Origin of the sequence: Methanococcoides sp. NM1, from assembly GCF_900774285.1 — an archaeon.
GTDB classification, from domain to species: domain Archaea; phylum Halobacteriota; class Methanosarcinia; order Methanosarcinales; family Methanosarcinaceae; genus Methanococcoides; species Methanococcoides vulcani.
Window position 1 is genome coordinate 1 of the sequence record NZ_CAAGTW010000006.1, and the last position, 57,671, is coordinate 57,671.

43 protein-coding genes and 1 pseudogene are annotated in these 57,671 nt (G+C 42.7%); 29 read left to right on the forward strand and 15 right to left on the reverse strand.

Going from position 1 to position 57,671, the window contains the following annotated elements:
* From E7X56_RS06985 to E7X56_RS06995, 3 genes are all read right to left on the reverse strand, one after another.
* Positions 1–778: DUF4430 domain-containing protein (locus tag E7X56_RS06985; RefSeq protein ID WP_167879475.1), on the reverse strand; the 778-nt coding region annotated here is incomplete at its 3' end.
* Positions 779–1,087: 309 nt separating this feature from the next.
* Entirely contained in the window at positions 1,088–1,279 is a 192-nt protein-coding gene (locus E7X56_RS06990) for a hypothetical protein (protein WP_135606100.1), read from the reverse strand.
* Positions 1,280–1,299: 20 nt separating this feature from the next.
* Entirely contained in the window at positions 1,300–1,491 is a 192-nt protein-coding gene (locus tag E7X56_RS06995; protein ID WP_135606101.1) for a hypothetical protein, read from the reverse strand.
* Between the two features lie 639 nt (positions 1,492–2,130).
* Between E7X56_RS06995 and E7X56_RS12340 the strand changes: the two genes are divergently transcribed.
* From E7X56_RS12340 to E7X56_RS07010, 4 genes are all read left to right on the forward strand, one after another.
* Positions 2,131–2,250, forward strand: a complete 120-nt coding sequence (locus tag E7X56_RS12340) for a symporter small accessory protein (protein ID WP_330217372.1) — start codon at positions 2,131–2,133, stop codon at positions 2,248–2,250.
* Position 2,251: 1 nt separating this feature from the next.
* The gene (locus E7X56_RS07000; protein WP_135606102.1) at positions 2,252–3,844 is read left to right on the forward strand and encodes a sodium:solute symporter; all 1,593 of its coding nucleotides are present in this window, start codon (positions 2,252–2,254) and stop codon (positions 3,842–3,844) included.
* A 195-nt stretch (positions 3,845–4,039) separates the two neighbouring features.
* Positions 4,040–4,837 carry a DUF1638 domain-containing protein gene (locus tag E7X56_RS07005; RefSeq protein ID WP_135606103.1) on the forward strand — a complete coding sequence of 266 codons (798 nt, stop codon included), beginning with the start codon at positions 4,040–4,042 and terminating at the stop codon, positions 4,835–4,837.
* Between the two features lie 120 nt (positions 4,838–4,957).
* Positions 4,958–5,389, forward strand: coding sequence for an adenylyltransferase/cytidyltransferase family protein (locus tag E7X56_RS07010; protein ID WP_135606104.1), 432 nt, complete (start codon positions 4,958–4,960; stop codon positions 5,387–5,389).
* 117 nt (positions 5,390–5,506) lie between these two features.
* Here the strand turns inward: E7X56_RS07010 and E7X56_RS07015 are convergent, their stop codons facing one another.
* On the reverse strand, positions 5,507–6,649 hold the full coding sequence (locus E7X56_RS07015) for a pyridoxal phosphate-dependent aminotransferase (RefSeq protein ID WP_135606105.1): 1,143 nt from the start codon (positions 6,647–6,649) through the stop codon (positions 5,507–5,509).
* Between the two features lie 52 nt (positions 6,650–6,701).
* Positions 6,702–7,121 carry a 6,7-dimethyl-8-ribityllumazine synthase gene (ribH, locus tag E7X56_RS07020; protein ID WP_177165253.1) on the reverse strand — a complete coding sequence of 140 codons (420 nt, stop codon included), beginning with the start codon at positions 7,119–7,121 and terminating at the stop codon, positions 6,702–6,704.
* A 180-nt stretch (positions 7,122–7,301) separates the two neighbouring features.
* On the opposite strand from ribH, the gene E7X56_RS07025 reads away from it, so the two are divergent.
* The 4 genes from E7X56_RS07025 (at position 7,302) to E7X56_RS07040 (ending at position 11,614) form a co-directional block, all read left to right on the forward strand.
* Positions 7,302–8,348, forward strand: coding sequence for a calcium/sodium antiporter (locus E7X56_RS07025; protein ID WP_210409256.1), 1,047 nt, complete (start codon positions 7,302–7,304; stop codon positions 8,346–8,348).
* 259 nt (positions 8,349–8,607) lie between these two features.
* Complete coding sequence (locus tag E7X56_RS07030; RefSeq protein ID WP_135606107.1) at positions 8,608–9,819, forward strand: glycine betaine/L-proline ABC transporter ATP-binding protein; 1,212 nt, start codon at positions 8,608–8,610, stop codon at positions 9,817–9,819.
* Positions 9,820–9,822: 3 nt separating this feature from the next.
* A complete protein-coding gene (locus E7X56_RS07035) occupies positions 9,823–10,653 on the forward strand; it encodes a proline/glycine betaine ABC transporter permease (protein WP_135606108.1) in 831 nt (276 codons plus the stop codon).
* A 109-nt stretch (positions 10,654–10,762) separates the two neighbouring features.
* Positions 10,763–11,614, forward strand: a complete 852-nt coding sequence (locus E7X56_RS07040; protein ID WP_135606109.1) for a glycine betaine ABC transporter substrate-binding protein — start codon at positions 10,763–10,765, stop codon at positions 11,612–11,614.
* A 157-nt stretch (positions 11,615–11,771) separates the two neighbouring features.
* Here the strand turns inward: E7X56_RS07040 and E7X56_RS07045 are convergent, their stop codons facing one another.
* Positions 11,772–14,486, reverse strand: a complete 2,715-nt coding sequence (locus E7X56_RS07045; protein ID WP_210409259.1) for a cation-transporting P-type ATPase — start codon at positions 14,484–14,486, stop codon at positions 11,772–11,774.
* A 206-nt stretch (positions 14,487–14,692) separates the two neighbouring features.
* Here E7X56_RS07045 and E7X56_RS07050 point away from each other — a divergent pair, with 206 nt between their 5' ends.
* The 7 genes from E7X56_RS07050 (at position 14,693) to E7X56_RS07080 (ending at position 25,238) form a co-directional block, all read left to right on the forward strand.
* A complete protein-coding gene (locus E7X56_RS07050) occupies positions 14,693–16,516 on the forward strand; it encodes a glycogen synthase (protein WP_135606111.1) in 1,824 nt (607 codons plus the stop codon).
* 109 nt (positions 16,517–16,625) lie between these two features.
* Complete coding sequence (locus tag E7X56_RS07055; RefSeq protein WP_135606112.1) at positions 16,626–17,600, forward strand: DUF4931 domain-containing protein; 975 nt, start codon at positions 16,626–16,628, stop codon at positions 17,598–17,600.
* A 76-nt stretch (positions 17,601–17,676) separates the two neighbouring features.
* Positions 17,677–18,846 carry a glycosyltransferase family 4 protein gene (locus tag E7X56_RS07060; protein WP_135606113.1) on the forward strand — a complete coding sequence of 390 codons (1,170 nt, stop codon included), beginning with the start codon at positions 17,677–17,679 and terminating at the stop codon, positions 18,844–18,846.
* A gap of 102 nt (positions 18,847–18,948) precedes the next feature.
* Positions 18,949–20,037, forward strand: coding sequence for a glycoside hydrolase family 57 protein (locus tag E7X56_RS07065; RefSeq protein ID WP_371413359.1), 1,089 nt, complete (start codon positions 18,949–18,951; stop codon positions 20,035–20,037).
* Positions 20,034–21,233 (forward strand): glycoside hydrolase family 57 protein, encoded by a 1,200-nt coding sequence (locus tag E7X56_RS07070; RefSeq protein WP_135606115.1) that lies wholly within the window; start codon positions 20,034–20,036, stop codon positions 21,231–21,233. Before E7X56_RS07065 ends, E7X56_RS07070 begins: the two co-directional genes overlap by 4 nt.
* 40 nt (positions 21,234–21,273) lie before the next feature.
* Complete coding sequence (locus tag E7X56_RS07075) at positions 21,274–23,217, forward strand: glycoside hydrolase family 15 protein (RefSeq protein WP_135606116.1); 1,944 nt, start codon at positions 21,274–21,276, stop codon at positions 23,215–23,217.
* A gap of 44 nt (positions 23,218–23,261) precedes the next feature.
* On the forward strand, positions 23,262–25,238 hold the full coding sequence (locus tag E7X56_RS07080; protein WP_135606117.1) for an amylo-alpha-1,6-glucosidase: 1,977 nt from the start codon (positions 23,262–23,264) through the stop codon (positions 25,236–25,238).
* A 108-nt stretch (positions 25,239–25,346) separates the two neighbouring features.
* On the opposite strand, the gene ribC is transcribed toward E7X56_RS07080, so the two are convergent.
* The gene (ribC, locus tag E7X56_RS07085; RefSeq protein WP_135606118.1) at positions 25,347–25,811 is read right to left on the reverse strand and encodes a riboflavin synthase; all 465 of its coding nucleotides are present in this window, start codon (positions 25,809–25,811) and stop codon (positions 25,347–25,349) included.
* Positions 25,812–25,816: 5 nt separating this feature from the next.
* Positions 25,817–26,959, reverse strand: a complete 1,143-nt coding sequence (locus E7X56_RS07090) for an alanine--glyoxylate aminotransferase family protein (RefSeq protein ID WP_135606119.1) — start codon at positions 26,957–26,959, stop codon at positions 25,817–25,819.
* A gap of 677 nt (positions 26,960–27,636) precedes the next feature.
* On the opposite strand from E7X56_RS07090, the gene E7X56_RS07095 reads away from it, so the two are divergent.
* Positions 27,637–28,197, forward strand: coding sequence for a hypothetical protein (locus E7X56_RS07095; protein ID WP_135606120.1), 561 nt, complete (start codon positions 27,637–27,639; stop codon positions 28,195–28,197).
* Here E7X56_RS07095 and E7X56_RS07100 read toward each other — a convergent pair.
* The 3 genes and pseudogenes from E7X56_RS07100 to E7X56_RS07105 form a co-directional block, all read right to left on the reverse strand.
* Positions 28,195–28,452, reverse strand: a pseudogene (locus E7X56_RS07100) (transposase); the annotation flags it as partial. The gene E7X56_RS07095 and the pseudogene E7X56_RS07100 overlap by 3 nt on opposite strands.
* Positions 28,442–28,570, reverse strand: coding sequence for a hypothetical protein (locus E7X56_RS12345; protein WP_371413360.1), 129 nt, complete (start codon positions 28,568–28,570; stop codon positions 28,442–28,444). The gene E7X56_RS12345 and the pseudogene E7X56_RS07100, both read right to left, overlap by 11 nt.
* 60 nt (positions 28,571–28,630) lie before the next feature.
* Positions 28,631–29,188: a CBS domain-containing protein gene (locus tag E7X56_RS07105; RefSeq protein WP_135606121.1), complete on the reverse strand. Its 558-nt coding sequence runs from the start codon at positions 29,186–29,188 to the stop codon at positions 28,631–28,633.
* Positions 29,189–29,445: 257 nt separating this feature from the next.
* Here E7X56_RS07105 and E7X56_RS07110 point away from each other — a divergent pair, with 257 nt between their 5' ends.
* The 9 genes from E7X56_RS07110 (at position 29,446) to E7X56_RS07150 (ending at position 43,773) form a co-directional block, all read left to right on the forward strand.
* Positions 29,446–31,401, forward strand: a complete 1,956-nt coding sequence (locus E7X56_RS07110; protein WP_244603441.1) for an ATP-binding protein — start codon at positions 29,446–29,448, stop codon at positions 31,399–31,401.
* 188 nt (positions 31,402–31,589) lie between these two features.
* Complete coding sequence (gene modA, locus E7X56_RS07115) at positions 31,590–32,405, forward strand: molybdate ABC transporter substrate-binding protein (RefSeq protein WP_244603442.1); 816 nt, start codon at positions 31,590–31,592, stop codon at positions 32,403–32,405.
* Positions 32,405–33,073: a molybdate ABC transporter permease subunit gene (modB, locus tag E7X56_RS07120; RefSeq protein WP_135606122.1), complete on the forward strand. Its 669-nt coding sequence runs from the start codon at positions 32,405–32,407 to the stop codon at positions 33,071–33,073. Before modA ends, modB begins: the two co-directional genes overlap by 1 nt.
* Positions 33,074–33,082: 9 nt before the next feature.
* Positions 33,083–34,183, forward strand: a complete 1,101-nt coding sequence (locus tag E7X56_RS07125) for an ABC transporter ATP-binding protein (RefSeq protein ID WP_135606123.1) — start codon at positions 33,083–33,085, stop codon at positions 34,181–34,183.
* A gap of 124 nt (positions 34,184–34,307) precedes the next feature.
* A complete protein-coding gene (locus E7X56_RS07130) occupies positions 34,308–37,064 on the forward strand; it encodes a type I restriction-modification enzyme R subunit C-terminal domain-containing protein (RefSeq protein WP_135606124.1) in 2,757 nt (918 codons plus the stop codon).
* 173 nt (positions 37,065–37,237) lie between these two features.
* Complete coding sequence (locus E7X56_RS07135; protein ID WP_167879476.1) at positions 37,238–38,725, forward strand: EVE domain-containing protein; 1,488 nt, start codon at positions 37,238–37,240, stop codon at positions 38,723–38,725.
* Entirely contained in the window at positions 38,703–40,814 is a 2,112-nt protein-coding gene (locus tag E7X56_RS07140; RefSeq protein ID WP_135606126.1) for a restriction endonuclease subunit S, read from the forward strand. The genes E7X56_RS07135 and E7X56_RS07140 overlap by 23 nt, the downstream gene beginning before the upstream one ends.
* Positions 40,811–42,286, forward strand: coding sequence for an RNA-binding domain-containing protein (locus E7X56_RS07145; RefSeq protein WP_244603443.1), 1,476 nt, complete (start codon positions 40,811–40,813; stop codon positions 42,284–42,286). The genes E7X56_RS07140 and E7X56_RS07145 overlap by 4 nt, the downstream gene beginning before the upstream one ends.
* Positions 42,283–43,773: a class I SAM-dependent DNA methyltransferase gene (locus E7X56_RS07150; RefSeq protein ID WP_135606127.1), complete on the forward strand. Its 1,491-nt coding sequence runs from the start codon at positions 42,283–42,285 to the stop codon at positions 43,771–43,773. Before E7X56_RS07145 ends, E7X56_RS07150 begins: the two co-directional genes overlap by 4 nt.
* A 604-nt stretch (positions 43,774–44,377) precedes the next feature.
* Here the strand turns inward: E7X56_RS07150 and E7X56_RS07155 are convergent.
* On the reverse strand, positions 44,378–45,493 hold the full coding sequence (locus tag E7X56_RS07155) for a hypothetical protein (RefSeq protein ID WP_135606128.1): 1,116 nt from the start codon (positions 45,491–45,493) through the stop codon (positions 44,378–44,380).
* A gap of 651 nt (positions 45,494–46,144) precedes the next feature.
* Here E7X56_RS07155 and pscS point away from each other — a divergent pair.
* The 3 genes from pscS to E7X56_RS07170 are packed head-to-tail and all read left to right on the forward strand — an operon-like array spanning position 46,145 to position 50,295.
* Positions 46,145–47,524, forward strand: a complete 1,380-nt coding sequence (pscS, locus tag E7X56_RS07160) for an O-phospho-L-seryl-tRNA:Cys-tRNA synthase (protein WP_135606129.1) — start codon at positions 46,145–46,147, stop codon at positions 47,522–47,524.
* Positions 47,525–47,533: 9 nt separating this feature from the next.
* Entirely contained in the window at positions 47,534–48,832 is a 1,299-nt protein-coding gene (locus E7X56_RS07165; protein WP_135606130.1) for an O-acetylhomoserine aminocarboxypropyltransferase/cysteine synthase family protein, read from the forward strand.
* The gene (locus tag E7X56_RS07170; protein WP_135606131.1) at positions 48,829–50,295 is read left to right on the forward strand and encodes a homoserine O-acetyltransferase; all 1,467 of its coding nucleotides are present in this window, start codon (positions 48,829–48,831) and stop codon (positions 50,293–50,295) included. The genes E7X56_RS07165 and E7X56_RS07170 overlap by 4 nt, the downstream gene beginning before the upstream one ends.
* Positions 50,296–50,429: 134 nt before the next feature.
* Here the strand turns inward: E7X56_RS07170 and E7X56_RS07175 are convergent, their stop codons facing one another.
* The 3 genes from E7X56_RS07175 to E7X56_RS07185 form a co-directional block, all read right to left on the reverse strand.
* Positions 50,430–52,580: a tetratricopeptide repeat protein gene (locus E7X56_RS07175; protein ID WP_135606132.1), complete on the reverse strand. Its 2,151-nt coding sequence runs from the start codon at positions 52,578–52,580 to the stop codon at positions 50,430–50,432.
* 279 nt (positions 52,581–52,859) lie between these two features.
* Positions 52,860–55,265 (reverse strand): phosphoenolpyruvate synthase, encoded by a 2,406-nt coding sequence (ppsA, locus tag E7X56_RS07180; protein WP_135606133.1) that lies wholly within the window; start codon positions 55,263–55,265, stop codon positions 52,860–52,862.
* Between the two features lie 191 nt (positions 55,266–55,456).
* Positions 55,457–56,218: a hypothetical protein gene (locus tag E7X56_RS07185; protein WP_135606134.1), complete on the reverse strand. Its 762-nt coding sequence runs from the start codon at positions 56,216–56,218 to the stop codon at positions 55,457–55,459.
* A 589-nt stretch (positions 56,219–56,807) separates the two neighbouring features.
* Here E7X56_RS07185 and E7X56_RS07190 point away from each other — a divergent pair.
* The gene (locus E7X56_RS07190; protein ID WP_135606135.1) at positions 56,808–57,671 is read left to right on the forward strand and encodes an ATP-dependent Clp protease proteolytic subunit; all 864 of its coding nucleotides are present in this window, start codon (positions 56,808–56,810) and stop codon (positions 57,669–57,671) included.

A 57,671-nucleotide genomic window follows, 5' to 3' on the forward strand; every position in this document is an offset into this window, starting at 1 on the left:
AGAAACTGACAACATCCCCGTTCTTCAGCGTATTTTTACTAAGTCCTTCAGAAGCTGGCACATCATTGATCAAGATCGACCATGATTTAGAGGTAGGACTCCATGGTTCATTGTTAGTTCCATTAATGCCATTGATCCAGAACGAACCGAATGATGCATACCATTCATCTGATATGTTGATACTAAAACCAGCACTTTGATTCGCAGCCACAAGAGCTCCAAGATCGGTGAAATTATTGATCTCATAGCTTGCAGACTGGTTATTTGTTGGAACAAATTCAAATGTACCGGACGGTAACTCAACCTCGCCATCCCAGATGACAGTTGTAGGTTTAAGAGTAATGTTCAGGACATACGTTGCTTCATCGATGATGGGTTCAAATGTTGTACTGTTTGTTGGACAGAACCAGAAACTGACAACATCCCCGTTCTTCAGCGTATTTTTACTAAGTCCTTCAGAAGCTGGCACATCATTGATCAAGATCGACCATGATTTAGAGGAAGGACCCCATGGTTCATTGTTAGTTCCATTAATGCCATTGATCCAGAACGAACCGAATGATGCATACCATTCATCTGATATGTTGATACTAAAACCAGCACTTTGATTCGCAGCCACAAGAGCTCCAAGATCGGTGAAATTATTGATCTCATAGCTTGCAGACTGGTTGTTGGTAGGCACAAAATCAAATGCGCCGGATGGTAGCTCAACCTCGCCATCCCAGATGACAGATGGTGCGGCTCCCACCATTGATGGCATTACCAGTATCGTACCCAAAACAATAATACATATAACCCATATATTTTTCCCCATGGTGATACCTCTTACTCTTTCGCTTTAAATTAGAAACCCTTAATAAACATGGAATTTAATGGTATATATAGCTCTGCATTTGGATTACAGGTGTTATCATTATAGTATACAAAATTATATGTTGAAAGTGCGCTGATCAAAATATAAACTATACAACAGATTGAAAAATACAAAAGTATTCAATGAGTAAAAGTATTTTCATTACTTTAATGTAGGAATCATTGATATTGAAAAAAAGGTAGTGGGTGCAAACTATTGCAATCCACTATTTTATTATGCTTTAAGAGCTACCAGTGAAAGCCCCAGTTTCTTTTCCAGATCCTTTACTTCTTTAGCAGCGTCCTCTTTTAAGTCTGCATACTCGATTCCAACATCTGAAAAAGCAATTAAGGTTATACCTAATTTGCTTTCTAAATCAGCGATAGCTTTCAGATTTTCGCTTTCTATTTTTGAAAAACCCCACATTTTAAAACCCCACTATTTTATTATGCTTTAAGAGCTACCAGTGAAAGATCCAGTTTCTTTTCCAGATCCTTTACTTCTTTAGCAGCGTCTTCTTTTAAGTCTACATACTCGATTCCATCATCTGAAAAAGCAATTAAGGTTATACCTAATTTGCTTTCTAAATCAGTGATAGCTTTCAGATTTTCGCTTTCTATTTTTGAAAAACTCCACATTTTAAAACCCCGACAGTATATACATTCGATTAATTTATATATGTTTCCCCCGAAAACATATCTACTCTGAAAAGCTCATAAATGTAATTAATATTGATACATGCGTTGGCAAACATTAACACTCAAAAAATAGTAGATATTGCCTCTGCTGATTGTAAGAAACATGCTTTTCTCTAACAGTACTTTGCATAATATGAAGCAAAATGCCAAAAGTGCATGATGATTTTATGAGTTTCTGTTACCATGATCTTATGATCGTATTTCTATTGAAGTATGAGAGAGTGTGCTGTGGTTCTTGAAGATATGTCCATATTTATAGTTTCCACACCTCCATTTTCTTTTCTGAGATGGTTGCAATACAGGTATGTCAATTCTAAAACATCTCTGTACTTTTAGTCCCATTGATGTCTGTTTACATTCAATAGATTGTAGAGGATTCCGATAAACCTATATTATCAGGCAATCGTTTATATAGAGTTTATAAGTAACTGTTCAAATTCAGGAGTTAATCGGAATCCTCTGTATTATTTTACTCGAATAACTTCGAAACATTAAAGTATGGTCCTTGTTAACAGTTACCATTATCCGATCTTGCTACATGTTAGCAAGCATCAATCAAAAAAATGGCAAGTGGTAGTTATGTTAGGTATCGATGATCCTCAAATATGGTTAGCATATGTCCTGTGCATTGTAAGTGCACTGGGATGTATGGTCTATGGGCTTTTAAAATGGAACGAAGAAGAGGACGAGGAGTGCTAAGATGGCGGTCAGTACTTCAACTCTGGGAATATTTGTCCTGGTCTATATGCTCGCTGTGTTCTATTGTGGCTGGCTTGCATACAGGAGAACCAAAGAGGTCGACGACTATATGCTCGCCGGAAGGAATGTCAATCCTTACATTCTTGCACTTTCCTATGGTGCAGCTTTTATCAGTACGGCTGCGATCATTGGTTTTGGTGGTGTGACAGGAACACTTGGCCTGGGAACCCTCTGGCTTGTGTTCATGAACATCTTTGTAGGTATATTCATTGCATTCGTTGTTTTCGGTGCAAGGACAAGAAGGATCGGTGTGAACCTTAATGCTGTTACATTCCCCGAACTTCTGGGAAGACGATTCCAGTCACGTTTCATTCAGGGCTATTCCGGTGCTCTTATCGCTTTGTTCATGCCTCTTTATGCAGGAATTGTCCTTATCGGCGGTGCAAGGTTCATGGAAACCGCACTTTCCGTTGACTATGATATTGCTATCCTTATCCTGACAGTTATTGTTGCTGCTTATGTTATCACAGGTGGATTACTTGCTGTTATGTACACCGATGCACTTCAGGGAACCCTTATGCTAGGTGGTATGGCAGTCCTTCTGGCACTTACCTATGCAAAGCTTGGTGGTATCGTTGAAGCTCATCAGGCACTTACGGATCTTGCACCTCTTGTACCTGAATCACTGGCTGCCGGTGGTCATCAGGGATGGACAGCAATGCCGGTATTTGGTTCGCCTATCTGGTGGACAATGGTATCAACTATCATCCTTGGTGTGGGTATCGGTGTGCTTGCACAGCCACAGCTTGCGGTCAGGTTCATGACCGTTGACAGTAAGAAATCCCTCAACAGGGCAGTCTTTGCTGGTGGTCCTTTCATCCTCATGATGGCAGGAGTTGCATACATCGTAGGTGGACTTTCCAACGTTTACTTCTTTAATACTACCGGAATGCTTGCTATTGAAGTTGCAAAAGGAAATATGGACGTTATTATGCCCGAATACATCAACAGTGCAATGCCTGAGATGTTCGTCATAGTCTTCATGATAACCCTTCTTGCAGCTGCAATGTCAACCCTGAGCTCACAGTTCCATACAATGGGAACAGCCATCGGACACGACTTATATCGCGAGTTCCTGATGAAGGGTAATGCAGGGAAGACCGTTGACGTTACAAAGATCGGTATCTCTGTGGCCATCCTGGTAAGTGTTATCCTTGCATACATTTTGCCTATCAGCATCATTGCAAGGGCTACTGCTATATTCTTCGGACTTTGTGCAGCAGCTTTCCTCCCGACGTATATGGGTGCACTGTTCTGGAAGAGAATGACCCGCGAGGGTGCAATTGCAAGTCTTATTGTTGGTACTTTCAGCAGCCTCTTCTGGCTTACTTTCATCCATGCAAAAGAAGCAGCACCCCTTGGTATCTGCCAGACTCTTTTTGGAACTGAGACGTTGCTTACAGGCACATGGACAGTTATTGATCCGATCCTTGTGGCAACCCCACTCGCAATGATGGTTGCAGTTGGTGTAAGTCTTGTTACGACGCCACCGCCAGTGGATCACCTTGAAAAGTGCTATGGAAATAATCGTTGAGAAGACATTTGAGAATATATTTAAGAACTTATCAGTTGCAGGCAATTTCGAGACCTGCATCTGATTTTTCATTCATTTTTTTATTATCTTTTTATTGTATTCGCCCCCATAATTCTGCTATGGTATAACGATCGTAGGCATCCTTATATAGTTCCGACCTGCAACATTATCTACCTGTTGAAAGAGGAGTAGACTATGCCTGTAATAAGCCTGATAGGATGCAGGATGTTCGAAGATGAGATCGTTCATCTTGTTGAACATGATCCTTTGATAGATAACCTGATCGTGGTCGAGAACAAGGACTGCGGTGGCCTTGTACAGAAGCTGGATGATATCGGTATTTCTTACAAACTTGTGCCTGAAGCCAGCCTTGCATCCCGGTGCTCAGATCAATGTGCTGATCCTTATTGCTTTGTCATAAATATACTTGAATTTGCATTACATGCTGTACCATCCAACCTCAAGTCCGAGGTTTATTCAAAGGTCGAGGAAATGGCATCTTACTCAGAAGGAATTCTCTTATTTTACGGACTTTGCGGTAATGTCCTGGGTGACGTTGAAAGCGATCTCGGGAATCTTGAGTGCAAGATCTGTATTCTCAAGGAAGAGAACGGTGAGATCATCGATGATTGCATCGGGGCAGTGCTTGGTGGCAGAGAGGCATATCTGCATCACCTCAAGAGCTTCAAAGGAATAGGTACCTTTTTCCTGACACCCATGTGGGCTGCAAACTGGGGAGATATGCTTGTTGCCGGTGGCTTCGGCAAGGACCCAAATGATGTTGAGACCTCTAAATTCGTTTTTGATGCAGTTGGCTATAAGAAGGTGGCAAAATTGGATACCGGACTGCGTTATGAAAAGAAGTTCGATGATATCGTAAAGGAATTCGCCGAGATATTTGACTTTGATATCCTGAACATCGAGGGAGAGCTTGGTCTTATTGAAGGCTGCTACAGGAAGTTCCGCAATGAAGTCCTGAAAAGGGAACACTGATCCGTTGAATTATCTGTTGCTTATCCCCTGCATAATATTATTAAGGTTGTGTTCATTACCTGAACTGTAAAATCCGTCGACCTATAAATCCATTTATCCATATCTTTAGGGTGATCTTTCTTGAAACGAGTACTTGCCACAGGAACTTTTGATCTTTTGCATCCCGGACATGTTTTCTTCTTAAGTACTGCCCGTGCTCTTGGTGATGAGCTTTATGTTCTGGTTGCAAGGGATTCCATGATAAGGCACAAAGCAAAGCCCATTGTTCCTGAAGACCAAAGACTTGATGTGATAAGTGCTTTGAGGGTAGTGGATAAGGCATTACTTGGAAGTGAAAAGGATATTTTCGAGCCTTTGTATGAGATCGAACCTGACATCATCGTTCTTGGTCACGACCAGACCTTTGATATTGAGGAACTTCAGAAAAACCTTAAGGAGAGAGGCTTCAAGGCAAAGGTCACAAGGATAGATGAATCCCTGAAATGTCCACTATACAGCAGTGGGAGAATAGTCAATAAAATACTCGAGCGCTACTGCGAAAGTAGAGAATGATATTTGAACAGGATGTTGAGACCGGATATTAGAGTCGGATGTTGAGATATAATATTTAGATCTGATATTGAGATACGGATCTAAAGAACCCTTATAAAAAGATATAAAATAAAAGGTTTAGAGGAGTGTTTCCTCTATTCTGGTTAGTGCTTCCCTGATTCTTTCCTGTGATGTAGCATAGGAGATCCTTATGAAATCCTTGCTGCTTGCTCCGAATCCTGATCCCGGAGTTACTGCTACGTGTGCTTCCTGTAACAATTTGTCCGCTACTTCATCACCATTGCCGAACTCGCTCACATCGGCAAATGCGTAGAATGCACCGTCGGGTCTCTTGCACTTAAAGCCAATTTTATTCAGACCATCGATAAGGATGTCGCGTCTTGCTTTAAATTCCGTGATCATGTCATTGACAGGTCCCTGTGGTCCTTCCAGTGCTGCTACGCCACCAAACTGTGCGAAGGTCGTAGCACTGCTTACGGAGTGGGAATGGATCTTCTTAAAACCACTCATGAGTTCCGGAACAGCTGCCACGTAACCAAGTCTCCATCCGGTCATAGCATATGCTTTTGAGAAACCGTTAACTGTTATGGTACGATCGTGCATGTTGTCCAGTGAACCCATGCTGATGTGCTTTTTGTCATAGATGATCTTCTCGTATATCTCATCAGAGATCACAAGCAGATCGTGATCGATAGCAAGGTCTGCAACTGTCTTGAGCATCTCTTTATCGTACACCCCACCTGTGGGGTTACACGGGGAATTAACGATGATGAGCTTTGTCTTGTCAGTTACAAGTTCCTCAATTCCATAAGGCATGAATCCGTTGTCCGGATCAGTAGGTGCCCAGACAGGGTTTGCACCTGCAAATTTAATGCAGGGGCTGTAGGATACCCAGGAAGGATCAGGAAGGATGGCCTCATCATTGTCGTCGAGTACTGACATAATGATCTCAAAGATCGCCTGCTTTGCACCAGGAGTGACAAGTACGTCATTTGGTGTAAAATCAAGCTTGTTCTCATTTACCAGCTTGTTTGCAATTGCTTCCCTGAGTTCCGGAATACCGTCGGATGGTGCATAATGTGTTTCACCACGGTACATTGCGTCGGCAGCTGCCTTGCAAATATGTTCAGGAGTGTCAAAATCCGGTTCGCCGAGGCTGAAACTGATGATATCGATACCTTCACTTTTCAGCTTGTTGGCAGCGTTTGCGATTTTGATCGTTGCCGATTCTTCTACACGCTCAAGTCTTGATGATGGCATAGGAATTACCCTTTGTTATATCGTTTTAAAGTTCAAGTTGGAATTGTCCGGATTATTTAAGACGTCTGACAAGTTTTACGGCAGCTTCAACAGCGCGTTTTGCGTAATCCACACGCTGGTGTGCTTCCATGCGTGTCATACCAGGTCCTGCAATACCAAGTGTTACTGGTTTGTCATATTCAAGTGAAAGATCAGTGATCTTCCTTGCAGCATGCTGGACAACGATCTCGTCGTGCTTTGTGGCACCTTCGATCACAATACCAATTGTTATCACAGCGTCGATGTCGTCTTTCTGACAAAGTTTCTTGATAGCAAGAGGCATATCATATACGCCAGGTACCAGAATGGTATCTGTGACCTCAGCGCCAAGGAACTTTGCATGCTCTGTTCCCAAAAGCTCCATCTGGTATGTCAGGTCCCTGTTAAACTCAGCTACAACAAATCCCAATCTAATAGGTTCACTATCACTCAAAGCATCAAACTCCTTTATAATGTCTAACTTATATTCTTCATTAAACATCAATCTTGCATATAAATATACGTATAGGCTATTGTTTCATCCAATTTCGTATCCCTATTATGCACGATATCATACACAAAAATGAGGACATGATATACAAAGATAAATAGAAATGCTTTCAAATACAAGCTGATGTTATCAAACGTTGCTATCCTGCTTATCGGCCTGACACTGTTGGTCAAGGGTTCGGATCTTTTTGTCAGTTCAGCATCTGCTATTGCAAAAAAACTCGGAGTTTCAGAGTTCATCATTGGACTAACTCTTGTTGCTATTGGAACTTCAATACCTGAACTTGCTTCTTCTGTAGCGGCATCACTTTCACAATCAAGCGGGATAGTGGTTGGAAATGTCGTGGGTTCGAATATTGCGAACATAGCTCTTATAGTCGGCTGTGCTGCGATCATCTCGGTGGTGAAGACAGACTCAGAAATGCTGAAAAGGGATGGATACATCATGCTCTTTGCTTCCACGCTTTTCCTTCTTTTTGCATTTGATCTGCAACTTTCAAGAGCTGAAGCAGTTGTCCTTGTCCTTTTCTATGTCGCTTATATTTTCTTTTTGTTCGAGGATAAGTCAAAATATGAAGGTAAGTCTTATTTCGTGGAGTTTATCAATTATTTTGTCAAATTCAAATATGTAGAGTCTATGAACCACCGTATCAGAGAGGGAATCAATGACTTTAACTCCGATGACAAAAAAGAGAATAAAAAGGAACGCGGTGACACTTCCAAAGATCTTTTCATTCTCGCTGTTAGCGGAATCGCGGTGATATTTGGTGCCAAATACTTTGTTGAAGAGGCAATATTCTTTGCACAACTCTTTCAGGTTCCTGACACCTTTGTTGGTGTTACACTGGTTGCAGTAGGCACTTCACTTCCTGAACTAATGGTGACAATATCTGCTGCACGTAAAGGTTATGGGAACATTGCAATCGGGAATGTGATTGGTTCCAACATAACGAATATCTTTTTGGTCCTGGGAATCTCTGCATTTGTGTTCCCTCTTGAAATAGCAGGGCTCAGCATTATGTTCACACTTCCATTCATGATCATGATCAGTGTGATTCTATTATGGTTCATCAATACTCACTGGGAGATAAGGAGAATTGAAGGAATAGCATTGATCCTGCTTTATGTGGCCTTCCTGATCTTGCTGTTCAGGTCCGATGTGTTTTTGTGATCACTGAACCATTATTATTTTTTCAATTGATCCATCAGTTATTAATTGACTGATCATCTAAATTGACTTATCAGTTATTGTTTTTGTCCATGAGTATTCATCCTGCAAAAACGTACTGGAAACTTCTTATTATTAGATTTGTAGTGATCTGATCGATGAATTTTGCAACCCACAAAATATATAACACATCGTTTCACTGATTAGAGCCAACGAAATTAAGACCTCAATAAGTTTTTATTCAACATTGAAAATGAATTCAATGTTAACTGGAGATTTTAGTATCCAAAGTCCAAAAAAGAAAATTGAAGTACGAAACCTAACTAAAATTTTTGGGAGAAAACCCCGAAAAGCTCTTTCTCTCATCGAAAAGGGATTCTCAAAGCGTGAAATTTTTGAAAAAACCGGACAGAACGTTGGACTCTACAACGTCAATTTTGATATATACGAAGGCGAGATCTTTGTAATAATGGGCCTTTCAGGCTCTGGAAAATCTACTCTTTTGCGATGCATTAACCGCTTGATAAATCCAACTGACGGACATATCCTCCTCGATGGTAACGATGTTGCCACAGCAAGTTCTGAAGAACTGCGAGAGATGCGCAGGAAAAAGATGGGAATGGTCTTCCAGAATTTCGCACTTATTCCTCACAGAACAGTTCTGGATAATGTTGCATACGGTCTCGAGATACAGGGTGTATCAAAGGAAGAGAGGTATGCTAAAGCGAATGAAGCTATCGAGACAGTCGGCCTCAAAGGTTATGAAGACAGCAGAACATCCCAACTTAGCGGAGGGATGCAGCAAAGGGTCGGCCTTGCACGAGCACTTGCAACGGATCCCGATATCCTGCTGATGGACGAGGCCTTCAGCGCTCTTGATCCTCTTATAAGAAGCGAGATGCAGGATGAGTTGCTTGCACTGGAGGACAAGATGCAGAAAACGATCGTTTTCGTATCTCATGATCTTGATGAAGCACTGAAACTGGGTGACCGTATCATGATCATGAATGATGGAAAGATCGCCCAGATCGGTACTGCTGAAGATATCCTTACAGAACCTGCAGATGATTATGTCTCTAAGTTCGTGGCAGGTGTTGACCGGACTAAGATATTCACTGCAGAAGCGGTAATGAAACGCGCTGAACCTGTTGTATCAATTAAGTCTGGTCCGAAAGTGGCTTTGCAATTGATGAGGGAACATGGTATATCTTCTATCTTTGTCGTGAACAGGGAGAAGCACGTAGAAGGCATCATTAAAGTGGATGATGCATTAAAAGGCTCAAAGGAAGGAAAGAGCATAAGGGATATTATGTCTGATGATGTCACGATCACTCATCCTGATACACCTTTAAACGAACTTATTCCGGTAATAGAAAACAGTTCGCCCCTTGCAGTTGCAAAAGATGATGGAAAACTCATTGGAATAATTGTTAGAGGAAGTGTACTTGGTGCACTTGCTATCGAGGAGGTGTGATCAATGGCTATATCTAAAATACCGATCGGGGAGAGTGTGGAAACCCTGGTCAAATGGATCGATGGCACTTTTGGAATAGTGCTGGACCTTTTCAGTGACATGACCGATTACATGATATCAGGTCTTAACGATACTTTGCTTTTGTTCCCTCCTATCTTATTTACATTGATCATTGGTGTTGCTGCATATTTCATCGGCAAGAAAGATATAAAACTTGCAATTGGCAGTGTGGTCGGTTTGCTCCTGATAGACAATATGGGTCTATGGGAACTATCAATGGAGACGATCGCACTTGTACTTGCATCAGCTTTCCTTGCATTGATTATTGCAATACCATTGGGAATTATTTCAGCAAAGAATGAATGGGCATTCCATGTGATCAAACCTGTACTTGACCTGATGCAGACGATGCCATCATTCGTTTATCTTATTCCTGCAGTCATATTTTTCGGTCTCGGAAATGTCCCGGGACTTGTTGCAACAATTGTTTTTGCAATGCCTCCGGCCATCAGGCTTACAAACCTGGGGATTCGGCAGGTCCCGAAGGAGCTAACCGAAGTTGCCGATGCATTCGGTTCAACTCCATGGCAGAAACTGGCCAAGGTGGAGCTACCAACTGCCCTGCCAAGTATAATGGCAGGTGTGAACCAGTGTATCATGCTTTCACTTTCAATGGTGGTAATTGCTGCCATGATCGGTGCAAGAGGTCTGGGATATCAGGTCCTTATTGGTATCCAGAGGGTCGATATTGGTCAGGGATTCGAAGCAGGACTTGCAATTGTGATCATAGCGATCATACTTGACAGGTTTACACAGCATCTTACTCCAAAGTAAGATGCATCTTTCTTTCATAGCGGCAATGCTGCATGATAACTATATAAAAAAATAAACTGGAGAATTCTTTAAAGTTTGTGATATTTTGAAAAGTAAAATAAAATCAATAATGTTGATTCTAGTATTGATGCTGACTCTTGTTGCAGCTGGTTGCGTAGGTCAGGATGATGCAAATGAAGATGGAACTGTTTCTGAAAAGGTGACCGTTGGATACGTCCTCTGGGACGGGGAGATCGCAAGTACCAATGTGATAGAACAGGTGCTTGAGATGAAGGGTTATGATGTTGAGATCATTGCAGTGGATGCAGGCGCCCTTTATCTGGGAGTCTCTCAGGGAGATTTCGATTTCACAACATCCGCATGGTTGCCTGTGACACAGAAGAACTACTGGAACCAGTATGGAGACCAGTTGGTCAATGTCAGACACAACCTTGAGGGCTGCCCTCTGGGACTTGTTGTACCAGAATATGTAGAGATAGACTCCATCGAAGAGCTCAACGACAACAAGGAAATGTTTGATGGAGAGATCATCGGGATCGATCCCGGTGCAGGTATCATGGAGAACACAGAAAATGCAATCGAAGCCTATGAGCTTGATTACAAACTAATCTCAAGCAGTACTGCAGGCATGACCGCACAGCTTCGCAAATCAATCGATGATGAAGAACCTATCGTTGTTACACTCTGGTCACCGCACTGGTCATTTGGCCGCTGGGATCTCAAATACCTTGATGACCCACAGGGAATCTATGGCCAGGCAGACAATGTGGACACACTTGCCCGCACAGGCCTTGAGGAAGATATGCCAGAGGTCTATGATGTACTTACAAGATTCCACTGGACCCATGAAGACATCCAATCAGTAATGATGGACATGGAGGATGGCATGTCTCCAGAGGAAGCAGCTGCAAAGTGGATAGAGAACAATCCTGAAAAGGTAAATGAGTGGTTGGGCGAGTAATCCCCTTCCATTTTTCTTTTTGTTAACTTTTTGTTCTGTCCAAGAATATAATCACTTATAAATTACTTCTGATAAGTTCACATTTTATTTATTGTAGTGGATTTTGAGAGGGGACACTATACTTCCATCAGTTTCGATACATTATGGTCCGATGTGATCACCACTTCAGGAAAACTTTTGCAAGCAATGAGCCCTTTCTGATGTAATATTTCCTGACCTCATCCTGCACGAACAACAATATTGCAAACGGCAGTGCAAGTAGAAGGTGTTCCACCGAAACAGGTGCTGTTCCAAATATCGTGTTTGCGAACGGATAGAACATTATCATGGAAAGTATCAACAATTCACTCACGATCGCCAGCAGTATCATCTTGTTAGTGAACAGGTTCTTTGATAATGCTGATTCCACTCTTGTGCGGGATACGAGCAGGTTTGCTATCTGGCAGATTATGACCGAAGCGAAAAATGCCATTATGGCCTGCCTGTAAAGAAGTTCATTGCTTAGCAGGGCCTGTCCCCAGGTCCAGCCTCCTCCCATAAGTACTGCAAAATAACAGGTAAAGCCTGCCAGAGCTTCGATCGGTCCTTTCAGTCCATAGGATGTCAGAAGTACCTGCGGTGTCAGGAGCTTTTCAGATCTTGATCTGGGAGGCCGCTTCATTATATCCCCTTCACCTTTCTCAACAGCCAGGGCCAGTGCCGGAAGTATGTCTGTACCAAGGTCGATAGCAAGGATTAACTGCACATTCATAGGCAGGGGAATCGAAAGCAGAACAAATGCAATGAATGGCAGTATTTCCGGAATGTTGCTTGTAAGAATGTAGGCAATGAACTTCTTGATATTGTCAAAGACGGTCCTACCTTCTTCCACCGCATTGACGATGGTGGCAAAATTATCATCAAGAAGTATCATGTCAGCAGATTCTCTTGCAACATCCGTACCGCTTCCCATGGCGACACCCATGTCTGAATTCTTTATTGCAGGAGCATCATTGACACCATCTCCGGTCATGGTCACAATCTCTCCCATTGCCTGAAATACCTGTACGATCTTCAATTTCTGAACCGGGGATGTTCGCGCGAATATAATATCCGGAGCCTTTAACTTTTCTGAAAGTTCATCAAGTGGTAATTCATCCAGCTCAGCACCTGTGATCATAACCGGCTCATGGTCATTGTTACTGAAACCCACGGTCTTTGCAATCGAAACGGCAGTTACCGGATGATCCCCTGTTATCATTACTACCTTAATTCCGGCCCGGTGGCATTTATGAATAGCATCTTTGACCTCCGGCCTGGGTGGATCCACCGCTCCGCTAAAACCGATGAAGGTAAAACCGGTGTCGTATTCGAGCTCCTTTTCTGCCCTGCGATATGCAAGAGCAAGCACACGCTCCCCCTTCTCAGCGATCTTCAGGTGCATGTCAAGGAGGTCGTTCCTGTCATTTTCTGTAATAGGCACCTCGTCCCCGTTCATCAGGATGTGGTCGCACATATTAACAACAACTTCAGTTGCTCCTTTCAGGTAGGATTCCTGTTCACCTGTATCTGTATGGTAAATGACCTGCATCCTTTCTTTCAGGGAGTCGAACGAATACTCTTTCAAACGACTATTATTTTCCCGCATCGCATCAATATCCGTAAATTTGGATGCATACATCAACAAAGCACCTTCAGTGGGATCTCCCTTATATCCCGCAGGTCCTTCAGTGAGTCTTGAATTATTGCAAAGTACTGCTACTTTCAGTAGAATGTCCGGTGGAACTTCCCCATTGCTCACATCGATCTGTTCAAGCCCCAGGGTCATCGAATGTATCGCCATCTTGTTCTGGGTCAGTGTCCCGGTCTTATCAGTACAAATGACCGTGGTCGATCCAAGTGTTTCCACTGATTCGAGCTGTTTGATAAGGGCATTCCTTTTTGCCATTCTTTTTGAGGCCAGGCTTAAGGCCAGTGTCACAGTTGGAAGCAGTCCTTCAGGGACATTGGCGACTATGATGCCTATCGCAAAAATGAGATTCAACAGGAATAGGTCCTGTATCACAAAGCCGATCGTAAAGAAGGATATACCCAGAAATATTGCAATTACGGAGATGATCTTAATGAAATTATTGAGCTCTTTGCGAAGAGGTGTTTCAACTGATGTTGTCTGTTCCGTCAAAGTTGCAAGCTTTCCCATCTGTGTATTCTGGCCGGTTCCATAAACAACAGCTTTTCCGTTACCTGTTAATACAAGCGTGCCTGAGAATATCATATTCCTGCATTCGAGTACGTTTGGATGAGTGCATTCAAGTGAGCGTAACTGTGGCTCAGCCTCTCCGGTCAGTGACGAATTGTCAACCTTTAAAGTATTCTCTTCAATGAGCCTTCCGTCAGCAGGGACCTTGTCGCCTTCCTCAATGAATATGACATCTCCTACAACCAGTTCAGATGCCAATATTTCCTTAATTTTTCCATCCCTCAGAACCTTGGCAACAGGAGGTATAAGCTGGCGGAAACTCGCCATTATCTGTTCGGTCTGGTATTCCTGTATAAAGGTAAAAGTGGCATTAAGAATGACAACTCCAAAAAGGGCAATAGCGATGTACAGGTTTCCTTTTCCGGGATCCAGCAGTTCTGCTGTATATGAAAGCAAAGCCCCTGTAATAAGCAGGATCGAGAAAAAATTGCGGAATTGTTTTAAGTACTTCTTGAGAATTGATTCGCGACCTATATTTTCAAGAATATTCTTTCCACATATCTCCAACCTTTCCAAGGCTTCAGCTGATGTTAATCCTTCAGTGTCAGCATCGAACCTTTTGAGAAATTCTTCAAGAGAGGTGCTATGCTCATCGCCTTTTGCCCCGCAATCAGGAACTTCATTGTTGAGTATAATGTTACCCCCATACTCCCGACATATTTGTATATAAAACTGTAATAATAGGATATAGATTGTTCCATCTGATCAAAAGACGGTGCATAAAATGTTCAGATCAATTTTTCTCCAGAAACATATAATATAATTGATAATTTTACAAAAACTAATATAGTATTCCTGCTAATATCTGTAAACAATTAATAAGTTCGGGGGGGTAGTGGGTGTTCGAACGTAAATGTATTATTATTGCTGGTGAAGAAGCGGGTCCAAAGTCCAATAAGATGGGCGGTATATGGAATGTTATTGATGCGGAAGTAAAGAATCTTGCTCAAATGCTTGAAGACGGGACCATAGACGAGGAATCAACTCCAAGGATCTTTGTTGCGTGTCCTTATTATGGATATAGTGGCTCGGATTGGAACAAGGGTCTGAACCGTATCACAGACATGAGTGAGTTCGAAGATTTCGTTCCCGATGAAGGACTTTCAACTATCATCGAAAAGCTCCGGGAAAAAGGTATAGAACTTATTGTTGGAGCCAGAAAGGTAGAAGAGATAGAAATAATCTACCTGATGTTCAGGACCAATGATTTTTGCAGGACTCTCATTGAATATAAAGGAAAACATATCTGTCTGGAAAATAAGATTAAAGCTGAAGCATATGATCTCATTGGTCTTGATTCCCTGTCATATGAGGGTATGGGTAACAGGACCGAATATACGCATTACCTAAATCTTTCGTATGCAATATCCGAATTTGTTCATACTCTTGTAGCTCTCAGGGAAGAAAAAGCGAGGACCTATGGGGATGAACTAATTTCAGAATTTGCCAGCTCCCTGATACCTTCATGGCATGTTTCATTACACTGCCACGAGTTCGGTGTCTTTTATGCAATTGCCAGGCTCAAGAAAATTGGTGTTCCGATAAATTCAGTTGCAACTTATCATGCAACTATTCCCGGTAGAGTTGCAGGACATCTTTCCATCCAGAAAATACGTGATAATGATAGTTCATGGGGCGATGGGGTTCCAAAAAATATGGCAACCCTTGAGTCGTTGTCCTCATATGCAGATGTTGTAACTGCAGTGGGAGATTCTACAAAAAAAGAGATCAAATTGTTCTATGATATTGATTCCATTATTGTAAGGAATGGTATCGATCTTGATCTCGAGGACATTGATGAACTATGGAATAAAAAGCTAAACTGCCGTACTAAGATACAGGAGTTAACTTCCAGTAAACTTTACAACACCCATAACAGCGTAGAACTTTCACCGGAAAGGATCATTCCTATCTTCTCCATATCAAGGATCGAAATTGAAAATAAAGGCTATCCTGACCTGCTGGATTCACTTCTTCTTCTTGACAGGATGGTAAGAATAGAGGTCGAAGCCGGCAGGCTTAATGAAAACTACAGGGTTGTGTGTTTCATCATAACTGCTCATGGTCCAAAAACGAATCTGCCGGAAAATTTCCCGATCATGCTCAATGAAGAGGTACTGATCGGCGAAGAGTTGCGGATACAAAGAATGATAGAGAGCCGGGGACTTGAATGTTCCAGACTTCCAGGTGGTAGCAGGTATGTTTCTGCTGTTCTTTACCCCCAGTGGTTGTCAGCGAAAGATGGCGGTTTCAACATGACGGTCGATGAGTTCATGGCTGGCTGTATTGCCGGTATATTCCCTTCACGATACGAGCCTTTCCTGTTAACCGGTCTTGAGGCAGGAAAGGAAGCAACTCCCAGTATTGTAAGCAAAGTATGTGGATTCAGTGATGCATTAAAAACTGTCAAGCGACTTGTGAGGGGAATGGGAGGAGTATTGGTAGTTGATAATATCGATCAAGCGTATCTTGAAACGATAGCAGATTATGCACTTACCATGTATTACTTCATAGATACTTATACTGACGATAAGACAAAATATAATTTCCTATGCCAGGAAGCAAATCTCCTTGCCAAGGATATGAACTGGCAGGAACCTACTAAGCAATACTACGAGATGCTTACAGGTACAAAACCAAAACATGAGCTGAAGGACCTGTAAAGGGGAATCAGTGCTCTTATGGAAGGTAACTAGGGACATATTATGAAAAAGTAACTAGAATATTTATGAGAAATTGACCTGAAATATTATATTAGGGATGTTGGGGAAAATGTCAGAGATACGTAAACATTATTTTCTGGATGAATATTGCATAATTGCACCAGGAAGAAGTAAGAGACCTTCGGTTTTCAAAACAGAAAAGAAAGAAGGAGCATCAAGCAGATGTGTTTTTTGTGCCGGTGAAGAAGATAAAACACCGCTTGCAACTGCTGTTTATAAAAATGGTAGCATCCTGAAGGATTCTGAAGGTTCAAGGGTAACAGGATGGGATGTGCGTTGCATACCAAATCTGTATCCTGCACTTGCTCCGGATGCCAATGAAGTTCATTCAGATCTCGATGTGGCCCCAGGCTATGGTTTTCATGAAGTTATAGTCGAAATGCCTTCGCATGAGAAGGTGATACCTGATCTTTCCGACGAAGAGATGGCGTTACTTATGAAGGTCTATCAGGACCGTGTGATTCACTACGAATCCATTGAAAGAATAGAATATGTTTCACTTTTCAAGAACTGGGGAGAAAAAGCAGGTGCATCTCTGGAACATACACATTCCCAGCTAATAGCAATGCCTATCAAGCCTCCGGTTTTAATGGAAGAAATGAAGGCCATCGATTCATATTCAGGATGCCCTTATTGTGATATCGTAGAGAAAGAAAGCAAAAGTGAGAGGCTGTTATATGAAAATGAGCATTTTCTCGTTATAACACCTTATTGCTCAAAAGTTCCATATGAGATGTGGATCCTGCCTAAGGTACATACAAATCATATCTCAGGTTTCGACCAGGACCAGTTGAGCTCTCTCGGAAAAGCAATTCGTTCTGCTCTATCGGGCCTATGGAACAATATCGGCGAGATCCCTTACAATTACATGTTCTATCAGCTAAGGGATGAAACGGGATATCACTTTAACTTAAAGCTCCAGCCGGTTACAACTAAGACAGCGGGTTTTGAGAAAAATACCGAGGTATTCATCAATACAATGCCTCCGGAAACGGCTGTGAATTATCTTCAGGGTGATTTTTGAAGCCACTCCGAATGATAATTTTAAATACGTATAGATATATTTACATTGGAATATAAACTAATTAGGGTTGAAATAAATGGGGAAAAATTTAAAGATCGGGATGTTCTCCTGGGAGAGTCTACACTCGATAAAAGTAGGGGGCATAGCTCCGCATGTTTCCGAACTTGCAGAAGCTCTTGCTGAGAAGGGACATTCAGTCCACATATTTACAAGAAATCATGAACTTGAACCATATGAGAAAGTGAATGGAGTTCATTACCATCGAGTTGACCATTCTCTTGACGGAGGCATTGTCCAGCAAATGGATAGTATGTGTGATTCAATGTACTCGAGATTTCTTGATGTTACAAAGAAATATGGTAAGTTCGATATATTGCATGTCCATGACTGGCATCCTTTCAATGTGGTCTCAAGGATCAAATATGAATTTGGAATACCCTTTATGTTCACATATCACAGTACCGAATGGGGAAGGAACGGTAATGTACATGGAAACTGGTGGGAAGCCGAGGAAATATCTCACAGGGAATGGAAAGCCGGCTATGAATCCATAAAGGTCATATCCACTTCACAACAACTTACAGATGAGATCAAGTTCCTATACCAGATACCTGATGAGAAGATCTCTATCATTCCAAACGGTATATTTCATGGCAAAATGAAAAAGGACGTTGACGCCGGTGAAGTGAAAAAAAGATTTGGGATCCATCCTCTTGCACCGGTTGTTTTGTTCATAGGACGTATGAGCTACCAAAAAGGTCCGGATATACTTGTTGAAGCGATCCCTGAAGTGTTGGATCATCGCTGGGATACCCAGTTTGTTTTCATCGGTGAAGGTGAAATGCGCCCTCACTGTGAACATCTCGTAAATGCAGAAAATGTTTCAGATCGTTGTCATTTTCTGGGGTATGCAGATGATGAAACAGCAAGGGACTGGTTTAATGCATGCGATATTCTCTGTATTCCAAGCAGGAACGAACCTTTTGGCATAGTTGTTCTTGAAGGCTGGGATGCTGAAAGGACCATCGTTGCAACAGATGCTGTCCAGATAATCGATAATTATGTCGATGGTATCCTTGTATACAAATATCCGGAGTCTATTGCATGGGGCTTAAATCACGTGCTTGACGATCTCTCCAATGACAGCATGAGACAAGCTGGTAAAGAACTTATCGACACTAAATACAACTGGCACAAGATCGCAGAACAAACAAGTGAAGCGTACCTTGATGCTCTCAAAAATTAAATTCTGGCAATCAATAGTGACTAATGCCATCGGAAATATAATAAAACGGGAGGCTTGGGAATGCAGTCGGTTTGCATCTGTTCAGAAGTACATTTTCCTTGGATGCCAAAATGGTACTGGCCATCTGGGGGGTATCGTTCTCCGGAATTCGAAACATATTTTGATCAACCCCAAATATACTCTGCTTTAGAAAGAAATGTGCCGGAGATAATCAGTACGAATGAGGCTTTGCTGGATTCAATAGATAATGGTGCGAAGTATACTTTTGATATATCCGGGATATTTTTAGATCAATGTAAATGGAATCCTGCTTTAATAGAATCATTTCAGGAGATAAAGGACAGGGGTGCCAATTTTTCAGCTTCCCCTTATTATCATTCCGTATCGTCCCTTTTCCCTGATAATAAGGAATTTAAAGATCAGGTTTCCATGCATCGGGATAAGATCAAAGAGATCTTCAGTATTAATCCCCGTACATTCATAAATGCGGAACTGATACTTACAAAAGAGCTCAGTACGACACTTAAAGATATGAAGTTCAAGTGCCTCATTTCAGAAGGTTCAGAAAATCTATTGTATGGAAGTGATCCAATGTACGTTTATGGTAATCATATACCGACGTTATTGCGTCACATATCCCTAAGTGAAGACATAGAATTACGCTTTTCAGATCAGAATTGGAAAAGCTATCCTTTGATCGCTGATAAATTCGCTTCATGGATAGCAGGTATGGAAGGCGATGTGACGACATTACATTTCAAATATAGTTCTATCCTTACTCATCAGCAGAACAGAAGCAATATATTTCAGTTCCTGATCGATCTTCCAGAAAGTTTTGAGAAATATGGGATTTCCATGGTAACCCCTGAAGAAGCTTTGAAGAAATTCAAGACAAAAGAACTTCCTTCTATCATAAACAAGTCTACTTCTCGCTACGGAATGCATAATTTACTTGGGAATCATCCTCAGCACCTGTACCTGCATGAACTGATAAGTATAGGTGAGATCCTTCAGACCTTAAAAGACACTCCTGAATATGAAAAACTGAATTGTATCTACCGATACCTACAGCAAAGCGAAATATTGCTGGAGATGGGGTCTGACAACAATAATCTTGGTTATGAAAAGGCAGTTAATAGCTTCTCTGCAATTTCGGACTTTAAGCGTGCACTACTGGAGGTGAAGGCATGAGATCCGTATGTATGTACTTCCAGCTCCACCAGCCTTATCGTTTAAAGTGGTTCTGGCCGGATGACTCAAAAGGGTTTGAAAGGTATTTCGATGTTGCAATAAACAGGAACATCTTTGAGAAGGTTGCCAGTAAGTGCTACCTTCCAGCTACAACTCTCCTGGCAGAACTCGTTGATCAGCATGAAGGCAATTTCAAGTTCAGTGTTTCAATAACCGGAACTCTTCTGAGCCAGTGTGAAAAATGGAATACTGATGTCCTTGATATTTTCAACCAACTTGCTGATTCAAAGTGTGTGGAATTCCTTGATGAGACCAATTATCATTCCCTTGCAGGTCTTTTCGATAGCAAGGATGAGTTCAGGGAAGAAGTAAAAACCCACCATGAGCTCACTTCAGACCTGCTTGGTGTAAAGCCACAGGTTTTCAGGAATACAGAACTCCTTTATAATAATAGTATTGCAGAAACCGTCTCATCCATGGGTTACAAAGCCATACTTACCGAAGGGGTTGATCGGCTGCTGGAATCCCGCTCCCCCAATCATGTCTACAAGGCAAAGGACTGCGATATCGCCGTTCTTATGAGGAACTATAAGATGAGTGATGATATAGGTTATCGTTTCTCAGCAAAATGGTGGCAAGAGTATCCATTAACCGCTGACAAGTGGGCATGCTGGGCAGCTGCGGAACAAGGAGATTGCCTGAATATCTTCATGGATTACGAGACCTTTGGTGAACATCAATGGGCAGACACCGGTATTTTTGATTTCCTCAGGGCTTTGCCGAATGAGGTTCTTAACAAGGGCATTGAGTTCAACACTCCTTCCGAGATCATTGAGAAATATGACCCGGTAGGGGAGATAGATGTCGGGGACTTTAATACGATCTCATGGGCAGATATGGAGAGAGATACAAGTGCATGGCTTGGTAACGATATGCAACGGAGATGCTTCGAAGAGGCAAAGCGGCTTGGACCTTATGTGAAAAGAACGAAGGACCCGGAGCTTATCAACATATGGAAGCATCTTCTTACATCTGACCACTATTACTACATGAGTACCAAGTGGTTAGGCGATGGGGATGTTCATTCGTATTTTAGTATCCATACATCACCTTATGATGCAGCAATAAATTTCATTGCAGTATTCCTTGATTTCAAATCATGTGTTTTCAGGAAACTGGCTGAAATGGATAAATAAATAAATAAATTAAAATAGTTCTTAAAATGGAGCAATATATTTGATCCGGCATCCAAATGCTATACTTGGCAATGATAAATTACTTGTATCAATGGATGAAAAGGGCGATTTACTGGGATTATTTTACCCCGGGCGAGATTGGGCTCAACATGTTGGTGAGTCCAAAGCTTGCATTTACAAAGGTGGAAAATTACTATGGCTGGATTCTCCTGAATGGAATGTAAAACAGGAATATCTGGGAAATACGAATATAATTAAGACCCACCTGACTCATTTTTCCGGGATCGAAGTATCAATTCATGATTTTGTGCATCAGTCCGGTCCAGTCCTTGTAAGGAAGTATGAGATCACTTCAAAAGAACATATCAGTGGCAAATTTTATTATTATTCTAATTTCCAGGTTGGAGAAACCCATAGAAAGAACTCTGCGTTTTGTGATGTGAATAGTGGTCTTCTTGTTCAATACATGCAGAACTTCTACATTGGTCTGGCAAGTGCTCCGGGATTTGAAGAATGGCAGGTCGGTAAGATACAGGAGAACGGCTGGGTTGCAAGTGCCAGAAACGATATGGAAGATGGCCAGCTCCAGCAAAATATGGAAGATATAGGCGATATGGATAATTCGATAGGCTGGGATCTTAACCTCCAGTCTGGTGAAACGGTCACAATTACACAATTTATAACTATTGCTTCAGAAAGACAGGCGATATACGATCTATTGGGCGATGTTCGGAAACAATCCCCTGCTGACATAATGCATGGATCTGAAGATAGCTCCGTTCGGTGGTTATCAAAAAAGCAACCTCTGGAATTATCCGCACTGGAAGATGATCCACTCTTCAAAAAAGAGGTAAAGAGCTTATACGATCGTTCATTAATCTCTCTGAACTTGCTGACCGATCCCGATGAGGGATCATGTGTAGCTTCTCCGGAGTTCGATCCTGCTTTTGAGATGTGCGGAGGATATGGTTTTTGCTGGAACAGGGATGCGGTAGAGGTTGTTCTTGCTCTGATGAATGCAGGCTATCCTGAATATGCCGGGAAGTTCTTTGGCTGGTGCAAAAGAACACAACTTCCTGATGGTTCATGGTTCCAGAGATACTGGCTTGATGGAAAGGAAGCGCCCTCATGGGGTAATTTTGACGACTCGACCCAGATAGATGAGACCGGTTCAACGCTTTATGCAATTGATCATTATTACCGGGAACTGGAAGGAACTAAAAGGGATGAATTTCTGGAAACCATCCGGGAAACGGTTTGGAAGGGTGCAAAATATCTGATAAGAAGAACCGAACAGGGTCTTCATGATCCGTGCAGATGTCTGTGGGAATCTGAAAAAGGAATATTCAGCTATACAAATGCTGCTATCTATGCCGGTCTGAAAGGTGCTGCCCATATGGCAAAGGAGAACAATGAACATGTACTCGCTGAAAAATGGTATGACAGGGCTGAACTGCTAAGGAAACAAACCATTGATAAGCTGTGGCTTAAGGAAGGCTATTTTTCCCGTGGCATCATTGAAAGCAATGTCAATAGAACTGTGGATTCGAGTATGATCGGCACTTTCATTCCTTTTGGTCTTCTTTCACCGAATGATCCTGATGAAAGAGCTATGATACTCTCAATGATAGAGCATATTGAAAAAGCTCTCAGGGTTCCGGTCAATGGCTATTTTGGGATCAAGCGTTATGAAAATGATAATTATGTCGGTGGCAATCCTTGGGTAGTGACAACATTATGGCTTTCCCGTGCTTTGCTCACTCTTGCTATGTCGCTTAAGAACAAGAATGATGAATATGACCTGCTGGTGAATAAAGCAGTTGAATACATAAAATGGACAATGAGGAGTGCAACGAGTACCGGTCTCCTATCCGAACAGGTGGATAGGAATACAGGGAAAGCTGCATGGGCCAGGCCTTTGGGCTGGAGTTGTGCACTATTTATTGAAAATGCCCTGCTTTTGGACCAATTGAAAGAAGAGTGACAGATATTAAGTTTGAAATCAATATATCTTAAGGTGTAATTCGGATGTGTCCATCTGCAACATATAATGGTGAATTTGATCATACTTCTGCCATTTCCCGGGAATGGCTGATCACGAACGGCATCGGAGGCTATGCGTCATCCACTGTTATTGGTGAAAATTCAAGAAAATATCATGGGCTCCTGATAGCTTCTGCAAACCCTCCGGTTGATCGAAGGGTACTGCTTTCTTCCCTTGATGAAGAGATCATTGCTGGAGATGAAGTATATCGTCTTGCAACTCACAGGTATCCCGATACGCTGTACCCATCAGGTTTCGAATATCTCAATCGTTTTTCTGCTTCTCCATTACCAACATTTGAGTACAGCATCAGGAACATTAAGCTGATAAAGACTATCTTCATGGTCTATGGACAGAACACGACAGTTGTCAAGTATAAGCTGTTTAATCCTGATAATGAGGACATTGTTTTCCGGATTTTGCCTCTTGTGACCAATCGGGATTTCCACCAGATTGGGAAGGCAGGGGTTATCAGTTTTAGTGAGATACATGATCCTACAGGAATTCAGCTGAGAACTGATGATGGTATTCTCCAACTACGATCCAATATGCACTATAGACAGGAACCCTACTGGAACTATAATTTCGAGTATGACAGTGAACGTGAACGAGGGGAAGCCTATCAGGAAGACCTCTATACCCCCGGCTATTTTGAAAAACAAATTCATGAGCCTGCGAGTGAGGTATACGTTGTAGCTTCGGACAGTATCCTGAAAAAAAAGGACATTGACCATGAATTTGTTAATTCCGGATATGAAAGAGAACTTGTAAGGCAGAAAGGTTTGCAGGATCGTTGCAATTTAAAGGGTGACTTCACACAGAAGCTCGTTAATGCTGCAGACTCTTTCATTGTGCAACGCAGATCTACCGGTTCAGAATCGATCATCGCGGGTTATCACTGGTTTGCGGATTGGGGAAGGGATGCGATGATATCGCTTCCGGGACTTACTCTTGTAACAGGAAGGTTCAATGATGCAAAAGATATTCTGACAACCTTTTCTGAACATTGTTCAGGAGGCCTTATACCAAACCGTTTTTCAGATGACGGTCTTTCTCCTCCTGATTATAATACCGTTGATGCTTCACTATGGTTCATCCATTCACTTGGGCGATATTATTCCTATACGAAGGATGTAAAATTTGTCAGGAAAATGTGGGATACAGTTGTGTCAATAATCCAGAATTATATTGAGGGAACCTTATACGGAATTAGGATGGATGAGGATGGACTCATTGCGCATGAAGGTCAGCTCACCTGGATGGATGTGAAGATCGGTGATCAGGAGATCACACCAAGAGCCGGAAAAGCATGCGAAATAAACGCTTTGTGGTATAATGCGCTATGTATTGCCATCCAACTGGGGGAAATTTTAGGTGCAAATACAAAGCATTATTCTGAGATCGCTCAACTGGCAAAGAGCAACTTCACTGAAACTTTCTGGAATCCGAAGGATCTGTGTCTTTATGACTGCGTTTCTGTAAATGAAGATATGTCGGTCAGTAAAGATGCAGCTGTCAGACCGAACCAGATATTTGCAGTGTCACTTCCCTACACGATGCTTGATCATGAAAAGAAAATGATGATCGTTGAAAAGGTGAAGGAGGATCTATTAACTCCTTATGGACTGAGGTCCTTATCGCCGAAGGACAGCCGCTACAATGGAAGATACCGGGGTGATAGAGATTCCCGGGACCGCGCATATCATAACGGGACTGTCTGGGCATGGTTACTCGGACCGTTCGTTACTGCATATGCAAAGGTCAATAACAAGTCTCCGTTAAGTCTGGAATATTGCAGGCGCTTGTTAGTTAATTTTGAAGCTCATCTTGATGAGGCTGGAATAGGAACGATCTCCGAAGTATTTGATGGTGATTCTCCACACAGATCGGGAGGATGTATCTCACAGGCATGGAGTGTTGCTGAAATACTGCGAGCTTATGTTGAAGATGTGAATGTTTAAAGTTATCACTGAATGGAAATCGTGATCCGGATAAAAAAAGTAAGTTTCAGAGATATAAAATACAGGATATATTTCCTGTAATTTTGGGCTTGTTATTGATGTTCTGTGTTAGTGTCTCACAGCACCAACATCTTCGAATCCCTGTCTCTGGCCTGTACCGGCCTGCTTGACAAGTTTCTCAGAGTGGAACAACATGTTAACGACATTTAAGGCATGTTCGCGGGAGCGCATTTCCATAAGATATGCCAGTTCCCTTTCATCCTTTGCCTCATCTTCATGAACGAACACCTCGATAATATGGGTGTTCGTCATAAGCTGTGCCTGTATTATGCCGGTTGAAGCTTCATGTGCGCAGATCTTATCCTGTTCCTTTGCCCCAGGCATGCCTAAGGCTATGACGATGTCGCATCCATCTTCCTCTATGAGCTTCTTGGATGCCACCGGCAGGTCCTTTACGCCGGGAACTGTAATCCGTTTTATCTTAACGGATACGTTCTGCTGGATCTCATCGACCGCAGCACGCCCCATGTTGAAGCGTGCAAAGGTCGTGTCTACTACGCCTATGGTCTTCATGTAATTCACAGTGTGTCCAGTACTGTGGCAGCTGCCTCTGTACCTGGACCTATCTCATTAACAATACCGAGTTTCTTCAGTACAAGTTCGAGTTCCTGAATTGTCAGCATGATGTCCTTTGGTGCGACATTGCCCATGCTTCCGATCCTGAAGATCTGGCCGCTGAGCCTGTTCTGACCGCCGGCGATGATGATTCCCTTGTCCATCATACCCTTCTTGATATCGTTGCTGTTGACACCTTCTGGTGCTTTCATTGCAGAAACGGTGTTAGAGTAATCGCTGACCTCATTGAGCTGTGGGAACATCTCGATACCCATAGCATCCATTGCAGCACGTATAGCAGCAGCACCGGTTGCCTGGCGGTTGATCCTTGCTTCCATTCCCTCTTCCATCACGATCTTCAGTGCTTCCTGAAGTCCGAAGAACAGTGGTACTGCAGGTGTGTATGGTGTCTGGGACTTGTCAGCGCTCTTCTTGTATGCCTTAAGGTCAAGATAGTATGGCAGGTTTTCCTTGGTCATTGCTTCAAAAGCACGTTCGCTCACGGAGAGCATGGAAAGTCCTGGTGGTGCAGCAACACATTTCTGGGAACCTACTACAGCGATGTCGACTCCCCATTCATCGACTTTTACGTCATCTCCGCCGATGGATGTGACGCCGTCCATGATGAACAGTGCATCGTACTTCTTTGCAAGTTTTCCTACTTCTTCTGCAGGGTTACGGATACCTGCGGAGGTTTCATTGTGGACCATTGTGACAGCTTTTGCACCTTCTGCAAGTTTTTCTTCCACAAGATCGAGGTTAACGGACTGTCCCCATTCGAACTCAAGAGGAACTACCTGACCGTATTTGGCTGCGATGTCCTTGAACCTTTCACCGAACTTACCGTTCTCGATAGCGACGACCTTGTCGTCCTTATCGATAGTACATCCGAGAGCAGCTTCCATTGAAGCTGTTCCTGAACCGCTGATTGTAAAGAGGTCGTTCTGTGTCTGGAAGATCTCTTTGAGCATTGCGGTACAGTCATCAAACATTGCAGAAAATTCCTTGCCCCTGTGGTTTATCATGGGTTTTGACATTGCCCTGAGCACCTTTGGTGCAACAGGAACAGGGCCAGGCATCATAAGTAATGTGTCTTCAAGGTCCATATAATTCTCCTGGTATTTTTATTAATAAGTGAATGTCGTATCTAATGTAAACCTAGTATATAGCTACTTTCGTGAAGTTGAAAGTTCTTGAACACTTCGCTTGTCCACATAACAAATATTTACACACTCAGTTCTACAAATAAATATGTTGTCGTCGAGCTCCCTATTACATGAGGAAGAATAAAAGGAGTGATAAGCTGTTTACTCTCAATGCTCATGTTCGGGAAAGGCTGGAGGCAGAGAGCTTCTGTCAGTGATTGTTAAAATGAGGGGAGTAAAAACCCTCTACTCTTAACTCAATTTCTATTTGTGGTCTCACTTACCTGGGTGGAGGTGGCACAAGGCAGTCGGTTAGGAGAACAGAACTACCGGGAGTTTGTGAGCCGAAGGCTTGATAAAACTCAAGCAGCCATGCAGGATCTCCTTGACCTTTGATATGGTATGCAATAGCATCTGCCTGGCCTTTACTACTACTCATTTCTTTTATGCTTGCTTCAGCGCCGTTGGTTTCGGTGTACTTTTGTGTTCGATTTCAGTGATGTCATAATGATTATAATACGCATCTGTTTTCATTTTTGCAAAGAGTTTATATGGTACTAAATATATAACTTTATTTAATAATCAGATAATCCGAGTAAGACTATCTGAAAAGCATATAATATAAGGGGGAAAATAGCATGAAAAGAGTTAGATTAATGTTGGTTTTAGTGATGGTGGTAGCTATGCTGGTCTCCATACCAGCTGCAATGGGTCATTACGGCGATGTAAAACCGGGCTCGTGTCCAAACCCAATCAATTTGAATAGCCAAGGGGTAGTGTCAATAGCCGCCGCAGGTTCTGATACTGTGGACGTGACAACTATTAATTTAGATACGGTGTATGTCCATTTCTATAATCAGACGGGGGAAGCATTTGTTCCGATCTTGAGATCCAGCTTTGAAGATGTGATCAATACCTCTACAACGCCTGGAGATTTCCCTGATTGTAATCCAATATCTACGGAAGATGGTTACATGGACCTGGTCGTGAAAGTTAATGTAACGGCTCTTGTTGATGCTGGTCTTTATAAACCCGAACTCACTGATGGCATGTTGCAAATGAATCTTGTCTATGAGTTTAATGATGGCACACTGGGCGAATCACAGTGGGATGCGGTAAGGATAATTGATAATCCCAACATGGGCAAAGCAGTCGGCCCAACAAATGCCAACGCAGTCGAAAAGAATAAAAATAAGTAACTTTGAGTGCAGTGGTGTGAAGTGAATCCATGCCACTTTTACATTTTTGATTTTCCACAAACTTTGAAATCCAAGTTTAAACTTATACGTTTTAGCTGTTTTCGTATCCAGACCTTTGATCGATTGTATTTTAGTGATTTCTCGATTCGATAGATTTTCAAGATATTTCAATCACATGAATCTGGTTTTACCAAGACTTTTGTTTGTTTGATATTCCTTCTTCCAAACCTTATCAATCGCATCATTAATCATTTTCGTTGTTGATGAATATGGTATTGATTGAATCGATGTCGATGTAACATGTACCAAGTACGTCATTATCTAAAATGATGAAATATTCCTCTATCTCGATAATATCGGCCGATAATTGCATATTGTAAGCAGCAAAAAACAATAATACTATGCATACGGCACAGGTATGCCTTTTTGATCCTTAACCATGCAGAAGCTTGATCACATCATGTTTTGTGACAAAGCCGGTGGTAACTCCTTTTTCAAGTACCAGGACAGCGGGATTTCGCTCAAGCATGTGTGATATCACATCAAGTTCAGTGGTTGGTGAGACGGTTGGGAATGCATCTCCCATCATATCCTTGATCTTCATCTGGGATATGGTCGAAGCCTTCCTGTCTGCCATGTATTTGATGATAGTATCCTCAGAGATACTTCCAACAGGTACGCCGTTGTCTATCACCGGGACCTGTGAGAAACCATGCTTTTCCATAAGGTTAACAGCAGATTCAACTGAGTCTTCAGAAGAAACAAATATCACAAGAGTGTGCATTATGTCCTTTGCAAGTATCTTTTCCTTTTCAACTTCCTCAAAAGCGGTGAATATTTTCCTGAGTGTGGAAAGCCGGGGGTCAACATCGCCAGATTCTATACGGGCTATCAAAGGCTGACTGACACCTGCACGCTTTGCAAGACCACTCTGTGTAAGGTTCAGTTCGATCCTTTTCTGCCTTAGTCTCTCAGGAGTCGGAAGTTGCATAATATTACTGATAGTAATGATTCTATTTAAAGAGTTTGATTATTTAATTCAAAAAGCATGCTAAATGGTTGCAACAGGCAGACATTTATATGTTTATCATTAAAATATAATAATAGGGATTTGGGATTAGGGGACGAGGTTAGTACAATCGTTCTATAATGGAACTTCGTTCTTTCCTTTGAGCTTCTTGTTTAAGATAATTAGATCTCATTGTATAATTCGTATTATATCTGTGCGCTTTCGGCAAGGTGTCCGATATGAAAATGGATGATGTGCCTCTAAAAGTGAAACTGATCCTATACATAGGGTTCAGTGTTCTCATAGTAATGGCTGCTACTACAGCCATCATTATTTCTACCAGCACATCCCAGCATGAGGAACTTGCATATACGAAATCCATAGAGAAAGCAAGCAATTATGCGAACCAGTTCAATTCAGATATGCAAGCGAATATGGCGATAGCAAGGACAATTGAAAGCACACTGACCGTTTACAATTCTTCTGACAGGGATGAGGTCAATGATATTCTAAGGGAAGTGCTCGTCGAGAATCCCAATCTGATAGGTACCTATACTGGTTTTGAACCCAATGCTTTTGACGGAAGAGATGCTGAATTTGCAGGTACTGAAGGATATGATTCCACAGGCCGTCTTGTACCTTACTGGAACAAGATCGGCGGTACCATGTTCGTGGAACCCCTTATTGACTATGAGTCATCAGATTACTATCAATTGCCAAAACAACTTGAGCAGGAAGTACTGACAGAACCGTACCTGTATCAGGGTGAGCTTATTGTGAGCTATGTATCCCCGATAATGAGGGAGGATGAGTTCGTTGGTATCGGCGGGGTCGATGTATCGCTCAACTATATTGATGAGATCGTTTCCAATGTTACTGCTTTTGAGGCCGGTTATGCTTTTACTACAAGTAACAAAGGCATGCTGTTATCCCATCCTGTTCACAAGGAGTGGATCGGGACACAGACCCTGAGTGATTTCGACGACCCTGAAATAGCACGTATGGCTGAGGATATACTTGTTGGACAGGGAGGTCATATTGAGACCATTGACCCAACCACAGGAGAGAATGCTATCATATTCTATGAGCCGGTCCGTACGGGCAATTATTCTTTTATTCTGGTTATCCCGGAAGATGATATGCTTGCGGATGTTACAGCCCTGCGGAATGAACTGATCCTCATCTCATCGCTTGCACTTATTTTCATGGCAGGAGCAGCCTATCTGGTCGCGAGGTCCATAACCCGGCCGATAAATGAGATCGTTTCCAATTTTGAAGATATATCTGATTCTGCCCTGAAAGGCGATCTGGACAGGAGGGCTGAGACTGAGGTGGAAGTGGACTTCAGAAAGATACCTTTGGGGTTGAATGAGATCCTTGACTCGCTCCAGACCTATTCAGATGAGCTCGAAGAAGCCAATGAGGAGCTCAAATCACTGGACCAGATGAAAGATGTCTTCCTTTCAAATGTCAGCCATGAGCTAAGGACACCGCTTACCAGCATTAAAGGCTATACCCAGAATGTGTATGATGAGTCCCTGGGAGATATCAACGACCAACAAAAGACATCACTTGGAACTGTGATACGTAATGCCGACAGGCTCGGACGCCTGGTAGATTCCCTCCTTTACATAAGCAAGGCACAGGCAGAGATCATTGAGTACGATTTCAAAGAGTGTCAGATGGCGGAAATAATGAGCAATACTATTATGGATACCATCATGCTCGTTGAAGCGAACGACCTCCATATCGAAAAGAAAATACCTTCTGATCTACCGACCATTGAAGCCGATAAAGCACGCCTGGTCGATATGCTTAACAACCTGGTCGATAATGCCATCAAGTTCACCCCCCGGGGTGGCATTATCACCCTCGGAGTCTACGAGGAAGAAAGATACCTGCACCTGACCGTCCATGACACAGGTATCGGTATTCCCAAAGAACTCATTCCGAACCTGTTCAGGAAGTTCTACCAGATCGATTCATCCATCAGAAGAAAATACGGTGGAACAGGCCTGGGCCTGTACATTTGTAAGAAGATCGTTGATGCTCACTCAGGTGAGATATGGATCGAGAGCGAAACTGATCAGGGAACCACGGTTCACATAAGGCTTCCAAAGTCGAGGAATGGTGGGAACGCTAGTGGAAACATGGAAGTTAGTGGAAGTGTAGAAGTTAATGGAAACGAGGAATGAGATTCCTTTTTTAGAACATTTTGCTGTGAGATAACCCAGCGTAGACCATCCATGATTCGTTGGTCTGGAATTTTTAAATATGTACGAGTAAGCTGTTTTCGAGATGGGATTATACAAATTGGCAATAAACTTTTATATAAATAGCCTAATTCCATACCGTTATGTTCTGGAAAACATAACGGTTTGTTATGGTCGATACGAGGTATTGTATGGAAAAGAATCATCTGATTATGCTTATTGCAGCAGTTGTCCTGGTTGCTGCTGCTGCTATGCTGGTAATGCCATCATCCCAGACGAAGGAGAATACAGAGATCACGGTTTCAGCAGCTGCGAGCCTGACCGAGAGTTTTACAGAGATCGAACAGGAATTTGAAGCACAGCATGCTGAGGTTGATGTAAATCTTAATTTTGCAGGTTCCGGCTCTCTTCGTATGCAGATAGAAGCTGGTGCTCCTATCGATGTCTTTGCCTCTGCTTCCCAGAAGCACATGGATCTTCTTGAAGAAGGAGATTTGATAGATACTGATACAAGGAATAATTTTGCTGAGAATTCCCTTGTTATGATCGTTCCGAGATCCGGTGAAAATAAGATAATATCCCTTGAAGACCTTACAGATAGTTCTGTCACAAAAATAGCAATTGGAAATCCAGAAGTTGCACCTGTAGGAAGATATGCAAAAGGTGCACTTGAGGAGGCTTCGCTGTGGGATGATGTAAGTGAAAAGCTAATTTATGCGGAAACTGTGAAGCAGGTGCTGGTCTATGTTGAGAACGGAGAAGTGGACGCAGGTTTTGTTTATATGACAGATGCGATGAACTCTGATATGGATGAGATCGAAGTTGTAGCGGAGATCCCGTTAACCACCAGTATAAGCTATCCTATTGCGACCGTTTCTTCTTCAGCTGAAAAGCAAGCTTCTCAGGAATTTATAGACTATGTGCTTTCAGATGAAGGAAAAGATATATTCGAAAAGTATGGTTTTACAGTAACGGATGAGAATTAATGCTTGAAGATGCCTGGATCCCCCTGCTGATAACTCTCAAAGTGGCGGTTCTGTCCACTGCTTTTGTAGCTGTGCTTGGAATTTTGATTTCCTATGCACTTGCAAGACGGGAGTTCAGGGGGAAATGGCTCGCTGATATCATTGTAACTCTTCCGCTGGTGCTTCCACCGACGGTCACCGGTTATCTGCTTGTGGTCCTGCTGGGGAAGAACGGAATGATAGGCAAGACTATCTTTGAACTGACGGGATGGTCACTGCTTTTCACATGGCATGCTGCGGTGATAGCGGCGTTTGTGGTATCGCTTCCCCTTATGGTGAAAACAACGGCTTCAGCAATCGGTGCGGTCGATCGCGAACTGGAGTATGCGGCCTATACGCTTGGGCACAGTGAGCTTGAGACAATGCTCTTTGTGACCCTTCCCCTTGCCAAAAAAGGCATACTCGCAGGTATCGTTCTGAGTTTTGCAAGGGCTGTCGGCGAGTTCGGTGCCACTCTTATGGTTGCGGGTAATATTCCCGGGAAAACTAATACAATGTCGCTTTCTATCTATACTGCATTCCAGTCAGGCAATGATGCACTGGCAAATATTCTTGTGATAACTCTTGTTGTTGTTTCGCTGCTGTCCATGGCACTTACTGCAAGGTTTGTGAACCGCTGGAGCGTGTGAGGTGGTCAAATGGGTGTAAAGGTAAGTGTGACAAAGGAATACAGGTCCCGAAATAAAAAGGGCAGCAACGAAGATGTTTTTTCGCTGGATGCCACTTTTGAAACGGGGGATGAACTGGTGGTCCTTTTTGGCCGTTCCGGTTCCGGCAAGACCACGACACTTCGATGCATCGCAGGGCTGGAAACCCCTGAGAGTGGTAGCATCGTTGTTAATGACCAGATATATTTCGACAGCAGTTCAGGTGTCAACCTCCAGCCACAGTACAGGCGTCCGGGTTATGTTTTCCAGAACTATGCCCTTTTCCCGCATATGGATGTGAGGAAGAATATCACCTATGGCCTTAAGGGATGGAATAAGGAGAAGAAGGAGGAACGGATGTTCGAGATGCTTCGCCTTTTGCACATCGAGGGACTGGAGGACAGGTATCCTTCACAGTTGTCAGGTGGTCAGAAACAGAGGGTTGCCCTTGCCCGTGCCCTTGCACCCAACCCAGGGATTCTGCTACTGGATGAGCCGTTCTCTGCTCTTGATATGGTAGTCAGGATGCGTCTGAGAGAAAGAATAAAAGCAATTCAGAATGAGCTTGGAATCCCTGTCCTGTTCATCACTCACAGCCCCGAGGAAGCATTTTCGCTTGCAGACAGGGTGATAGTTCTTCATAATGGCAAAGTTCACCAGACAGGCAGTCCGAGGGAGGTTTTCTATTCTCCTGTTGACAGGAATGTGGCCGAGCTTGTGGGAGTCAGCAATATCTTTGACAACGGGAAAGTGGTTGGGAGATCACCAGCGGGAACTGTAGTTGAAGGCAGAGGTCTGCAATTCATAACAAGTTCCAGTGTGGCTGTATCTGAAAATGTGTCCTGTGGGATCCGACCGGAAAATGTGCACCTGAAAACCTATGATGAGAATTTGCTTTCGGGCAATGACAACGTTTTTGCAGGCAATGTCATTGATGTTACTGATAAGGGAAGCAGTAAAATAATGGCGGTCGAACTTGATGGAAGTGACTTTATCCTGCTTTGTGAGGTTCCGACACGTTTGTCAGGAGATATCGATTTTTCACGCGTGATCGTGGAGATCTCTCCGGATGATGTGCTGGTTTTTGAGTGAATAGTCCGAAATAAGAGTATTTACGATTTTTTTAGGGAAATTAAAAGAAATAATATTTATATTAAATGTGAGTATGGAACTGTTGTTAGAATAATAAAGTGTAAATTTCAGCAGGTACTAACACATGAGTCACAATCAGAATCCCGAGCAGGAAGCCAGAGATCATATCGATCGGAAGTTAAATGATTCCGGCTGGGTTGTGCAGGATAAAAATAAGGTTGACTGGAATGCTTCTTCGGGCATTGCCGTTAAGGAGTATCTGACCGATGTAGGACCTGCGGATTATGTTCTTTTTGTCGATAGAAGACCGGTTGGAATTATTGAAGCTAAAAGGGAGGAGGAAGGCCATCATCTGACGGTTGTTGAAGAACAATCTTCCGAATATGCTACAAGCAAGTTGAAGTATCTGGACAATGATTCGCTGCCTTTTGTTTATGAGAGTACCGGGAAACTGACAAGGTTTACTGATTATCGTGATCCAAAGCCAAGATCAAGGTCTGTTTTTTCTTTTCATCGACCTGAAACATTTAGGGAATCTCTGAAAAAAGAAGAGTCTTTGAGGGAAAGACTGCTTTCCATACCGGGATTGAAGGTTGACGGGCTGCGTGATTGCCAGATAATGGCAATTAACAATCTTGAAACTTCTTTCAAGGATAATCGTCCAAAGGCTCTGGTCCAGATGGCGACAGGTTCCGGGAAGACCTATACTGCTATTACTTTCATTTACCGCCTGTTGAAATATGCGGATGCTAAAAAGATACTGTTCCTTGTTGATACCAGAAACCTTGGTGAGCAGGCGGAGCAGGAATTTATGGCTTATATGCCAAATGATGATAACCGCAAGTTCACTGAGCTGTACAATGTGCAGCGTTTGCGTTCCAATTATATTTCTTCGGATAGCCAGGTGTGCATTTCCACCATCCAGCGTCTGTATTCGATTCTTAAAGATGAGGAGCTGGATGAAGAATCAGAAACTGAGAATCCTGCTGAGAAGCAATGGCAGCCAAAGGAACCGCTTCCTGTTGTCTATAATGAGAGTATCCCTATCGAAGAGTTTGATTTCGTGGTGGTCGATGAGTGTCACCGTTCCATCTACAACCTGTGGCAGCAGGTGCTTGATTATTTCGATTCGTTCCTGATCGGCCTGACAGCAACTCCTGATAAGCGTACTTTCGGTTTTTTCGATGAGAATGTTGTAAGCGAGTACGGTCATGAGGAAGCGGTGGCAGATGGTGTGAACGTTGGCTATGATGTGTACACTATTGAGACGGAGATCACAAAAAAGGGAGCGAAGATAAACGCGAAGGAGTTCGTGGACAAGCGGGAGAAACTTACCCGCAGGAAGCGCTGGGAGCAGCTGGATGAGGACTATACGTACACTGGCACCAGGCTTGACCGGGATGTTGTTAACCCGAGCCAGATACGAAATGTTATACGGACCTTCAGGGATAAGCTGCCGGAGATATTCCCGGGAAGGGAGGAGGTCCCGAAGACGCTGATCTTTGCCAAGACCGACAGCCATGCGGATGATATTATCCAGACCGTGCGAAAAGAGTTCGGGGAAGGTAATGCCTTTTGCAAGAAGGTGACCTACAAGGTTGAGGAAGACCCGAAATCGGTGCTGTCGCAGTTCCGTAATGATTACAATCCAAGAATTGCTGTGACGGTGGATATGATCGCTACCGGCACGGATGTTAAGCCTCTGGAATGCCTGCTGTTCATGAGGGATGTGAAAAGCAGGAACTATTTCGAGCAGATGAAGGGCAGGGGAACCCGAACCATGGGTCATGATGATCTGAAAAAGGTGACACCTTCGGCTGTTTCGGCTAAGACGCATTTTGTGGTGGTGGATGCTGTGGGCGTTACAAAGTCCATGAAGACCGACAGCAGACCTCTGGAGCGCAAGAAGGGAATCCCCCTGAAAGACCTGCTTGCAGCGGTCACTTTTGGCGCTCAGGATGAAGACATTTACATTTCACTTGCCAGCCGGCTGGCAAGGCTGAACAAGCAGATCACCGATGAAGAGAGAGCCACTTTTGCTGAAAAGACCGGCGGAAAGGAAATCAATGAGGCTATCCGGGACCTGTTCAGTGCCTATAATCCTGATATTATTGATGCCAGGGCTGCCGGCATAAAGCAGCAGCAACCCCGGATGCCTGAGCAAGAGGTGCAGAAGCAGGCACAACAGGAATTGATCGATGCTGCCAGATCCACTTTTACAGGAGAGCTTAACGAGTATATCGAGAATGTATGCAGGGTGCATGATCAGATCATCGATACGGTGAACACCGATACTGTCCTCAGGGCTGAGTGGGACAAGGACGCCGTTGTAAAAGCAGATGAGCTTATCAGTGATTTCAAAGCCTATATGGAAGCCAATAAGGATGAGATCACAGCACTCAGCATATTCTACAACCAGCCCTACCAGCGCAGGGATGTGACCTTCAGGATGATCAAGGAAGTGCTGGAGAAACTAAAGCTGGAAAAACCCTACCTCGCACCCTCAAGGGTCTGGCAGGCCTACGAGCAGCTGGAAACGGTCAACGGCAATTCCCCAAAGAATGAGCTTACAGCTCTGGTATCCCTTATTCGCAGGGTCACCGAGATCGACCCCGTCCTGACCGCCTACGACCAGACCGTGAACAGGAACTTCCAGAACTGGGTATTCAGCAAACAGGCCGGAACCCTGAAATTCAATGAAGAACAGATGAACTGGCTCCGAATGATTAAAGACTACGTAGCCAACAGTTTCCACCTGGAGCTCGAAGACCTCGATTACACTCCGTTTGATGCTATGGGTGGTCGTGGCAGAATGTACCAGCTCTTCGGAGACGAGATGAATGTGGTTATTAGTGAATTGAATGAGGCTTTGGCGGTTTGATTTTGAGATCGCTGTGGTAATAACTGTGGTAATAACTGTGGGAAAACTGTGAGGGAAAGTTCGGACAAAGGTTCGGAGATAAGTACGGAGTAAAGTTCGGATAAAATATTTTTATACACCCGTCAACATTTGAACCTTATTTGTACGGATTGTTAATGGAGTTGAAGTGGAAGATGAAAATTTTATATGACACAAATATTTTGATTCATATTCAAGACCCTAAAGAGCTTTCTCCCAATCTCCAGGCATTATTGACAATAATCCGTGAACATGGTCATCAAGAGTTTATTCATCCTGCTTCCCGAAAGGATATAGAAAATGATAATGACATTGGAAGAAGGAGAATTACTTTATCAAAACTTCGTGGTTATCCTCCTCTTCCTTCACCCCCTAAACCAGATGATCATTTTGTTTCGTTAGTAGGCACTCCTACAAATTCACATGATGAAAATGATAACGAAATTCTTTTTTCACTCAAGAAAAATCTTGTCGATTTCCTAATCACAGAAGATAAAGGAATTCGCAAAAAAGCAATTCAATTGGATATTGATGATCGCGTATTTTCGATTGCTTCTGCACTTGAGTACTTCCAAAGATTGTATAATAGAAATGTCCCTCAGCATTCTTTGCTAAAGAAATATTATGCTCATGAAGTTAATATAAATCAACCTTTTTTTGATTCATTGAAAGAGGATTATCCTGATTTTCAGAATTGGTGGATTGAAAAATGTGTAAAACAGAATCGTAAATGCTGGATATATGAAGCGGAAAGAACGATTAAAGCATTTCTTATGCTCAAAGAAGAAGAAAACCAAGCAATCGACACTCTTCCTCCCATACCTGCTGGACGTCGAATTAAAATAGCAACTTTGAAAGTGGATTTGTCGGGTTCAAAAATGGGAGAACTATTCCTTAAAATGGCTTTTCAATACTGCATTAATAACCAATTTTTTGAAACATACCTCACTCACTTTAAAGCAGAAGATGACCCTTTAGTATCTGTCATTGGAAATTATGGTTTTAAAGATAAAGGTGAAAAAGTCAGTAATGGAGAACGTGTGTATTTAAAAAAATTCATCCCTGAAAATACAAGTTTATCTCCGATTGAAACTGCTAAAACCTATTATCCGTGCTTTAAAGATGGAGCAGATATTAAAAAATTTGTGATCCCAATTCAACCTCAATATCATGATGTTCTATTTCCTGATTATTCCAAACGTCAAATGACTTTTGCGGATTATTCTGAAATCAACATTCCAGGCAATGCAATTAAAAAAGCTTATTTGTCATCTTCAAGAATTAATAAAATTACTCCGGGAAGTATTGTTCTGTTCTATCGTTCAAAAGACCAACAAGCAATCACTGCGATTGGAATTGTTGATCAGGAACCAATTAGAATTAATGATGCCGATGAACTTAAAAGGATTGTTGGAAAAAGAAGTGTGTATTCTGACGAAGAACTTAGAGAATGGGCACAAAAAACAGTATTTGTACTTCGATTTAAGCATCATTTGTACTTGCCAAATCCATTAAATTTAAAGTATCTAAAGAATAAATCTATCTTGAAAACTGCTCCACAATCAATAACTGAAATAAACCATGAGCAATATTTAGCCCTAAAAAACGGTGGCAAACTCGATGAACGTTTTACTGTCAATTAAACCAAAATATGTTGATGAAATCCTAGCAGGTAAAAAGATATTCGAGTTTAGAAAAGCTATTTTCAAAAAGAAAGACATCAATAAAGTATTCATCTATTCGAGCTCTCCGGTCAAAAAAGTAGTTGCATCTTTTGAGATTGCTAGAATCATTGATGATTTACCTCAAAAACTGTGGGATAAATGCCATAAGTATGGGGGAATCTCAAAAAAGGATTTTTTTGATTATTTCAAAAATTCAGATATTGGCTATGCAATTGAAATAAAAAATCTGGAGATATTTTCTAAGCCAATTGACCCTTATTTATTAAAAAAAGACTTTAGGCCACCACAATCTTACTGTTACTTATCATTGGATTACTTTGAAAACAAAATAATCAACAGCATGCCAAGAAAAAAAAATCAGAACATAGCACCTTTAGAATCTGGTGAAGAAAATATTACCAATTCATATTCAAAGCAATCACTTGATAATAAAAGAAAGAAAATAAAGCACATCAAAGATAGAAACGATGAATTAACTAATATGCCAGAGGGATGGAAAGTTGTATCCTTTAAGGATATTTTAGAAATAAATCCACCAAAGCCTTCCAAAGACCTTGTTCCTTCTGATACACAAGTATCATTTGTTCCAATGTCTTCAGTTGATGCTGATTCAGGCGTTATTACTGCACCAGCTGATCAAACTTTTTCAAAGGTAATTAAAGGTTATACTGCATTTCAAAATGAAGACGTTATATTTGCAAAAATCACTCCTTGTATGGAGAATGGGAAAGCAGCAATAGCAAGAAATTTGTTAAACAATCTGGGATTTGGCTCAACTGAATTTATTGTTTTACGTTCTAAAGGTGCAACTGTTCCTGACTATATACATTATTATATTCGCCAAAAATATTATCGTAAATTGGCAGAATCAAATATGACTGGAAGTGTTGGACAAAAGCGTGTGCCAAAAATATTTATCAGTAATTCTTTAATTCCTTTCCCTCCCCTCCCCGAACAACGCGCCATAGTTTCCAAGATCGAGCAGCTCTTCAGCGAGCTGGACAACGGCATTGCCAACCTCAAACTGGCACAGGAGCAGCTCAAGGTGTACCGGCAGGCGGTTCTGAAGAAGGCATTTGAGGGGGAGCTTACGGGGGAATGGCGGGAGCAGCAGACCGATCTGCCGGATGCGGAGGATTTGCTGGAGCAGATTCGGGTGGAGCGAGAAGAAAGTTACAGCAAGAAGCTGGATGGGTGGAAGAGGGCAGTTAAAGTGTGGGAAGCTGATGGGGAAGAAGGCAAAAAACCCAGTAAACCAAAGAAACTCAGGGAAACTGAACCACTTATAGAATCAGAACTGGCCAATTTGTCAAAGTTGCCAAAATATTGGTATTGGGTGAAATTGCAGGATTTATGTAATCTTATAGGTGGAGTAACCAAAGGGAGAAAGTTGGAAGGGAAAGAAAAAATCTCTTTACCTTATTTAAGAGTCGCCAATGTTCAAGATGGATATTTGGATCTTTCTGAAATCAAATATATTGACGTGTTGGAAACTGACTTAGAAAAATATCGTTTAGTAAAAGGCGATATTTTGTATACAGAAGGCGGAGATAAAGACAAACTTGGAAGAGGCACTATATGGAATAGCCAAATTGATAATTGCATTCATCAAAACCATGTTTTTCGTGCAAGACCATATTCAAGTAATCTTTCATCGTCATATATTGGCTATTTTTCACAAACACAAACAGCCAAAAAATATTTCTTCAAAAATGCAAAACAAACGGTAAATCTTGCTTCTATAAATTTAACAGTTCTTTCTAATCTATCATTTCCACTCTGCTCCTTCCCAGAACAACAAACCATCGTCCAGGAAATAGAAACACGCCTTTCGGTCTGCGATAAAGTCGAGCAGGACATTGAAGAAAACCTCGAAAAGGCCGAGGCACTGCGGCAGAGTATTTTGAAAAAGGCGTTCGAGGGGAAGTTGCTCAATGAGCGGGAGCTGGAAGAGGTGCGAAGGGCGCCGGATTGGGAGCCGGCTGAGGTATTACTGGATCGTATAAAGGCTGAAAAAACGGACAGTAGTAAGAAGGGGAAAACATGATCTCGGAGCAACTGAAAGGCATCATCAAGGATGGTGAAGGGCTTACTGTGGAATTTAAGGAGTGCAGGAACAAGCTGAACAAGGATGTATATGACAGTGTTTGCTCTTTTTTGAATCGCAGTGGCGGGCATATTGTTCTTGGAGTTCGGGATGATGGGACCGTTACGGGGATAGATGCTGATGCTTTGCCACAGATCAAAAAGGACCTGGTAACTGCGCTGAACAATCCGCAGAAGATCAATCCGCCTTTGTATATTTTGCCGGAGACCATTGAAATCGATGGGAAGATCGTTCTTTACCTTAATATTCCTGAAAGCTCTCAGGTCCATTACTGTAACGGGAAAATATTTGACCGGAACGAAGACGGGGATATGAATATCACCAATCGGTCTGATGCTGTGGCACATCTGTATATCCGCAAACAGAGTTCGTTCTCTGAAAATCGCATTTATCCTTACGTTAGAATGGAAGATCTCAGAAGTGACCTTTTCCAGAGGGTAAGGAAAATGGTTCGTGCTGAAAATCCAAATCATCCGTGGGGTGTCATGAGTGATGAGGAAATTCTAAACAGTGCACGTTTATACCAACGTGATTACCATAGCGGAAAGGAAGGTTACACACTTGCAGCAGTCCTGTTGTTTGGGAAAGATGAAGTGATCCAGAGCATCCTGCCTCAATATCGCACCGATGCCATTCTCCGAAGGGTCAATCTTGACCGCTATGATGACAGGGATGACATCCGCACTAATCTGATAGAGAGCTATGACAGGCTGATGGCTTTTGTTGCAAAACATTTGCCAGACCCGTTCTATCTTGAAAAGGACCAGAGGATCAGCCTGCGTGATAATATTTTCAGGGAAGTTGCTGCAAACATACTCATCCACAGGGAATACCTGAACAATTTCCCTGCAAAGTTCATCATTGAACAGGATCAGGTCATAACCGAAAATGGGAACCGGCCGCATGGCCACGGTCTTATCAACCCCACAAATTTCACACCCTATCCCAAAAATCCGGTAATTGCCCGCTTTTTCAAAGAGATCGGCAGAGCGGAAGAACTGGGATCTGGAGTTCGTAATCTCCACAAATATACAAGGCTGTATTCCGGCGGGAACGATACACAATTTATAGAAGGGGATATTTTCAAGACAATTATTCCTGTTACCGCGCAAGCTACTTCGGAAAATGAAACTGATAAAATCACTGCATGGCTAATTGATACAGTAAGTGATACAGTAAGTGATACAGTAAGTGATACAGTAAAACAGCGATTAATAAAACTCATGTTGTTGATTTATCAAAATCCGGGTTTAAACTCAAACGAATTGGCAAAAAAATTAGGGGTATCAAATATTACAACAAAAAGAGACCTTCAAAAAATTGCTGAATTTGTCAAATTTAAGGGTGCACCAAAAACAGGTGGATACTTCTTGATTAAAGAAATGAACGAAAAAATAAATGGGAAAACATGACCGAACATACATCATCCATTGTCTCCAAAGTGTGGAGTTTCTGTAATGTCCTGCGTGACGGGGGAGTGAGCTATGGCGATTATCTGGAGCAGTTGACATATCTCATATTCCTGAAAATGGCGGAGGAATACAGGAAGCCGCCTTATGAGCGGGATATCGGGATCCCTGAGGAATATACGTGGGATGTGTTGAAGCAAAAGCGTGGAGCTGAGCTTGACACTCACTACAGGATGCTTCTGGAGGAGCTGGCGAAAAAGCCGGGTATGCTCGGGCAGATCTTCCTCAAGGCACAGAACAAGGTCAGCGATCCTGCCATGCTTTACAAGGTCATTGATATGATCGACAAGGAAAGCTGGGTGATGATGGGTGTTGATACCAAGGGCGAGATCTACGAAGGGCTTTTGCAGAAGAATGCAGAGGATACCAAAAGCGGAGCAGGCCAGTATTTCACTCCGCGACCGCTCATCAGGACAATGGTGGAATGCCTGCGTCCTGAACCCATGAAAACAATAGGGGACCCCTGCTGTGGTACAGGCGGGTTCTTTTTGGCAGCCTATGACTTCCTTACATCACATTATCAGCCGGATAGTGAGCAGAACCGGTTCCTGAAGAACAAGACCTTTAGTGGCAATGAGATCGTCGCCGGAACGCGAAGACTGGCATTGATGAACCTGTTCCTTCACAACATCGGTGAGATAGACGGGGAGCCTGCAATATCCAATTCTGATGCACTCATAGCTGACTCAGGGGAACGTTACGATTATATCCTCACCAACCCGCCATTCGGTAAGAAGAGCAGTATGACCTTCACCAACGATGCAGGAGAGCTTGAAAAGGAAGACCTCACATACAACCGGCAGGATTTCTGGGTGACCACAAGCAACAAGCAGCTCAACTTCGTGCAGCACATCCACACCATCCTCAAAGCAGGCGGTCAGGCAGCAGTGGTCCTTCCGGATAACGTGCTGTTCGAAGGCGGTGCAGGGGAAGTCTTGCGCAAGAAGCTTCTTGAGACCACCGACTTACATACGATACTTCGCCTGCCCACAGGCATCTTCTATGCGAACGGTGTCAAAGCGAACGTGCTCTTCTTTGAAGCAAAACCCGCAGCTAAAGAGCCGTGGACAAAGGAAGTGTGGATATACGACTACCGGACCAACGTGCATCACACGCTGAAAAAGAACCCCATGAAGTTCTCTGATCTGGAAGATTTCATCCGGTGCTACAATCCTGAGGATCGCTTCAGGCGTGAGGACACGTGGAGCGAGGAGAATCCAGAGGGGCGTTTCCGTAAGTTTACTTATGACGAGATCGTGGCAAGGGATAAGACGAACCTGGATATATTCTGGCTCAAGGATGCGAGTCTTGCTGACCTCGATAACCTGCCGGATCCTGATGTTCTTGCGAATGAGATCATTGAAAATATTGAGGCATCACTTGAGAGCTTCAAGGAGATCATGGTAGTGATCAATGGAGATGGTGAGTAAGGATGTGATGCTGTTGTCTGCTTATGCAGGCAGCATCATTTTCCAGAAAATCCATCTGAAATGTCGGCTCTTATAGATTAACTTTTAATCTGAATTTATACTATCAATCGGTTTCTAAAGAGCAAAAATGAATATTGGGCAGATGAATTGAAAACATCAGCCTAACACAAATCTATGTTTAGAATTCGAAAGTGAAGATTCTTTTGATTCATCGTCTATCGCACTGACGTATTTTTGGAATACAAGAGTAAATCTTTTTTCGTATTTTTTTGTATCCGGGTCGAAAGAAACTTTAATTTCAACAGATGGTGTATTTTGTGTTTTATACTTTTTTAGCATCTACATTCAACTCCTTACTAACGAACATCTCCTTTTATTCTGTGAGATGAGGTCAATACTTGCAACCTACTGAAAAACCAATATTCTTTATTTTGTGGTGATCGGATAGAAAGCAAATATTCTCAGTCTCGATTTAGAAAAAGCGTCAAAGCATATATCATTTTCCAAATAGATTAAATAAGTTATTTTTTTAGATAATATAAAAACATATCTTCGAGTCCTGTTACAAATAAAAACAAAAAAAATAAAAAGTACGTCCCTTGCATCAATACTTTAATGCAAAGTACATACTTCCCATAGCTACCAGCGTTGCCAGAAGGCTGATGATCCCACCTACGAATGGCAGTTCTGTCAGGATCAGCAATAGGAGGAGGCCGACTGCAAGTACAGTCCACTGATTATATTCGAATCCTGCTTTTCTGAACGTTACCTCTCCGAGCCACATTGCAGTGTATATCTTTGCGATCAGAAGGACGATGAACAGTAGCAATAGCAGGAAGAGCGCAATTGGGATGCCGATAACGGTTATTAACAGGACTAATGATCCGATGATCGAAGCTACCAGTATAAGGAGTCCCACGGCGATGTTCTTGAAAGTTTCTTCCTGAATGTCCTTTACGATCTCTTCGGTCTTTTCCGGGAAGACCAGGATGAGTATTACACCGAGAGCGAACAGGAAGAGGTAATACGCGATCTTACCGATGAAGGATATCACTTTTAGCACGCCATCGCCATCGAAACTGTCTTCGCGTTGCTCTGTCCTTTCAGGCTTTATTTCTTCCCCGACAATACCGACCGGGATCGAGATCTCTTTGGAGCTACTATATTCCAGGTCACCCTTTATGCTGGAATCAGGCTGGATCGTCAGGTCGGAAGCATCCAGTATTGCATCTCCTTCGACATTACCGGAGAACACCAGATCACCTGCTGAAACATCCAGCAGGCCTCCGAAGTTTCCTGCAAGGTCTGCATCGCCACTTCTTATGGTCGTGTCACCGCCAATGGTTGCGGTCTCATTTGTGGACACTGTTCCGGCAGTTACCAGAAGATCGTCACCGACATGGCCACTAAGTTCGAAATTACCACATGCAACCCTGACATCATCACCGACACTGCCGGTAATGATTACATCACCTGCAGCAACAATGAGATCTCCGGAAACATTCCCGTAGATCTGGACTGTGCCTCCTGTGGCCACGACATCCCCAAGCACAGTGCCACTTACTATTAGTGTATCACCTGCAAGATAGACATCGTCTTCAACTATATCGTCGATGATCACCGTTTCCCCGGCGTCGAACATCAACGCTGCGCTTGCATTGCCTGCGAAGAAGAGCAGTAGCAGTATAGGTAAAAGCCATAAAGTTCGATCAATTCTCATAGTAACCCCCGCCTGAATATTGTATATATAGTACTGGGTTTTTCTTGCTATTAAGATTTACTTAAAAATCTTCAATTGTAGAGCTACAATTAAGGGAATTCTAAAAGGATCAGAATAAGGGTGAAAGAATCAGAATTTAAGAAAAGGCTATGATTCTGTCAATAATAATGCATTTACATATCACGGCCTGGCGGGATATGTGACCGTGATATGCAAGTTCAGATGTTCCCCCCACTTCGAAACTCTGAAAAGTCCCCAGACCTTTCAGATAATTTCTAAGGTCAAGAGAAACGGCAAACTCTTAACCTCGTATAAGATATATTAAATTTTGTCCTATAAAAATGTATGTTAAAAAGGTGTACATAAACGATAGACATGAGATAGTAATGTATATTTCAGTACATTGCCACAATCCTTTACTTTATATATAATTAAATCACACCATAGTATGGCGTGGGTTTACTTCTGTAACTTATAAGTGCTGCAGTCAGTTACTTTTATATAGCAGTTTTGTAAATCCATCCACAGTTAACGCCGTTAACAAGTTGAAGGAACCAGCAAGAGTGGTTCAGGTATAGCAGACCGATCGATTGGGGTTCGAAATTGTTTTTACAGTTTTGCATATCCGAAAAACGAGCAGGTGGTAACAGAATGGATGAACAAATCAACAAAAAATATCTCGCCAACAAAATATTCGAAACCCAGTTCGCACTGGAGGATCTCAGGCAGATAGTCAGGCAGGCTTTACCTACGGGTATGAGCGATGAGCAGTCTGCACGCTTTTCTGAGATCGTGTCGGGTCTTGGCGGCCTTATCGAGGAGATAGGCGCAAAAGACGGCCAAACACACCCTGTCAGTATTGTGGGCGACCTTATGTGCCGAACAAGGGAAGAGGAGTTCATAAACATACAGCCCATTCAGGCCGGTGGAAGACTGACTCCGGAAGCCCGCAAAGCTGTCATAGCTTATGGGGACGGTTACTCAACCTGTGACAACTGCCGAAAGCCCTTCAGGCTCGATAAGATCGAAAAACCTTCGATCGCAGAATTCCACACAGAGCTCGCAGAGTTCGTTGGAATGGACCAGGCACGAGTAGTTCCTGGCGCCAGGAGAGGTTTCCAGGCCGTTGCTTCAACCCTTGTTGAAAAGGGTGACACGGTGGTCGTATCTGCATTTGCACATTATACGGAATTCCTCGCTGTGGAAGGCGCAGGAGGAGTTGTAAGAGAAGCTCCTGTGAACGAGGAAAATGTACTCACAGCCGAATCTGTGGCACACAAGATCGATGAAGTGAAAAAAGAGACCGGTAAATTACCGTCCCTTATCATGATCGACCATTTCGACTATCTGTTCTGTAATGAACACGATATCTATGGTATCGGTAAAGTGGCACAGGAATATGGCATTCCATTCCTGTACAACGGGGCATATACAGTGGGTATCATGCCTGTTGATGGAAAGAAGCTCGGTGCGGACTTTGTAGTAGGTTCCGGACACAAGAGCATGGCCTCTGTAGCTCCTTCGGGAGTGTTGGCAACCACGGATGAATGGTCTGACAAGATATTCAGGACCACCCAGATGGTCGGTGATGTCACCGGAAGGAAGTTTGGTATCAAAGAGGTCGAGTTCCTTGGGTGCACACTGATGGGGGCACCATTGCTGTCCATGATGGCATCGTTCCCATATGTGAAAGAAAGGACAAAGCACTGGGATGAGGAAGTCAGGAAATCCAATCATTTCCTCAACGAGTTCCTGAGGATCGAAGGAAATGAAGTGCTGAGCGAGTTCCCGAGAAAGCATGCTCTTTCCAAGGTGGATACCACCAACAGCTTCGACAAAGTAGCAAAGACGCACAAACGCAGGGGATACTTCTTCAGTGACGAACTGAAGAAACGCGGTATCGCAGGTGAGTTCCCCGGTGCTACAAGAAGCTGGAAACTGAGCACATACGGACTCTCGTGGGACCAGATACAGTATCTCTCGGATGCATTCCTTGAGATCGCTGAAAAATACGAACTTAACATCAACTGAGGTACAATTATGACTGACAAAAATTACGGATTAGACACATTAGCATTACACGCAGGACATGAGCCTGACCCGACAGGATCGCGCGCAGTCCCTATTTACCAGACCGCTGCCTATCTCTTCAAAGATGCAGATCACGCAGCGAACCTTTTCGCGCTGAAGGAATTCGGCAACATCTACACACGCCTGATGAACCCTACGACCGGTGTCCTGGAAGAAAGGGTAGCTGCCATCGAAGGCGGCACAGGTGCACTTGGCGTAGCTTCAGGCATGGCTGCCATTTCCTTAACGGTCCTGGCTGTCACACAGCTTGGTGATGAGATAGTCTCTGCCAACAATCTCTATGGTGGCACATACCAGCTCTTCAACCACACCCTTCCAAAATTCGGCAGGAAGGTGCACTTTGTGGATTCCACAAAACCGGAAGAGTTCGAGAAGGCGATCACTGATAAGACACGTGCTATCTATGTAGAGATAATCGGAAATCCAAAACTTGATGTTCCGGACCTTGAAAAGATAGCAAAAATAGCACACGATGTCGGCGTTCCTCTAATTGTGGACAACACAGTGGGTGTGGGTATCACAAAGCCGATAGAGTATGGTGCAGATATTGTCGTGATATCTGCAACCAAGTTCTTAGGAGGACATGGTACTTCCATAGGCGGCATAATCGTGGATTCCGGAAATTTCAAATGGGACAATGGAAAGTTCCCTGAATTCACAGAACCCGACCCCAGCTATCATGGCCTGAAGTTCTGGGAATCCTTCGGTGACATTCCCGGAATGGGAAATCTTGCATTCATACTCAGAGTTCGCACACAACATCTGCGTGACCTTGGCCCGGCAATGAGCCCATTCAATGCATTCCAGTTCATACAGGGTGTTGAAACACTTCCTTTAAGGGTACAAAGACACGGTGAGAATGCGCTAAAGGTAGCAAAACACCTTGCATCTCATCCGCTGGTCGAATGGGTGAACTACCCCGGTCTTGAGGACCATCCATCCCATGAACTGGCAGGCAAGTACCTTGAAGGAAGCTATGGTGCTATCCTTGGATTCGGTGTCAAGGGCGGACTGGAAGCAGGCAGGAAGTTCATCGAGAACGTAGAACTGCTCTCCCATCTGGCTAACATCGGTGATGCAAAGACACTCGTTGTTCATCCTGCATCTACAACACACCAGCAGCTCACAAAGGAAGAGCGTGAGCAGACCGGTGTAACTGATGATTTCATCAGGATGTCCGTGGGCCTTGAGAATGCAGAAGACATTATTGCTGACATCGATCAGGCTTTAGAGAGGTCTCAGCAGTGAGCGAGAGGTCCGTAGGTATTGTTGGAACTAACTATCATACAATTGAAGGTGAGTTCCTCTTAGAAGGTGGGCAGACCCTGAACGATATCAGGGTCGCCTTTGAGACCTATGGAAACCTGAATAAGGACAAAAGTAATGCCATCCTTGTCTGCCACGCCCTGACCGGCGATGCACATGCTGCAGGCAGGCACAGTCCGAATGACCGAAAACCCGGCTGGTGGGAAGAGATCATCGGACCGGGCAAAGCCCTCGATACTGACAGGTATTTCGTTATCTGTTCAAATGTACTGGGTGGCTGTAAAGGCACTACAGGTCCTGCATCACTGGATCCTGATACAGGAAAGCCGTATGGTATCACTTTTCCGGTGATAACTATCGGCGATATGGTGAACGTCCAGAAAAAGCTGATCGATCATATCGGTATCAAGGTTCTCCTTGCAGTAGTAGGCGGTTCCATGGGTGGCATGCAGACCCTCCTGTGGACAGTTGCTTACCCGGATCTTGTTAGGAAGGCAGTTGTTATTGCTTCCACAGCAGTCTCATCACCGCAACAGATAGCTTTCAATGAGGTTGGCAGGAATGCCATAGTCTCCGATCCCGACTGGGATGAAGGTGACTATTATTCCGGAAATCCTCCTGTGCATGGGTTAGCCACAGCCAGGATGATAGCTCACATCACATATCTTAGCGATGACTCCATGCATGATAAGTTCGGCAGGAAACTGCAGCAGGGTGAGAATTACAAGTTCGATATGTCAAATGATTTCCAGGTCGAAAGCTACCTGAAATATCAGGGAGAATCATTTACCGAAAGGTTCGATGCCAATTCCTATCTCTATGTGACAAAGGCAGTTGACTACTTCGACCTTTCAAAGAACGGTTCTCTTGCAGAAGGCTTGAAGGACATTCAGGCAAAGATGCTCTTGATCTCCATAACCTCGGACTGGCTTTACCCTCCATACCAGTCAAAGAAGGTAGTGGAAGCTCTTCTATTCAATGACCATGATGTAAGCTACAGGGAGATTGAATCCAGCTACGGACATGATGCTTTCCTGCTCGAGAGCGGTCATATCAACTATGTGGTCCACAATTTCCTTTCACACACATCCATTGCTGATGTCATGACCGAAGAGGTTGCGACCATCAGGGAAGGTGTTAGCATAGAAACCGCTGCAAAGGTTATGTTCGAGCAAGGTCTGACGCACTTGCCAGTAGTGAATGAAAAAGGATGTCTTGCGGGTATCGTAACGTCCTGGGATATCTCAAAGGCTGTTGCACTTAAGAGCAGCAAACTTGATGATATCATGACAAAAGAGGTACTTGTGGCAATGCCTGATGAGCCCATCGTTGCCGCTGCAAAGCGCATGGAAAGACATAGCATCTCCGCTTTGCCTGTGGTCGATGAGAAAAAAAGGCTTGTGGGAATTATCGATCGCGAGGATATCAGCCGATTGATCGGTTGATACTTTTTACTTTCTACTTTTTAAATCTTAAAGGTATTTCATCTACTACAGGATGAGGTCTGAAAAGAAAAAAGAAAAAAATAATGAATAAAAAAGTAAATTCATTCCATCTCTTTTTTTGTCCATCTATTTTATTATTCCAGTTTTGAACCGCATTCAGAGCAGAATTTCTCATTCATATCACATTCAATGTTACATTGTGGACATGTTTTCGAATTCGTTCCTATGTTCGATCTTTGGACAAACGAATCCTTGACCTGAGTACCTATGTTGTCGCCATAATGATAAAAATTTTGTATCATGTTCTCATTGATATAGCCCTTTACCTGAACACGTTTCTCAAGCTCGTCAAGCATTCCATGATAGAATCCGGTCAAAGCATCCTCTTTCTCTGCCCACGCTTTTAGTATTATTTTTGCTTTCTTTGCACCGCCAACAACCTCAATCTGTGCTGCATATTTCAGGTTCTTTATCCCTAATCCATAGAATCTTGCCACACCGTTGAATATCTCCGGGGTTGAGGTAACTACTGGCTCGAGCATGAACATATTCATATCCTCGATGACCCTTGATGCCATATTGAACAGTGTTTCAGCAGGCATTGAAATATCTCTTGTAGTCTCCTCTGTTCTGACAAGACTACTAACAGTATTTCTCCAATCTTTTGTACTTATCTCGTTTATATGAAGAAGTGGGCAAATTATGCTCAGACATTTTGTCTCGAGGTCTATTTCCTGACGTTTCTTTTTGCCATAATCATAATAATTTACCCTGCCTGATACGTTACAGTCTCCACATTCACCACTTGGTCTAATGTCAAAAGTAACGGTTTTACTTTCACCAGGTTCAAGTATCGGAATTGATTTTTTATTTCCTTCTAAAAGGAATACTTCTGGAACGAAAAGATGAACTTTAATATCACTGATTGGTTCTGGTGTAGGGTTCTCTATCTTTATTTTATGAATGATAGTCGCACCTTTGTAACTGAACGCAGATTTTGTTGAGATCCTGTTCTTTTGTTCTGTTGCCTTTGTTGGTGATTGAGTAGTTTGTTTTGGTTTAGGCTTATGTTGTTGAGCTGGAACATTTTTTAGAGATTCAGTGCTTTTAGATGGCCTTTGAGTTTTGTTGTGAGATGGAGTTTTTTTGCTTATTCGGAGTGCAACTATCCCAATAAGTGGTAATAATATCAATAAAGTACCAATTGGCAAGATATAATTCATGAGTGAATTATCTTTTTCTGTATAATATTCTACAGCTTCATCTTCCACGTATTCATCAGGTTCTTCTAAAGGTTCATCTTGCACGTATACTTCGACTGGCTCTTCTTCGATAACTTGTTCAGCCTCAAGCATCCCAAGAGCATTATCTCTGGCGTCTTGTATGTTTTCACCTTTAAACTCATCGATATAATTTGGATCAATTGCAACGGCAATGTCGAATGCATCTACTGCATCTTCATATTGACCTAACCCCAATAGGGCATTTCCTTTCCAATACCATAAGGGAGCTATATCTGAATCGATGTCAATAGCTCTGTTTAATGCATATAAAGCATCTTCATATTGACCTAATTCATGCTTAGCAATTCCTTTTAAGGCCCATACTTCCGGTGTATTTGGATCAATGTTATCAGCTCTATTGAATGCACTTATTGCATTATTGTACTGACCTACTTTAATATGTGCAATTCCTTTCCATACCCATAAATCATAATCGTAGGAATCAAGTTCAAGAGCTGTATCAAATGCTTGAATTGCATCTGCATAATTGCCGGCTTCAAAAAACTGACTTCCTTTATCTTGCCAATAATAGGAAGGTTCTTCAATCAAATATTCTTCTACTGGCTCATCGAGCGGTTCTTCCACTATTTCTTCTATTACATATTCTTCAACAGGTTCTTCTATCACATATTCTTCAACTGGCTCTATAACTTCTTCTACGAGTATGCTGTCCGTCGAAACTACAACCAGTGAATCAACTTGTCCTTGAAATACCTCAATACATGTAATTTCAAATAGAATTGTATCATCTAGGTCTTCAACAAACCAGGAATCTCCTGCATACATGACCTTATCCTCAAAATACTCTCCATCTTTTGCAAGTTCAATCCATGCTTTACCATTGTCCACATCAATCTGCTTAGGGCACAATGCATATCCAGAACTTAACTCTAAACTCTCACCTACTCTCATTGTATATTTTTCAGAAGCAGATACAATAGGTGTATTTATTACCAGTAAAAACAATACAAAAATCAAAAATAGATGCTTATATTTTTTCAAACACAATTTCCCCTAATTAATATCTAGCCTAAAATAATTTATAATATGGTTTTTCAGTATAAATTATTTTTCCAGATGTGATTTTTTTATACTGGTAGGGAAATTTGCCTTTACAATGTGGAAATTTATTACTTTTTGATTCAACCCATTAAAGTTTCTTCGTAATCTCTGTATTTGGGCACTTAGAATCACGTTTCAATAACAATACTATGGATTTCACTAGGTCATTGATGATTTCATATTACTTAAAAAGCAAAAAAAGAATGAAAAAAAGAAAATTCATTCCATCTCTTTTTCTGTTTCCAGAACCTTCAATGAGATCTTCATCACAGAATCCGGATTCAACGAGATTGAGTCAACACCTTCTCTCACAAGGAACTCTGCAAATTCAGGGAAATCGCTGGGTGCCTGACCACAAATCCCGCTGTGCTTACCATTCCTCTTTGCTCCCTGGACTGCCATGGATACCATTTTCTTCACCGCGTCATCCCTTTCATCAAAGGACGAGGCCAGTATCTCGGAATCCCTGTCCACACCAAGAGTCAGCTGGGTAAGGTCATTGGATCCGATGGAAAAACCATCGAAGTATTTGCTGAACTCATCTATCAGCAGTACATTGCTTGGTATCTCACACATGACATATACCTGCAGGCCGTTCTGTCCCCTTTCCAGACCGTTCTTTTTCATTTCAGCGATCACTTTTTCCGCTTCTTCTATACGCCTGCAGAAAGGTATCATAAGGATAAGGTTTGTAAGTCCCATCTCATCCCTTACCTTCTTCATGGCCTTACACTCAAGTGCAAATCCTTCCCTGTAGCGTTCGTCATAATAGCGGGACGCTCCCCTGAAACCTATCATTGGGTTGCTCTCTTCGAACTCGAAATATTTCCCGCCGATAAGGCTTGCATACTCGTTCGACTTAAAGTCACTCATACGCACCACTACAGGTTTCGGATAGAATGATGCCACAATGGTCGCCACTCCCTGGGAAAGCTTTTCCACGAAATAGTCTTCCTTGGTCTTGTATCCGGCTGTAAGTTTCTCAATTTCCTCAAGCACACTTTCGTCTTCTACCTTTTCAGGATGGACCAGTGCCATGGGGTGAACTTTGATGTAACTTGTAATGATGAACTCAAGTCTTGCAAGTCCGATACCGTCATTAGGTATCATGGAAAGAGCAAAGGCTTCTTCAGGATTTCCGAGGTTCATCATCATCTCGGTCTTTGTTTTTCCTAAGTCCTTGAGGTCAACCGTCTCTATGTGGAAAGGTAGTATTCCTTCGTAGACCCTGCCGATATCCCCTTCAGCACAGCTTACTGTGACCTCCATTCCGGTCCTTAGTTTTTCAGTAGCATCCTGTGCACCCACTACAGCCGGAACTCCCAGTTCACGGCTGACGATAGCTGCATGACATGTCCTTCCACCTTTATTGGTGATGATAGCAGCTGCACGTTTCATGATAGGTTCCCAGTCAGGAGTGGTCGTATCAGCAACCAGTATCTCTCCCGGTTTGAAAGAAGGAAGCTTGGACACATCCTCGATCACATGCACCTTGCCGGATGCTATCTTTTCGCCTACACTTCTGGCAGTGACGAGAACGGGCGAGCGCTCATCAAGGAAATACGTCTCAAGGATGTCTTTCCTTTTTCTGGATTGCACGGTCTCAGGTCTTGCCTGAACAATGAACAGCTCATCTGTGTTACCGTCCTTTGCCCATTCGATATCCATGGGCACGGTCTTACCTTTCTTTTTAGAATAGTGGTCCTCGATGGTGGCAGCGTACTTTGCAAGTTGGAGTATTCCGTCATCGTTGATGCAGAACTTTCTCTGGTCTGCAAGAGGAACTTCCACATTGCGGGTAAGTATGCGTGAATCCCCGCGTCCGTATATCATCTTTATCTCTTTGCTGCCCGACTTTTTCTTGATTATCGGCCTGTAACCTTCTTTTAGGGTGGGCTTAAAAACATAGAACTCATCCGGATTGACAAGTCCCTGCACGATGTTCTCTCCAAGACCATAAGATCCTGTTATAAAGACGACATCCTCGAAGCCGGACTCGGTGTCAATGGTGAAAATGACTCCACTGGATGCAAGGTCTGAGCGTACCATCTTCATGACACCTATTGAAAGACCGACCTTGAAGTGATCGAATTTGTGGTGCACACGGTAGGATATTGCCCTGTCTGTGAAAAGGGAAGCAAAGCATCGGTTGCATGCATCTTTCAGGGAGTGGTAACCGTGTACATTAAGGTAGGTTTCCTGCTGTCCTGCAAATGAAGCATCAGGAAGGTCCTCTGCTGTTGCAGAACTGCGAACTGCTACGTCGGTCTCAGATCCGTACTCTTCACTCAGTTTGTCGTAAGCTTCTTTGATCTCGTTCCAGAGATCATCCGGTATTCCTGCATCGAGTACTATGCTCCTTGCTTTTTTCCCTCTCTCAGCAAGGTCACTGACATCTGATGTATCCAGTCCCTCCAGGCTATCCTTGAGTTTCTCAAGCACACCTGCAGATTCCAGGACGTGCCAGTAAGCATCCGCTGTAACCGCAAAACCGTTTGGTATTTTGATATCTTTCTCTGTCAGTTCCCGGTACATCTCACCGAGTGAGGCATTTTTACCTCCGACCGAAGGTATGTCCTCTATACGTATCTCTTCGAACCATCGAATGTATTTGCTATCTCCCATGATTAACTCCCAGTTATGAGAATGAATTATTCTTTTAACTGTAAATATGATTAATTTTTAAGGGTATTAGACTTTTGGGAGAAAGAGAGATAGTTGGTAGAAATGATTAGGCTGATCAAAATGATCTAAAAAGAGGAGGCATGGTCAAAAAGCTGATCACTTTTTGTAACCATGCAATTGCTATTCTTATTTCACTCTGTTAAGACCACGATCTTCAAAGTTCCGCTTTGTGGTGGCAAACTCGCTGTTACCATTGGTCCGTAGTAAGCTTCTATCCTTGTTCCCTCTGTAAGGTCTTCAATGGTAAGTTCATTCCCGTTGCTGTCTGTGATGGTCGTTGCCTGACCTGTTATCAGATAGATGTCGCATGGATAACCTTCCCCAATATCGCTGTCATTCTGGTCCAGAAGCAGGACGGTGTTTTCACTCCATATTTCAGTTCCAAGGATCGTTCCGATCGTCTTAACAGGCTGTGGAGCGGTTTGAACGTTCTCATCAAGTACAACAATGCTAACAGCTGCACTTTGTGGTGGCAGGCTTCTTGTTGTCATTGGTCCATAGTAAGCTTCAATTCTTGTTCCTTCAGTAAGATCATCAAAAGCAAGTTTGTTCCCGTTACTGTCTGTGATGGTTGTTTCCTGTCCGATCATCAGATACAGGTCGCATGGGTAGCCTTCTCCAATATCACTCTCATCCTGGTCAAGAAGTAAAACTGTCGTTCCGTCCCATGAGTCGATACCTATGATGGTGGCAACTGTCTTTATTGGTTGTAGTATGTTGCTCTCATCGATACCATCATTGTCGATAGGTATGTTGTCTGCATCCAGACCACCATTGTCGATCAATATTTCTTCATTGGTGGTGTCGTCAGCGCTCAGGATAATTGCACCTGAGGCTATTGTCGAAAGTACGACAAGTATTAGTAATGGGATTGAAGCATTTTTTGTATTCATAATATCACCTGACGTTTAAACATATTGGTTATAACATACACTAAATCAACACGTTCATCCACTTTGAAAGAATAACTACGTTGGACGAATCATGTAAAAAGTATTGCATACATCAACTTATTTTTCTTAAGTGCACGTTTTAACCTAGAATCTACATCCTTATAATATCATATAAGGATGCCTTTAGCTACGGAAAAATTCGAAGTTATGTGATGAATATGTCATGATACCAAGATTTTCGTCATCATTATCTTACCCAATTCTCCAACCTCTTTCTCACATGAACATTGAGAGTAAACGGTATCGGACTTTATATTCGATTTCGAAGGAATTCGAGAGTTCGAATCCCTCCCCTCACAGCAGCTTATTGGGATATATGTAATAGCAAAAAACACTACGCTTTTGTAAAATTTTCACACAACCATTTTTTATAGTTTTGAAGATGGAAATAAAAAAGCTACGTTTTTTCTTTTTTGTCACTTACCATCAAGTCACCTACTAACAGCAAGTACGATTACGTATTTAATTTACCAAATGTAATATGTTTACTATACATTGTCAAATTATAATGCATAATTTGTGCGTATAAATGGGAGTACAAATTGGTTTAGGGGGTATCATTCTGGTCTCGATTTCCGAAATCACCGTCACAGAAATTCTGATAATCTTATCTCTGATCTTCTTCTTGTACGCTTTTGTCTATCCCCAGTCCCAGCTCAAGAAGATTAAGATGCAACGGCTTTCCATGATCAAACGGATGGAGCGCATGTGGGGCACAAAGGTTCTTACCATGATACACAGGAAAGAAGCAATTTCCATGTTAGGTGTTCCTGTCTACCAGTACATAGATGTTGAGGATGCTGAACAGGTACTTCGAGCCATCAGGGAGACCGGTGACCGGCCCATAGATATTATCATGCACACACCCGGAGGTCAAATGCATGCCAGCATACAGATCGCACGGGCTCTTAATAATCATAAAGAAAAGGTCAGGATAATGATTCCACACTATTGCATGTCAGGGGGTACCATCATTGCCCTTGCTGCAGATGAGATCGTAATGGACCCTGATGCAGTCATAGGTCCAATAGACCCACAGGTGGGTGATTTCATTCGTGGAACATACCCGGCACCCTCATGGATCTATGCAGCCGAAAAGAAAGGAATGGATGCTGATGACACGACCATCATCATGAGCGATATATCAAAAAAAGCAATGGAGCTTACAAAAGATGTTATCATGGAATTGCTTGAGAACAAAATTCAAGATGAAGAAAAAAGGAAGTCTGTTGCTCAAAAACTATTAAGTGGAGAGATGATACATGTCACTCCGATCTCTGCAAAAGAGGCTATTGAACTGGGTCTGCCGGTCAGCACTGAATTGCCTTCAGAAGTCCATGATTTCATGAAGTTTTTCAGGTCTGCAAAGATGAGCGTGGAATATATTGAGTGA

Excerpts from the sequence above, each read along its gene's own strand:
- E7X56_RS06990 (WP_135606100.1), bottom strand. The coding sequence starts at position 1,279 with ATGTGGGGTTTTTCAAAAATAGAAAGCGAAAATCTGAAAGCTATCGCT.
- E7X56_RS06995 (WP_135606101.1), bottom strand. The coding sequence starts at position 1,491 with ATGTGGAGTTTTTCAAAAATAGAAAGCGAAAATCTGAAAGCTATCACT.
- E7X56_RS12340 (WP_330217372.1), top strand. The coding sequence starts at position 2,131 with ATGTTAGGTATCGATGATCCTCAAATATGGTTAGCATATGTCCTGTGC.
- E7X56_RS07000 (WP_135606102.1), top strand. The coding sequence starts at position 2,252 with ATGGCGGTCAGTACTTCAACTCTGGGAATATTTGTCCTGGTCTATATG.
- E7X56_RS07005 (WP_135606103.1), top strand. The coding sequence starts at position 4,040 with ATGCCTGTAATAAGCCTGATAGGATGCAGGATGTTCGAAGATGAGATC.
- E7X56_RS07015 (WP_135606105.1), bottom strand. The coding sequence starts at position 6,649 with ATGCCATCATCAAGACTTGAGCGTGTAGAAGAATCGGCAACGATCAAA.
- E7X56_RS07025 (WP_210409256.1), top strand. The coding sequence starts at position 7,302 with ATGTTATCAAACGTTGCTATCCTGCTTATCGGCCTGACACTGTTGGTC.
- E7X56_RS07030 (WP_135606107.1), top strand. The coding sequence starts at position 8,608 with ATGTTAACTGGAGATTTTAGTATCCAAAGTCCAAAAAAGAAAATTGAA.
- E7X56_RS07035 (WP_135606108.1), top strand. The coding sequence starts at position 9,823 with ATGGCTATATCTAAAATACCGATCGGGGAGAGTGTGGAAACCCTGGTC.
- E7X56_RS07040 (WP_135606109.1), top strand. The coding sequence starts at position 10,763 with ATGTTGATTCTAGTATTGATGCTGACTCTTGTTGCAGCTGGTTGCGTA.
- E7X56_RS07055 (WP_135606112.1), top strand. The coding sequence starts at position 16,626 with ATGTCAGAGATACGTAAACATTATTTTCTGGATGAATATTGCATAATT.
- E7X56_RS07060 (WP_135606113.1), top strand. The coding sequence starts at position 17,677 with ATGGGGAAAAATTTAAAGATCGGGATGTTCTCCTGGGAGAGTCTACAC.
- E7X56_RS07065 (WP_371413359.1), top strand. The coding sequence starts at position 18,949 with ATGCCAAAATGGTACTGGCCATCTGGGGGGTATCGTTCTCCGGAATTC.
- E7X56_RS07070 (WP_135606115.1), top strand. The coding sequence starts at position 20,034 with ATGAGATCCGTATGTATGTACTTCCAGCTCCACCAGCCTTATCGTTTA.
- E7X56_RS07080 (WP_135606117.1), top strand. The coding sequence starts at position 23,262 with ATGTGTCCATCTGCAACATATAATGGTGAATTTGATCATACTTCTGCC.
- ribC (WP_135606118.1), bottom strand. The coding sequence starts at position 25,811 with ATGAAGACCATAGGCGTAGTAGACACGACCTTTGCACGCTTCAACATG.
- E7X56_RS07090 (WP_135606119.1), bottom strand. The coding sequence starts at position 26,959 with ATGGACCTTGAAGACACATTACTTATGATGCCTGGCCCTGTTCCTGTT.
- E7X56_RS07095 (WP_135606120.1), top strand. The coding sequence starts at position 27,637 with ATGAAAAGAGTTAGATTAATGTTGGTTTTAGTGATGGTGGTAGCTATG.
- E7X56_RS12345 (WP_371413360.1), bottom strand. The coding sequence starts at position 28,570 with ATGCAATTATCGGCCGATATTATCGAGATAGAGGAATATTTCATCATT.
- E7X56_RS07105 (WP_135606121.1), bottom strand. The coding sequence starts at position 29,188 with ATGCAACTTCCGACTCCTGAGAGACTAAGGCAGAAAAGGATCGAACTG.
- E7X56_RS07110 (WP_244603441.1), top strand. The coding sequence starts at position 29,446 with ATGAAAATGGATGATGTGCCTCTAAAAGTGAAACTGATCCTATACATA.
- modA (WP_244603442.1), top strand. The coding sequence starts at position 31,590 with ATGGTCGATACGAGGTATTGTATGGAAAAGAATCATCTGATTATGCTT.
- modB (WP_135606122.1), top strand. The coding sequence starts at position 32,405 with ATGCTTGAAGATGCCTGGATCCCCCTGCTGATAACTCTCAAAGTGGCG.
- E7X56_RS07125 (WP_135606123.1), top strand. The coding sequence starts at position 33,083 with ATGGGTGTAAAGGTAAGTGTGACAAAGGAATACAGGTCCCGAAATAAA.
- E7X56_RS07130 (WP_135606124.1), top strand. The coding sequence starts at position 34,308 with ATGAGTCACAATCAGAATCCCGAGCAGGAAGCCAGAGATCATATCGAT.
- E7X56_RS07135 (WP_167879476.1), top strand. The coding sequence starts at position 37,238 with ATGAAAATTTTATATGACACAAATATTTTGATTCATATTCAAGACCCT.
- E7X56_RS07140 (WP_135606126.1), top strand. The coding sequence starts at position 38,703 with ATGAACGTTTTACTGTCAATTAAACCAAAATATGTTGATGAAATCCTA.
- E7X56_RS07145 (WP_244603443.1), top strand. The coding sequence starts at position 40,811 with ATGATCTCGGAGCAACTGAAAGGCATCATCAAGGATGGTGAAGGGCTT.
- E7X56_RS07150 (WP_135606127.1), top strand. The coding sequence starts at position 42,283 with ATGACCGAACATACATCATCCATTGTCTCCAAAGTGTGGAGTTTCTGT.
- E7X56_RS07155 (WP_135606128.1), bottom strand. The coding sequence starts at position 45,493 with ATGAGAATTGATCGAACTTTATGGCTTTTACCTATACTGCTACTGCTC.
- pscS (WP_135606129.1), top strand. The coding sequence starts at position 46,145 with ATGGATGAACAAATCAACAAAAAATATCTCGCCAACAAAATATTCGAA.
- E7X56_RS07165 (WP_135606130.1), top strand. The coding sequence starts at position 47,534 with ATGACTGACAAAAATTACGGATTAGACACATTAGCATTACACGCAGGA.
- ppsA (WP_135606133.1), bottom strand. The coding sequence starts at position 55,265 with ATGGGAGATAGCAAATACATTCGATGGTTCGAAGAGATACGTATAGAG.
- E7X56_RS07185 (WP_135606134.1), bottom strand. The coding sequence starts at position 56,218 with ATGAATACAAAAAATGCTTCAATCCCATTACTAATACTTGTCGTACTT.
- E7X56_RS07190 (WP_135606135.1), top strand. The coding sequence starts at position 56,808 with ATGGGAGTACAAATTGGTTTAGGGGGTATCATTCTGGTCTCGATTTCC.